This window comes from Mesorhizobium sp. B2-1-1 (assembly GCF_006442975.2).
Lineage (GTDB): Bacteria > Pseudomonadota > Alphaproteobacteria > Rhizobiales > Rhizobiaceae > Mesorhizobium.
In genome coordinates this window covers 4,149,294-4,204,650 of record NZ_CP083954.1, presented here as the reverse complement: position 1 = coordinate 4,204,650, position 55,357 = coordinate 4,149,294, and the positions used below count along the sequence as shown (strand labels likewise).

Genomic DNA, 55,357 nt, shown 5'->3' with positions numbered 1-55,357 from the left:
GCCGATCTCGCCCAGAAAGGTATCAACGCCAAGTCTTCGCTCGATGAGGCCAGGAACGATCTCGATAAGGCAAAGCAGCAGCTTGCCGTCGCCCAACAGGGCATCGTCAGCGCCAAGGCGGCGCTGGGCGGCAATCCCGATATCGAGACCGACAAACATCCGACCGTGATGTCGGCGCTCGCAGCGCGCGACAAGGCTGCCTACGACCTGGCGCAGACCACGGTGAAGGCGCCTGCCGATGGCGTCGTCTACCAGGCCGCGTCCTTCAAGGTCGGCCAGTATGTCGGCTCCGGCACGCCGCTGTTCTCGCTGGTCGAGACCGGCGATACCTGGATCGACGCCAATTTCAAGGAAACACAGCTGACCAATATGAAGCCGGGCCAGAAGGCAGAAATCGTGGTCGACACCTATCCGGGCAGGACCTTCGAAGCGACCGTCAAGGCTATCGGCGCCGGCACCGGAGCGGACTTCTCGCTTCTGCCCGCCCAGAACGCTACCGGCAACTGGGTCAAGGTCACCCAGCGCATTCCGGTCCGCCTGGAGCTGAGCGATCCCGACGCCAAGATGATGCTGCGCACAGGCATGAGCGCGGCCGTTACCGTCGACACGGGCGTGGCGCGCGGCCTGCCTGGCATTTTCGGCCACGCCACGGCTGGCGAGGTCGCGAAGTAAATCAGCGGAAGCCCGCGGGGATCATGCGGGTGGACGCACTGAGCAGGGGGATTGGTCTGATGGGAGGAGTGGAAGGGTCAGCCTTCGGGGCAAACCGCATCGCGGCTTGATCGAAAGCTGAAATCTTCGACACGGACCCGTCGGTCCTCATGTTTCCGGGCGGCAGGCATCCGCTCAATCGAGACTTTCGGTCGATGTAACCCCCACATCGATAATCGCGTCCCACCGCGATGAGGGTCTCTCAACGGAAGGCTTTGCCGCCCGGAAACCCTGTGTACACGTTTTTGTTACCGGCTGGAAGTTCCGCATCATGAGCACGCCAGAACCTTTCAAAGAAGTGCCGCATCGTGGCCTGATCACGGTTGCGCTCATGCTGGCGACGATCATGCAGGCGCTCGACACCACGATCGCCAACGTCGCGCTGCCGACCATGACCGGCGATCTCGGCGCCTCGCCCGACAACATCAACTGGGTGCTGACCTCCTACATCGTGGCGGCAGCGATCATGACGCCGGTCACCGGCTGGCTTGCGGACCGTTTCGGCCGCAAGGAACTGTTCCTGACGGCGGTGGTCGGCTTCACCATCTTCTCGATGCTGTGCGGTCTGGCCTGGAGCCTTGAAACCATCGTGTTGTTCCGGCTCATGCAAGGCGTGTTCGGCGCCGCGATCGTGCCCCTGTCGCAGACCTTCCTGCTCGACATCAACCCGAAGGAACGCCACGGCCAGGCAATGGCCATCTGGGGCGCCGGCATTATGCTGGGGCCGATTCTGGGTCCCACGCTTGGTGGCTGGCTGACCGAGAATTTCAGCTGGCGCTGGGTGTTCTTTATCAACCTGCCGGTCGGCATCGTCGCCTTCCTCGGCATGGCCGCTTATCTGCCGGCCATTGCGCGGCGGGTGCGAAGCTTCGATTTCTTCGGCTTCGCCATGATATCGCTCGGCGTCGGCGCTCTGCAGCTGCTGCTCGATCGTGGTGGCGAGGTCGACTGGTTCTCGTCGGTCGAGATCTGGATCGAGCTTGGCCTTTCGATAACCGGCTTCTGGGTGTTCATCATCCACACGATGACGGCAGAGCATCCCTTCATCGACCCCAAGATCTTCCTCGACCGCAATTTCGTGACCGGGCTGGCGTTCATCTTCGTCATGGGCGTGCTCATCCTGGCGAGCATGTCGCTGCTGCCGCCGATGCTGTCGACCATCTTCGGCTATCCGACCATCACCATCGGCATCGTGATCGGGCCGCGCGGCGTGGGGACGATGATCTCGATGCTCGTCGTCGGCCGGCTCATGAGCAAGGTCGACGCCAGAATCCTCGTCGTCATCGGCTTCCTCCTGACCGCGCAGTCGCTCTACACGATGGCCGGCTTCTCGCCCCAGATGGACAACTGGCTGATCATCACTTCCGGCATCATCCAGGGCCTGGGAATGGGAATGGTATTCGTGCCGCTGTCGACGGTGGCCTTCGCCACGCTTGACGTACGCTTCCGCACCGATGCCACGGCTTTGTTCAGCCTTGTGCGCAACCTCGGCTCGTCCATCGGCGTATCGGTCGTGACGGTGCTCATGGTGCGCAATACACAGATAAATCACGCCGAGCTTTCCACCTTTATCAATCCGTTCAACCCCAATCTGTGGGCGGTTTCGCCGGCGGCGGCCGGCGGCGACCAGATGGCATTGTCCCAGGTCGACAGGATGGTGAACATCCAGGCGATGATGATCTCTTACGTCAACGACTTCAAAATCCTGATGATAATGACGCTGGCCGCCATTCCGTTCGTGATCCTGCTGCGCAAGCCGAAGACGGCGCCGGCTGGCGGCGCGCCGGCGGCACATATGGATTGATATTCGCCGACGGCTGTCCGCTGCCGGCGATGGCTTTGCTACCTTCCGAGCACCAGGGCCCAGTAGCGGAGGCTGGGGTCGCGGCCGTCGCGGACATAGGCAAGCCCGAAACGGCTGAAGTCCGGATCGAGTATGTTGCGCCGGTGGCCGGTCGAATGCATCCAGATGTCGAACAGTTTCTGCTGGTCGAAGCGGCCTTCGGCGATGTTCTCGGCCGCAGCGCCGTGCACGCCATTGTCCTTCATGCGCGAGGCGAAATCCTTGCCCCAGCCGGTGGTGTGGCTCATGCGCGTCCGCGACGCCATGTAGCCGGCCTGCTGCAACGCCGCCTGTTCGAGCTGGGTGTCCGCGGTCAGCGGACTCCGCCCGGCCGCGGCGCGCAAGTTGGCCAGGGTGGCCGTGGCGGAGGAAGAGACACCTGCGCCCTCACCGGTGGGCACGGAAACGGTGCTGCAGGCGGCAAGCCCGGCTATGGCCGCAAGACCGATCAGCAAGGAGCGCCTTGTCCGGCGCGGTTCTGGAGGGAGGTCGATGACAATGCTCATTCCTGCCTGCATAGTCGCGATCATGGCTTTTGACGGGCAAGCCGAAAAAACTGTCGAGGAAATTGATGCCTTGGCCTTCGCTGATCGCACCGCGCAGTCTTCAAGCGTTGCGTTCGGCCATCCAGCTCCGAATGGCCCATCATCCGAGAAATCCGATGCCGAAGATCGCGCGGCTTCTGCCGGGCAGCGATGACAATCCCGTGATGGCCTGTCCGGAACCATCGATTTGGCGACAGCCCCTGGCAAATCGGGTATGCTGTTACATCTACTAGTGGCAGCTACGGGCGGCCATCACGGTGGTGACCGCCCCCGACAACGGGAGGAAGCTTATGGCCAGCTTTCATGTCATGGCGGACGCGCGCGGAATGCATGTGCAGCCCACGGTGCGCCACATCACCACATCGGACCTCTGGGATGCGCTGCGGCTCGGTGCCGAGGATTTCTGGGCAAAACCGTCTCACTACGTTTTCCTGTGCCTGATCTATCCCATCGTCGGCCTGATCCTGACGCAGTGGACGTCTGGCTCCAACGCCATTCAGCTCGTCTATCCCTTGATGTCGGGTTTCGCCCTTGTCGGCCCTTTCGCCGCGCTCGGCCTCTACGAGATCAGCCGCCGGCGCGAGCTCGGCATGAACACCAACTGGCGACATGCCCTCGATGTCCGCCACTCGCCGGCGGTGCCTTCGATCGCGGTCATCGGCATCATGCTGTTCGTGCTGTTCCTGTTGTGGCTGTTCACCGCGCAGTCGATCTACACCAGCCTGTTCGGCGACCAGCCGCCGGCTTCGATCGGCGCCTTTGTCCGCGACGTGCTGACGACCAGCAAAGGCTGGACGTTGATCCTTCTCGGCAACGCCGCCGGCTTCGTTTTCGCCGTGATCGTGTTGGCCACCACTGTCGTCGCCTTCCCGCTGCTGCTCGACCGTGACGTCGGCGCCGTTTCGGCCATAGAAACCTCGGCGCGGGCGGTGATGGCAAATCCGCTGCAGATGGCTCTTTGGGGCCTGACGGTCGCGGTGCTGCTGGTGATCGGTTCGATCCCGCTGTTTGCCGGGCTCGCGGTCGTTATGCCTATCCTTGGCCATGCCACCTGGCACCTCTACCGCAAGGTGGTGGAACCGGAGCGGACCCAGCAGACAAGGCGGCCGATGTAGACCAACGCCGGGACCGCCGCCCTCAGCGCTGTGCGTCGGTCGCCATCTTCAGCGCCAGCGCCGTCAGCACGCCTCCCATCATCCAGCGCTGGATGACCAGCCACAAAGGCCGCCCGGCGAGAAACGCGGCGATCGAGCCGGCCGTCACCGCGATGATGGCATTCACGGTCAGGCTGATCGAAATCTGCGTCGCGCCGAGCACAAGAAGCTGAGACAGGACATGGCCTTTGCCAATGCTGATGAATTGCGGCAGCAGCGACAAATAGAGCACCGCCACCTTCGGATTGAGCAGATTGGTCATCAGGCCCATGGCGAACAGCTTGCGCGGCCCGTCTTTCGGCAGGTCGCGCACCTGGAATGGCGAGCGTCCGCCCGGCTTCACGGCCTGCCAGGCCAGCCACAGGAGATAGAGCACGCCGGCAAAGCGCAGCGCGTCATAGGCGAAGGGTACGGCCAGCAGCAGCGCCGTGATTCCGAATGCCGCCGACAGCACATAGAAGAGAAAACCGACGGCGACCCCGCCAAGCGAGATCAACCCGGCCTTCGGCCCTTGCGACAGGGAGCGCGAGATCAGGTAGATCATGTTTGGACCCGGCGTCAGCACCATGCCCAGGCAGACCAGCGCGAAGGCGAGGTGGTTGGCGGTATCGGGCATTGTTCGTCCCCAGGCGTGCCGCGATGGATGCGATCCAGCGTGCGGCATTATGTGCCTGTTGCGGCAGGCGCCCACAAGGGCTTGGCGGCGTCAGGCGTTGCGCCAGAGTCCGGTTAACCGACCACGCGCAGGTTCGACAATTCGTTGCCGATTTCCTTGAAATCGTTGGACAGGCTGGCGCCCGTCGCATTCCAGAACAGCTTGGCGGGTTTGCTCGGGTCCGCCGGGTCCTTGCGGAAGCGCGAGACCGACGAGCATGATTTCAGCGCATCGATGGCGTTCTTGTCGGTGGTCTTGGTCGTGGACAGGTCGAGAGCCACCGTCATCACCATGATGTCGGCCGCCTTGGCGTTGTTGCAAAGCGTCGTCATCTGCTCGTTGAGCGCGCTGGTGTAATTGCCGTTCGAATAGTCGAACTGGCCGATGGCGCTGGATGTACCCATGAACAGGCGCCCGACCGAGGTGCCGGCATAGCCGGGCTTGAGATAGCCGTAGGACGCGTAGGTCGACTTCGAATCGGCGGGGTCGGAATAACTGAGCGAGGAAGGCGTGTAATAGGTGTTGGCGCCGTCGGTCAGCACGATCACCACCTTGTCGTTGCCTTTTTCTGTTTCCGGGCGCCCCTGCGTGAACGGCTCGCCGCTCGAGACCACCCGCCAGCCCCAGCCCATGCCCTCGGGAACATTGGTGCCGCCATCCGGCTGCATCAGGTCGATCGCGGCTTTGATCGTAGCGAGCCCATCGGCGACGCTGACGTCGGTCAGCGGCGTGATCGGGTTGGTAGTGCAACTGTAGTTCGGGCCGTTGCCTGCGGGCAATACCGGTGCATCGATCGGCCGCGGCTGGAAATACTTGGTCATGTTGCGCAGCCGGGCTTGGCCGCTGCTGCTCGAAGGATCGTCGTTCCACCAGCTGTTGATGGCGCCGTAGGTCTTTGGCGCGGCTTCGTTGGGATCCTGGGTGATCTTCCAGTGATTGCCGGGTTCATCCGGGGCGAACATCGGCACGAACATCGTCGCCGGATCGCCCACGCCTATTCCGGTGTTGGCCGAGCCGCCGGACGGCGGGGCGTCGTTGACATTGTAGGGGTAGGGCCGGGCTTCGACACAGCCTTGCCAACTGGCGAACGGACCGTAGGAATCGACATAGTCGTATGCGTCGTAACTGCGCTTGCAGGTATTGTTCCAGTTGTATTCAGCACAAACAACGTGCTTGCTGTTTTTAACACGCTCATGGCTGGTGACGACCTTCATGTCGCGGTAGAGCGAAAACCGGGTCAGCATCTGGCCTTCCTCGTCGCCCCAGCCGGTGCCGCGTTTGTACCAGATGCCGTTGGTCTGCTGGGCGTATTTGTTGGCGGCGTTCAGCGTCGACCAGTCGAAATTCTCGTTCGACACCGGTGACAGGCCCTCGGTGTCCATCCAGGACGCATTGCCATTGCCAGGACCGACATTGACCGAGGCGGCAAAGGGTACGAGGCCGAACTGCACCGGCTTGTCGACCTGCTTGATCATCGCGGCCTGTTGGGCAAGCGTGTCGACCAACTGCTTCGCCGCGGTCTTGAGGAGATCGATGCGCTTCTGCCCCGAGCCGGTTCCGGGCGTGACCATCGATCCGGAATTGTCGAGCACCAGCGCTACTTCGAGCGTGTTCTTCAGCCGCACCTCCGAGCACGCGGTGAAGCCGATATTGGTGGCGCCGGTGCCGCCGAGCAGTATCTTCGCCGTCGGCAGGAAGTAAGGATTATAGGTCAAGGTGCCGCAAAGCTTCATTGTTCCGCCGCCAGCGGCGTTGCTGGGCAAAGTGAGGTTGAGCGTCGTGTTGGCGGGATCGACATCGTTCAGATTGGCATTGAAGAAGTCGAGCGCATAGGCCCTCAGCTGGTCGTCGGTGGCGCCTTCCGTCACGCGGCGCGCCGTGGCGAAGTTGGCGGCGTCGAGTGCGTTCAACACCGTCTGCTTTTCGCGGTTCATTTCCGTGAAGTCGACCGCGAGCGCCAGCCCGCCCATCAGCGGGACCATCGCGAAGGCCGTCACGAGAGCATAGTTGCCGCGCCTGTCGCGGCGGAATTGACGCCAGATTTCACGCATGTCTTGCAGCGGCCCCCGCCGGCGGATTCTCGTTCGACGCCAGCTTTCCACAAAACGCTGAAGGACGGGTTTGGGAAACCGCTCGATTGCTTGGTTCGCGCTTCACCAAGCACTAACCAATCTGGAGCGGCCCCCCGGTGCCTCCAAAAAACGACACCCCGCCGGATGCAGGGCGTCGACGTGGAATTCGTCGGATCAGCTGACGATGCGCAGGTTGGACAGCTCGTTGCCGATCGCCTTGAAATCGTCGGACAGCGTTGCGCCCGTCGAATTCCAGAACAGCTTCATCGGCTTGCTCGGATCGGTCTTGTCCTTGCTGAAGCGGGAATCCGAAGAACAGGCCTTCAGCGCATCCATCTGCGTTTTCTCCGCTGTCTTGGTGGCGTCCAGATCAAGCGCGATGGTCATGACCATGATCCCGGCGGCCTTGGCGTTGTTACACAGCGCAGTGAAATGCTCGTTCATCGCTTTGGTGTAGTTGGCGTTGCTGTAATCGTCCTTGGTGACATCCGTTCCGAGGAACATGCGGCCGTAGCTGTAGCCGTTGCTGTAGGGGACGACGTAACCGAGAGCCGAATAGATCGCCTTGCTGCCAGCCAGGTCGTTACCGCCAGAACTCCAATTGGTTCCAGAGTAGGTCTGCGCCGTCACCGAGGTCGGCGTGTAGTAGGTGTTGGCGCCGTCGGTCAGCACGATCAGTACCTTGTCGTTGCCTCTTTCCGTTTCGGGCCGGCCCTCGGTGAAGGGTGCCGTGCTGGAAAGGGTCCGCCAGCCCCAGGCCATGCCTTCCGGCACGTTGGTGGCGCCGTCGTCGGCCATGGCATCGATGGCGTTTTTGATCAAAGTTGCGCCGGCTGTCGTGGAAACATCGGTTAGTGGCGTAATTGCCGTCGTGCTGCAGCTTGTATTCGGCCCGGCGTCCATGCCGTAGGCCGGCGTGACCTTGTTCACCCAGTCGAAATATTTTGGCATGTAGCGCTGGCGTGCGGCGTCGGACGCGCCTGAACTCACTGGGGCGTCGACATCCCAATTGTTATTGGCTGGCCTTGAAGAGCTATCGACGCGGTCGGTTTCGTCGGGCGCGAACATCGGCACGAAAAGCGTTGCAGGCAGTGTTGTCGATGCAGCTGTGTCCTGGATATTGTATGGATATGGACGCGACTCGACGCAGCCACCCCAACTCGCGACCGGCGCATAGGTGAAGGTCGCGTTCGATGCACAAGTACCGTCCCAATTCTTGAGACTGCACGCTGAAATGCGTTTCATCTGTTTGTAGATCGAGAACCGGGTCAGCGGCTGGTCTTTCTGGCTCGCGTCCCAGCCGGTGCCTTTCGCGTACCAGATGCCGGCAATCTTCTGCGCGTATTTGGTGGACGAAAAGGACGAACTCATGGTCGTCCAGTCGAAATTCTCATGATGGATAGGCGATATGCCGGTCGTGTCCATCCACGCCGCCGAAGCGTTGCCCGCACCGACATTCACCGAGGCGGCAAAGGGAACGAGGCTGAACTGGACCGGCTTGGTGACCTGTCTCATCTGCTGGGCCTGGCCGGCCAACTGGTCGACCAACTGCTTGGCGGCGCTCTTGAGAAGGTCGAACCGCACCTTGTTCGAGCCTTTGCCGAGCTCCTTCATCGAACCGGAATTATCAAGCACCAGCGACACTTCCAGCGTGTTCTTCAGGCGCACTTCGGAGCAGGTGCTGAAGCCGATATCGGTGCTGCCGGCGCTGCCGCCCAGCAGTAGTTTAGCCGTCGGCTCGAAATAGGGCTTGTAGACCAAGGTCGCGCAGAGCTTCAGCGTCCCGCCGCCTGTGTTGTTGTTGGGCAGCGTCACGGCCAGCGTGGTGTTGGCCGGATCGATATGCGCGAGATTGGCTTCGAAGAAATTCTTGGCATAGGCCACCGCGTCGGCGTCGCTGGCGCCGGCAACGATCTGCTGGGCCGTGGCGAAGCCGGCCGCGTCCAAGGCGTTCAAGGCGTTTTGCCTTTGGCCCACCATTTCCGTATAGTCGACGGCGATCGCCACGGCGCCCATCAGCGGCACCATGGCGAGCACGGTCATCAGCGCATAATTGCCACGCCGGTCGCGTCCGAATCTTCGGATCATTGTCACAGCTGCCCCCACGAAATCGATAGTCATTGGGGACGGTGTCATAAATCGTTAAATTTCAGGTTTCTGGAATATATCCAAGGTCAGGCCTCACCTTCAAAGCTCGTTAACCAACCGGTGAACGGTGGCGGATGTCCGGTTAAGGGCGAAAGCTGGTGACAGGCTGGGCCGGTTCGGATAATTCCAACCGGCTGCGGCGAACCGTCGGCTGCGGCACCGCAACGATCATGACTGAAGGATACGGCATGGCGGCCTCGCCTGACATCATCGGTTCGCTCGAAGACCTGTCGAAGAACTATTCGGCCATTCTCTGCGATGTCTGGGGCGTGGTGCACAATGGCGAAAGGCATTTTCCCGCGGCTGCGTCGGCGCTGACGGCAGCCCGTACGGCCGGTATTCCCGTCGTCCTGATCACCAATTCGCCGCGCCGCAGCGCCGACGTCGTGGCCCAGATGAACGTCATCGGCGTTCCCCCATCGGCCTACGACCGCGTGGTCACCTCGGGCGACGTGACCCGCGACCTGATCGTGGAAGGCCCGCGAAAGATCTTCCATGTCGGCGCCGAGCGAGACTTGACCCTCTATGACGGGCTCGACGTCGATCTCGTCGAGGAGTTCGAGGCATCCGGCGTCGTCTGCACCGGCCTGTTCGATGACGAAGTGGAGAAGCCCGAAGATTATGCGGAGCTGCTGCGGCGGCTGCGCGCCAGGAACCTGCCTTTCATCTGCGCCAACCCGGATATCATGGTCGAGCGCGGCGAACGCATCATCTGGTGCGCCGGCGCCCTGGCACGCGACTACGCGCAGCTCGGCGGTCGCACGCTGATAGCCGGAAAGCCTTATGCGCCCGTCTATGATGTGGCGATGAGGGAGGTGGCGGAGATCCTTGGCCGGCCGGTCGAGCGCCGCCAGGTGCTGGCCATCGGCGACGGCATGCTGACCGATATCAAGGGCGCCGCCGACAACGGTTTCGACGTTCTCTATGTCTCAGGCGGCATTCATGCCCGCGACTATGGCGATGCATCGCAACCGGATCCGGCAAGGCTCGCCGCGTTTCTTGACAGGCACGCCTATCATCCAGTGGCCGTCATTCCCAGGCTGCGGTAGATGGCGATGGACGCTTTCCAGCACCTTTCGGCAACCGCTCCGCTGCCCGCCGATTTGCGCGGCGGCGTTGTCGCGATCGGCAATTTCGACGGTGTCCATCGCGGTCATCAGGCGGTGCTCGAACGGGCATTGGCGGAGGCGCGGCGGCGTGGCGTGCCGGCGCTGGTGCTGACTTTCGAACCGCACCCGCGAAAGATATTCAGGCCCGAGATACCGCTGTTCGTGCTGACGCCGCCGCCGATGAAGGCGCGGCTCCTGTCGCTGCTGGGCTTTGCCGCGCTCGTCGAACAGCCTTTCACGCGCGACTTCGCCTCGCTATCGGCGGAAGCCTTCGTGACCGACGTGCTTGAGAGAACGCTTGGCATCACCCATGCCGTGACCGGCTTCGATTTCCATTTCGGCAAGGACCGCCAGGGCGGGCCGGCCTATCTGATGGCGGCTGGCGAGCGCCATGGCTTCGGCGTCACGCTGGTCGATGCATTTCGGGACGAAAGCGCCGAGGTGGTTTCATCGAGCCGCATCCGCGCCTTGCTTTGCGAAGGCGCGGTGGCCGAGGCCGCCGGCCTGCTCGGCTATCGCTTCACGGTGGAGAGCGAAGTCGTGGGCGGCCAGAAACTGGGGCGAACGCTCGGCTTTCCGACCGCCAACATGAGGCTTCCCGCCGAGGCCACCCTCAGGGAAGGCATCTATGCCGTTCGCTTTCGCCGCGCCGACGGGAGGCTGCATGATGGCGTTGCCAGCTTTGGCCGCCGTCCGACCGTCGACGATGATGGCGCGCCGCTTCTGGAAACCTTCGTCTTCGATTTTTCCGGTGACCTCTATGGCGAGATCTGCCAGGTGTCGTTCTTCGGTTACCTGCGCAGCGAGGTGAAGTTCGACGGGCTTGATGCGCTGGTCGCGCAGATGAAGCGCGACGAGGCTGAGGCGAGAGCACTGCTGGCCGGCGTCAAGCCACTTTCGCAACTCGACGCGGCCATGGCTTTTTGAAGCATGGTCCGGTTTTCGGGTTAGATCATGCTCGAATCAGACGTTACTTTTTCAGCGCCAGACCGACGGCGATGAAGGTCCAACCCTGGAAGATCAGGTCGATTGCCAGGAACAGGCCGAGCACCCATACGCTGTTGACCGGCCAGCCCATGGCTATGATCAACCCGGCGATCACGCTGATGGCGCCGGCCGCGACGATCCAGCCCCAGCCGCGCTCAGGCCGGTGGCTGTAGCCGACCCAGGCGCGCAGCACGCCGGAAGCGACAAGCGCGACCGCCAGCAAGAAGGTCAGCACCGCCGAGGCCAGCAGCGGGTTGTCGAAGGCGAAAAAGCCCGCGACCGCGTAGAGCAATCCGCTGAGCAGCCAGTAGAAGAAGCGGCCCCACGTCTTGACCCCGAAGGCATGCATGATCTCGATGATGCCGGCCACCAGCATCAGCCACCCCACGACATAGACGGAAGCCACCGTGGCGATGAAGAGGTTGCCAAAGGCAATGCCGCCGAGGATCAGCAGCAACACGCCCAGACCAACAAACCACCCCCACTTTCCTCGCGTCTGTCCGATCGCGTTCTTCAGTGCATCGCCGTGCAAGGTCATGTCGCCATCTCCATCGAGGACCGCCAGCAGGGGATGAAGTTACCCTTGGTGCCGACCCGCGTCCAGCCGACGGCGGCCGGATGGTGCAAGCAATGCGAGCCGGACGTCTCGACCTTAAATCAAATTTTACCAAAGCCTCTTCAAAGCTGTGACCGAAAGACAATCGTATTGTGTTAATGGGGTAGCCATGAGTCCGGTCGGGAAAATTTCTGCAGCCTTGGCTACCGTCATGCTGGCTACCTCGGGTGCGGCCGATGCCGGCGAGGGCGCCTTCGGCTGGCTGTCCGGCGATTGGTATCTGACGGTCGGCGCCACCGGCATGGTGGCGCCCAATTTCGAGGGCGGCAAGAAGTACCTGCTCAGCGCCTCGCCGATCATCTCCTTGGGCAAGGCTGGCCCGGCGGCCCGCTTCACCTCACGCAACGACAACATTTCGCTGGCGCTGGTCGATGACGGCGGCGTTCGCGCCGGCCTGACCGGCAAGTTCCTGTTCTCGCGCGACGATGGCGATGCCGACGAGTTGAAGGGCCTCGATCCGGTCCGCTGGGGCGGCGAGGTGGGCGGCTTCTTCGAATTCTATCCGACGGACTGGATACGTGCGCGTGCCGAGCTGCGGCACGGCATCCGCGCCCATAACGGCTTCGTCGCCGACATCGCCGCCGACGCCTTCTACGATGTGACGCCAACCGTCAGGATCTCTGGCGGGCCGCGCGTCTCGTTCGCCTCCGCCAAATATTTCGACGCCTATTACGGCGTCGACGCGCAGGAAGCCGTGGCCTCGGGGTTGAACCAGTATAATCCCGGCGGCGGCCTGAAATCGGTCGGCCTTGGCGGTGCGGTGACGTGGAAGGTGACCGACCCGATGACCGCCAGCCTGTTCGGGGAATATTCACGCCTCGAAGGCCCGGCCGCCGATTCCAGCCTGGTCAAGGAGCGCGGCGACCGCAACCAGTTCATGATCGGCGTATCGACGACCTATCGCTTCGATTTCAAGATGTAGCCGGTATCGGCCTTATTCCAGCAATCGCGTATCGATCTGATGACTTGTGGTGCCGACGATGGCGATGCCTTCGCGTTCCAGCAAGGCGGGATTGAGAATATAGTTTCTGGCGAAGGGAACGCTCACGCAAGGAACTTCCATGACTGGATGGCTGGCGGCACTGACAAAATCGCTGCCAATCTCGCGTGTCTTGGCCGGATTGTCTTTCCAGCCCTCGGGCAAATCGGGGACGGCAATGGAGACGCCGTCAGGCACTTCGATTTCCAGGAGCTGGAACGTGGGCGGCAAATCTTCCACGTCGACATGAACGAGAATTTCGAGAAGCGCCGTGGCGGGATGATCCGCGCAGTACACAATGGCGGTGCCCTTGATGTTCCAACGGCCGGAGCTGAGCATGCCGCCCCGGCCGGACAGGTCGGCGAAGTTGGAGATACGCCATAGACGCATCGTCAGGCGAAAATGCCATAATCGATGCGATGCAGTTCCTCTTCCACCAGGGAAGCACCGGTTTCCGACTGCAGGAGCGTGATAGGCGCTTCGTTGAGCACCCGGCTGCGTTTGCGCAACCAACGTTGCGCTTTTTCGTGGTCTCCGAAAACACGATCCGCCATTGTGGAAATGCGCTCGATGCGCATGACGCGATCGGACTCGGCAATACTCAGTTTCTCATTGCGTTCTTTCCTGCGCGCCAAAGTGCGCCGCGATCCTACGATTTTGTAGATTTCGTCATTGCTGAACCCACGGTGGCGGAGTTCTTCCACCTTGGTGAAGCTGACCAGGAATTGCCCCGTTGCGGCATCCCGGACCAAGCCATCCTGCGCACGCTCGACCTTCTCCTTACGGGCGGCCCGTCTGGCAGCCGGCACGTGGACCTTGCGATGCGGATTGGACATGACGCGCCTCCGGTGCCATTTGCCCAAACATATATGCGCAATTGGCACAAGCGGCAAGGCGAGTGCCTTGGAGTTCGGGCTTTCCAAGCTGGCCCACCTCGTTTAAAAGCGCGGCCATGACAGTGGTCTCGCGTTCCGTCGCGATTACGATACGAATTACCAGCCCGGTGTTCCGGACGGCCTGAGAGCTGTCGGAGCCGCCGGGAATCTTGCGCGCGACCCCTCGCGCTTTTTCCAGATCATGATAGTTCAGGCCCGAGCTCCCTTGCCGCCGGGCAATCCACAATGGCAGACCAATGACCGATACAGCTGAAACGATCGACTATTCCAAGACGCTTTACCTGCCGCAGACGGATTTCCCGATGCGTGCCGGTTTGCCCGAGAAGGAGCCGGTGCTGGTCCAACGCTGGCAGGAGATGGATCTCTACCGCAAGTTGCGCGAGGCCTCCGCCGGTCGCCCGAAATACGTGCTGCATGACGGCCCGCCTTATGCCAACGGCAACATCCATATCGGCCATGCGCTGAACAAGATCCTCAAGGACGTCATCAACCGCTCCTTCCAGATGCGCGGCCGCGACGCCAATTACGTGCCCGGCTGGGACTGCCACGGCCTGCCGATCGAATGGAAGATCGAGGAGCAGTACCGCGCCAAGGGCAAGAACAAGGATGAGGTGCCGGTCAACGAGTTCCGCAAGGAATGCCGGGATTTCGCCGCTCACTGGATCGGCGTTCAGGGGGCGGAATTCCAGCGCCTTGGCGTCATCGGCGACTTCAAGAACCCGTATACGACCATGGCCTTCCACGCCGAGGCGCGTATCGCCGGCGAACTGTTGAAATTCGCCATGTCGGGCCAGCTCTATCGCGGCTCCAAGCCGGTGATGTGGAGTGTCGTCGAGCGCACCGCGCTCGCCGAGGCCGAGATCGAATACCAGGACTACGAGTCGGATACGATCTGGGCGAAGTTCCCGGTCGCCAGTCTGGTGCGCCCCGTGGCTGACGGAGAGGCCGCACTGACCGAGGGCGCTCTCGATCTGCTGCAGGCCCATGTCGTCATCTGGACGACGACGCCTTGGACGATCCCCGGCAACCGTGCCGTCAACTATTCGCCGCGCATCGACTACGGTCTCTACGAGGTCACGGCAGCCGAGAACGCCTTCGGCCCGCAGCCGGGCGAAAAGCTGATCTTTGCCGATACGCTGGCCGAAGAGGCTTCGGTCAAGGCCAAAGTCACCTTGAATCGTCTTCGCAGCGTGTCGGCGCAAGAGCTTGGAAGTCTTACGCTTTCGCATCCCTTCAAGGGTCTTGGCGGCGGTTACGAGTTTCCGGTGCCCATGCTTGCCGGCGACCATGTCACCGATGATGCGGGCACCGGGTTCGTTCACACGGCGCCGGGCCATGGTCGCGAGGATTTCGACGCCTGGATGGAGGCGGCCCCGGACCTGCGCGCGCGCGGCGTCGACACCGCGATCCCGTTCACCGTCGACGATGCCGGCTTTTTCACCAAGGACGCGCCGGGCTTCGGTCCGGATCGTGAGGGTGGCGCGGCGCGCGTCCTTGACGACAACGGCAAGAAGGGCAATGCCAACCAAGCGGTCATCGATGAGCTGATCAAGCGCAACGCGTTGTTCGCGCGCGGTCGGCTGAAACACTCCTATCCGCATTCCTGGCGGTCGAAGAAACCGGTCATCTTCCGCAATACGCCGCAATGGTTCGTCTACATGGACAAGGACCTCGGCGACGGCACGACGCTGCGCAGCCGTGCGCTGAAGGCGATCGACGACACCCGTTTCGTGCCAGGGGCGGGGCAGAACCGCATTCGCGCCATGATCGAGGAACGGCCCGACTGGGTGCTGTCGCGCCAGCGCGCCTGGGGCGTGCCGATCGCGGTCTTCGCCGACGCCGACGGCAATGTGCTCCAGGACGAGGCGGTCAACCAGCGCATCATGGACGCTTTCGAGAAAGAAGGCGCCGATGCCTGGTTCGACGCCGGTGCCAAGGAACGTTTCCTCGGCAATCACGATGCCTCCAGATGGAAGCAGGTCACGGATATCCTCGACGTCTGGTTCGATTCAGGCTCGACCCACGTTTTCACGCTGGAGGATCGTCCCGATCTCAAATGGCCGGCCGACGTCTATCTCGAAGGCTCCGACCAGCATCGCGGCTGGTTCCACTCCTCACTGCTCGAAAGCTGCGGCACCAGGGGCAGGGCGCCCTACGATACCGTCGTCACCCATGGCTTCACCATGGACGAGGACGGCCGCAAGATGTCGAAGTCGCTCGGCAACACCGTCGTCCCGCAGGACGTGATCAAGCAGTCCGGCGCTGATATCCTGCGGCTCTGGGTGGTGACGACCGACTATTGGGAAGACCAACGGCTCGGCAAGAACGTGCTGCAGACCAACATCGACGCCTACCGCAAGCTGCGCAACACCATCCGCTGGATGCTGGGCACGCTCGCCCATGACGATGGCGAGGAGGTGCCGCTGGAAGGGATGCCGGAGCTGGAACGGCTGATGCTGCATCGCCTCGCCGAACTCGATGAGGTGGTGCGCCAGGGCTACGATGCCTTCGAGTTCAAGCGCATCACCCGTGCGCTCCTCGATTTCATGGTGGTCGAGTTGTCGGCCTTCTATTTCGATATTCGCAAGGACGCGCTCTACTGCGATGCGCCGTCGAGCGCGAAGCGCAAGGCCTCGGTGCAGGTGGTGCGCCACCTTTTCGACTGCCTGGTAAGATGGCTGGCGCCGATGCTGCCCTTCACCATGGAAGAGGCCTGGCTCGACCGCCATCCCGATGCCGTCTCGGTACATCTCGACCAGTTCCCGGCGATCCCGGAAAACTGGAAGAACGAGGCGCTGGCGGAGAAATGGCGTAAGGTGCGGCAGGTGCGCCGCGTCGTCACCGGTGCGCTGGAAATCGCGCGTGCCCAGAAGGTGATCGGCTCGTCGCTGGAAGCGGTGCCCGTCGTTACCATCGACGATGCGGCGCTCGAGGCGGCGATATCGGATGTCGACATGGCCGAAATGGCGATCACCAGCGATCTCGTCATCGCCCATGGCGAGGCGCAACAAGGCGCCTTCACGCTCGAAGACGTGAAGGGCGTCGCCGTGGTGATCGAAAAAGCCGAGGACCGCGGCCTGGTCAAATGCGCGCGGTCATGGCGTTACACCGCCGATGTCGGGCAGGATCCTGCCTTTCCCGATGTCTCGGCGCGCGACGCCGCCGTGCTGCATGAGCTTAGGGCGCTCGGCCGGCTTTGAAGGCCAGGCATATCGGTGCACAAATGCCACGCCGGGCGGTGCAAATCCGTCCGCGCGTTGCCCTTAACGAGTGGTTGAGGTAAACACGCGAAACTCCGGAAGACAAATTGTCGCCGGATTTTCGTCGCAAGTGCTTGGACGATGGGGACCGGACCTTGGGACCGGCGGCGATCGAGAGGCTGTCTAGAGTGGGACTTTTTGGCATGACCGAGAGATTTAACGCGCGCCTCGCGCTGTTGGCGCCGCTTGTCGCATCGGGGCTCGCTCTGTCCGGCTGTGTCGGTTCTCCGACCTACGGCACGGACAAGACCGCCGGCGAACAATTGGCCGGCGATCTCACCGGCGCTTTTTCGTTCGCCCCCAAGCGCAAGGAACACATCGATTACAAGCCGCGTCCCACCCTGGTGAAGCCGGCGCCTGGTCAGAAGGAAGCGCTGCCGGCGCCACAGGATAGCATCGAGACCGCAAGCGCCGAATGGCCCGAATCGCCCGAGCAGCGCCGTGCCCGCCTGCGCGCCGACGCCACCGCCCACCAGGATGATCCGTCCTACCAGTCGCAGATCGTCGACGACGTGCAGACCGATCCGGCCTCGGTGAAGAAGGCGATGGAAGAATCCGGCTCGAGTCACCCGCCGCGCTGGACGCCTGCCGATTCCGACAAGGGCCGCGCCGCCGATATCCAGCGCCGCCTTGCCGAAAGCAAGCAGGGCGATCCGAATACCCGCAAATATCTGAGCGAACCGCCCCTTGCCTATCGCGTCGCATCCGGCACGGCGCCGCAAAACGAACTCGGCGAAGACGAGTACAAAAAGGAACGCCGCCTGAAGAGAGAGGCGGAAGGCAAGAAGGGTGGCTGGTTCGACTGGCTGCCGTCCCTGTAAAAAGCGGGGCGCATTTGCTTTGCTGACGGGTATCGCACCCCGTTCAGTCGCGGCGTTCCCGAAAGAAATCCTTCAGCAGCAGGGCCGATTCGGCCTCCGCGATGCCCGCATAAATGTCGGGCGTGTGATGGCAGGTCGGCGAAGCGAAGAAGCGCACGCCGTTGACCACCGCGCCGCCCTTTTCGTCCGCGGCGCCAAAGTAGAGCCGGCGCAACCTGGCGAAGGAGATGGCGCCGGCGCACATGGCGCAAGGCTCCAGCGTCACATAGAGATCGTGTCCGGTGAGCCGCTCGCTCGACAGCCTTCGGCAGGCTTCGCGGATGGCCAGCATCTCGGCATGGGCCGTCGGATCGGCAAGCTCCCGGGTGCGGTTGCCGGCACTGGCCACGACCGTGCCGGCGCTGGCGATGACGGCGCCGACCGGCACTTCGCCGCGCGAGGCTGCCGCTTGCGCCTCCTCCAGCGCCAGCGCCATGAAATCGGGCCGCTTCACGCGGGTTTCCATTCCGATTATCTCCTCGCCACTCGACGGTGATCCTGTTATTGAGCGCATAACCTCGAAAATCGGGTACGGTTTTCGGAAATGATCATGCGCCAAATCAAAAATGCTACAGCGTTCGTTGCGCGCCCGAAAGGATGCGCCACGCTGTAGCAGCGCAAACGGACAAAGGCCACATGGACGACAACGACAAGAAATCTCCGCGCCAGAAGGGTCCGGGCAAAAGCGGTCCGAAACCGGCGGCCGCGCGTGGGCGCGATGCCGGCAAAGGCGGCAAGCCGGCCTTCGGCGCCAAGAAACCGTTTGCCAAGCGTGGCGACGGCGGCAAGCCCTTCGAAAAACGCGAAGGGCCGCGCAAGCCCTACGCGCCGCGCGGCGAGCGGCCGATGGCCGCCGATGGCGAACGGCCCCAGAAGCGCGAGTACAAACCGCGCGAGGGCGGGCGCTCGGAGCGGCCGTTCAACAACGGTCCGCGTCCGGAAGGCAAACCTTATGAGAAGCGCGAAGGGCCGCGCAAGCCCTACGCGCCGCGTGGCGACCGTCCAATGACCGCCGATGGCGAACGGCCCCAGAAGCGTGAGTATAAGCCGCGCGAAGGCGGCGAAGGCGGGCGCTCGGAGCGGCCCTTCAACAAGGGTCCGCGTCCGCAAGGCAAGCCTTATGAAAACCGCGAAGGCCCGCGCAAGCCGTATGCACCGCGCGGCGAGCGGCCAATGGCGGCTGAAGGTGCGACGGGTGAAAGACGCTTCGATCGTCCTAAGCGTGATTTTGCCGATCGGCCCAAGCCCGACTTCTCTGACCGTCCGAAGCGCGATTTCGCTGCCGACCGGCCGCAAGGCGGTTTCAAGTCCCGTCCGCGTCCTGCGGAGGCGCCCGAGGAAGCCGGCGAGCGGATCGCCAAGCGGCTGGCTCGCGCCGGGCTTGCCTCGCGCCGTGACGCCGAGGAGTTGATCGCGGCCGGCCGCGTCAAGGTCAACGGCCGGGTTCTGTCTTCGCCGGCCTTCAATGTGATGCCGGGCGACATCATCCATCTCGACGGCATGGAGATCCCGCCGATCGAGCGCACTCGGCTGTTCCTGTTCCACAAGCCTGCCGGTGTCGTGACCACCAACCGCGACCCCGAGGGCCGCAAGACCGTCTTCGACGTGCTGCCGGCTGAATTGCCCCGGCTGATGACCATCGGCCGCCTCGACATCAACACCGAAGGCCTGCTGCTGCTGACCAATGATGGCGGCCTGTCTCGCGTGCTCGAACTGCCGGCCACCGGCTGGCTGCGCCGTTACCGCGTGCGCGTCCATGGCAAGGTCGAGGAAAGTGCGCTTGCGGGCCTGCGCGAAGGCATTGCCGTGGACGGCGTCTTCTATGGCGCCATCGAGGCGAGCCTCGACCGCGAGCAGGGCTCGAACGCCTGGCTGACGATCGGCTTGCGCGAGGGCAAAAACCGCGAGGTCAAGAACATTCTCGGCGCGCTCGGCCTCGACGTGACGCGGCTGATCCGCATCTCCTACGGCCCGTTCCAGCTCGACGAGCTCCCCGAAGGCCATGTGCTGGAGATCAAGGGCAAGGTGTTGCGCGATCAGCTCGGCGAACGCCTGATAGAGGAATCCGGTGCCAATTTCGATGCCGAGATAACAAAACCGTTTTCCAACCTGCCGGTGCGGCGGGTCGAGCCGCGCCGCGAGGAGGCCGAGCGGCCGAGATTTTCGCGCGAGGGTGACCACCGGCCGATCGGCGAGGGCGGCCTGATCAAGAACCGCAAGCGCCGCGAAGGCAGCCGTGACGAGGCGCTGGGCAAACTGTCGACCAGCCCCGACAGAGGCGCGAGGCCGGAAAAAAGCTTTGGCGACCGCGGCCCGAGACCCGAACGCGGTGGCTTCGGCGACAAGCCGCGCGGTGGTTTTGGCGGCAAGCCAGGCGGCAAGAAATCCGAGCGCGAGCAGCGGCCGATCGAGCCGCCCGGCCAGCGCAAGGCCAATGTCTGGATGGCGCCGGGCGCGCGGCCGATCGGCAAGGGCAGGGCGGAGGCGGATGCTGCCAAAGCCGCTGAAGCCAAGGCCCGCAAGGCGTCTTTCAAGCCGGCCTATGGCAAGCCCGGCGGCAAGCCGGGCGGCCCAAAGCCGTTCGGCAAGCCGCGTGGCGAACGTCCGGGTGGCGGCGGCGAGCGGCCGCGCGGCGGTTTCAAGGGTCCAAGGGCGAAATGAGGATCGTCGGCGGCGAGTTTCGCGGGCGCCCGCTGGCGACGCCCCGCGGCAGCGCCATCCGCCCCACCACCGACCGCACCCGCGAGGCTGTTTTCAATGTGCTGGCGCATCGCTTTGCCGATCGGCTGCAGGGCGCGCGCGTGCTCGACCTGTTCGCAGGCACAGGCGCGCTCGGGCTCGAGGCGCTGTCGCGCGGCGCGTCCTATGGCGTCTTCATCGAGGAGTCGGCCGAAGGCCGCGGCCTGATCCGCGACAATGTCGAGGCCTTCGGCCTGACCGGCCGCACCAAGATATTCCGGCGCGATGCGACGGCTCTGGGCGAGGCCGGCACGCTGGCGCCGTTCGAGCTCGTTTTCGCCGATCCACCTTACGGCAAGGGTCTTGGCGAACGCGCGCTGAGGTCGGCCAAGCAAGGCGGCTGGCTGCGTCCCGGCGCGCTGTGCGTGGTCGAGGAGACAGCGGCGGCGCCTTTCGAGCCGGGACCGGGATTTTCAGTTGTCGACGAGCGCCACTATGGCGAGACGCTGATCCGGCTTGTCGAGGCCGCCTGAGTTAAGCTTCATTTGCGGGCGAAGATGGAACGCGAGCCCTCTTCCCAGGGGAGCAGGTCGTGCCATGCCGGTAATCAACAATTCACTTTCACAACATCGGCTCGCCGCCTATCGTCCGTCATGAGAAACCGGAGCCATTGATGACATTTCAGGCTGAATGGCTGCGCAAGACGCTCTTGGCCACATCGCTGGCTTTGGTCATTGCCGGACTGGCCCCGGCGACCTTCGCCGCCGACAAGCGGCCGGCCGAGTTCAAGGTAACGGATTTTCTGCTCGACAATGGCATGGAAGTGGTCGTCATTCCCGACCATCGCTCACCGATCGTCACCCATATGGTGTGGTATAAGGTGGGCAGCGCCGACGAGCCGCCAGGCAAATCCGGCATCGCCCATTTCTTCGAGCATCTGATGTTCAAGGCGACGGCCAATCACGCCGCCGGCGAGTTCGACCGCGCCGTCTCCGACATAGGCGGCTCCAACAATGCCTTCACCTCCTACGACTACACCGCCTTCCACGAGACGGTGGCGCCGTCGGCGCTCGAGCTGATGATGAGCTTCGAGGCCGACCGCATGCGCAACCTCATCCTCACCGACGATGTCATCAAGACCGAGCGCGACGTCATCCTGGAGGAGCGCCGTTCGCGCATCGACAACAGTCCCGAGGCGGTGCTCGAAGAGGAACTCGACGCCACGCTGTGGCAGAACCAGCCCTACCGAATTCCGGTCATTGGCTGGATGCAGGAGATGGAGCAGTTGAACCGCACCGACGCCATCGCCTTCTACAACAAATACTACCAGCCCAACAACGCGGTGCTGATCGTGGCCGGTGACGTCGAGCCCGACACGGTCAAGGCTCTGGCCGAGAAAACCTACGGCAAGATCGCGCGCGGGCCCGACCTGCCGCCGCGCGTCCGCCCGGTCGAGCCGGAGCAGAATACCAGGCGCACGGTGACGCTGTCCGACGCCCGCGTCAGCGTGCCGAATTTCTCCACCCAATGGGTGGTGCCATCCTACCACACGGCCGAGCCCGGCGAAGCCGAGGCGCTCGACCTGCTGGCGGAAATACTGGGCGGCGGCAACCGCAGCCGGCTCTATCAGGCGCTGGTGGTCAGGCAAGGCATCGCTTCCAACGCCGGGGCCTATTTCCAGGGCACCATGCTGGACGACACCAACTTCACCGTCTATGGCACGCCGCGCGGCGACGCCAGGCTCGTCGATGTCGAGGCGGCCGTCGACGCGGAGGTCGTGCGCATCGCCAGGGAAGGCGTCACCGTCAAGGAGCTGGACAAGGCCAAGGACCGCTATGTCCGCTCGATGGTTTTCGCCCGCGACAAACAGGATTCGATGGCCAATATCTATGGCGCCGAGCTTGCCACCGGCGGCAATGTGCAGGACATCGAGCAATGGCCGGAGCGCATCCGCAACATCACTCCCGGCGAGATCAAGGCCGTCGCCGCGCGCTATCTGGTGCTGGCCCGGTCGACGACCGGCTATCTCTTGCCGCAGCAACAGGCGGGGAATTGATGATGAAGAGCGAGCAACACGGCTCTTTCCCGTCTCCCAAACGGGGAGAAGGGAGGGCACGCGCAGCGCTTGTCACTTTGCTCCTTTCCATCTTCTTCCTGGTCCTGCCGGCGCTTGCCGCCCGCGCCATGGACATCCAGCAGGTCACGTCGCCCAAGGGCGTCACCGCCTGGCTCGTCGAGGATTATTCGGTGCCGATGGTGGCCATCCGTTTCGTCTTTGGGGGCGGCTCGACGCAGGATCCGCCGGGTAAGGAAGGGCTGGCCAATCTGATGACCGGTCTGTTCGACGAAGGCGCAGGCCCTCTGGACAGCGACGCCTTCCAGGTGAAGCTCGACGACGCCGGCGCCGAGATGAGCTTCGAGGAGACCCGCGACGGCATCTACGGTTCCATGCGCATGTTGGCCGAGCAGCGCGACGAGGCGTTCGACCTGCTGCGGCTGGCGGTCAACGAGCCGCGTTTCGACCAGGCGCCGATCGATCGCATCGGCGCTCAGATCCTGTCCGGCATCATCGCCGGAGAGAACGACCCCGACACGATCGCGCAGGACAGATGGGCGCGCGCGCTCTATGGCGATCATCCTTATTCGCGCTCCGATCAGGGCACCAGGCAGAGCATCGCCGCCATCACGCGGGACGATCTGAAGGCGCTGCACAAGGCCGTCTTCGCGCGGAGCGGGCTGCATGTCGCGGTGGTCGGCGCCATCGACCCGGAAACGCTGAAGAAGAAACTGGACATGGTGTTCGGCGGGCTGCCGCAGAACCAGGCGCTCGCGCCGGTTGCCGACGTCGAGCCGAATCTGGCGCGGCATATCGAGGTCGACTACGACCTACCGCAGACCTCGCTTCAGCTTGCCTGGCCTGGCGTGAAGCGCAAGGCGGCGGATTTCTTCCCTGCGGTTCTGATGAACGAGATTCTCGGCGGCGGCACCTTCACCTCGCGCCTGTTCCAAGAGGTGCGCGAGAAGCGCGGGCTGGCCTACAGCGTCAATTCCTCGCTCATCAACCAGGACCATGCCGACGCTCTGATCGTCACCACCGGCACACGATCGGACCGGGCCGCCGAAACCCTTGGCATCGTGCGGGACGTGGTCAAGCGGCTTGCCGAGGACGGCCCGACCGACGCGGAACTGGCGGCGACCAAGAAATACATGATCGGCGCCTACGCCATCAACAACCTGGACTCCTCCAGCGCCATCGCCGCGACCCTGGTCGAGCTGCAGCTCGACGACCTCGGCGTCGATTACATTCAGCGCCGCACCGGCCTCATCAACGCGGTGACACTCGACCAGGTCAAGGCCGCGGCGAAGAAGCTTTTGTCGGCCGAGCCGACCATCATGGTCGTCGGACCGCCCTTGGCCGGAGCCAACAAGGGATGAACCTCACCTTCGGCATCGCCTTTGGCGGCGGCGGCGCGCGCGGTCTGGCGCATATCCATGTCATCGAGGCGCTGGACGAGCTGGGCATCAGGCCGGTCGCAATCGCCGGCTCGTCCATCGGCGCCATCATGGGCGCCGGCATGGCCTCCGGCATGACCGGCAAGGACATCCATGATTATGCCCGCTCGATCCTCGGCCGCCGCGCCGAGGTGGCGAGCCGCATGTGGCGGGCGCGGCCCGGCACCATCGCCGAGGCCATGCAGGCCGGCATCCGCGTCAGCCAGTTCAATGTCGAGCGCATCCTCAAGGCCTTCCTGCCCGAAGCCATTCCCGAAACCTTCGCCGAGCTGAAAATCCCGCTGAAGGTGACGGCGACGGACTATTTCGGCCACAAGCTGGCCGTGTTCGCCGAAGGCGACCTGCATTCGGCGCTAGCGGCTTCAGCGGCCATTCCTGCCGTGTTCCGCCCGGTGATGCGCGACGGCCGGCTGCTGATCGACGGCGGCATCTACAACCCTGTGCCCTTCGACCTGATCGAGGATGATGCCGACATCATCATCGGCGTCGACGTGGTCGGCGCGCCGGAAGAGGCCGACCACAGGCGGCCGACCTCCGTCGACCTGATGTTCGGCGCCACTCAATTGATGATGCAGTCGATCATCGCCAACAAGCTGAAGCAGTGCCAGCCCGACATCCTGATCCGCCCGGCGGTGTCCAAATACCGCGTGCTCGACTTCCTCAAGATCGAGGTCCTGATGACCGAGACGGCGGATATCAAGGACCAGCTGAAGCGCGAGGTGGAGAGGGTTGTGGAGGCTAGGGAAAGTGCTGCTGTCGAGCAAAGACGGGGAAAGCAGACCGGGTGACGCGAGGTCCACACGTTGCCTCACGTCACCGCTATAGTTTTGATCCCGAAAGCCAGGCGCCCTCCAGTCCTCTCTGGAAGAAGGGCACTCTAACCGATTACGATTTCGCCAGCACCGGCGCATACTCCAGCGCCACCACCCCATTGCTGAATGGCTTGGCGGAAATCAACTCAAACGACACCGGATCGCCGGCCGGAAACAGCTTTTTGCCTTGGCCAACGGTGCCGGGGTAGCTCAGCAGCCTGACGCGGTCGACCAGACCATGGCGCAACAGTTCCTGCGCGACGCTGAGGCTGCCATGCACATAGATGTTGCCGCCGCTACCTAGCTTCAGTGTCCTGACCGCCTCCGGCAGCGGCCCCCTGAGCAGCTCGGCCGGTTTCCAGTCGAGCACCTTCAAATTGCTGGACGCGACGTATTTCGGCAGCGCGTTGAACCGGTCGGCGAAGTCTCCGGTTTCGCTCGGCCACGAGCCGGCGAAAATCTCGTAGGTTGTGCGTCCCAAAAGCATGGCGCCGCTGTCAGCCAGCTCGTCCTCCTTGAACCTGTTCATCTCGTCGTTCCAGGTCACGCCAGGCAGTTTCTCGACTTCGGCGATGCCATCGACGCTGATGAATTCGGTGACGATAAGCTTTCTCATTGGCGTTCTCCTTTCCACAAGGACGAACGATGATGGCTTTGTGCGACACGCTTCTGGAAATAACGCTGCGCTTGTTGTTTGCCCGGGCAGCGCCGGCCTCGGCCGGCGCCAATTGGCGATGCCGCCGATCATCGTCAGCGGCTAAAAATAGGGTCCGGCTGAGAAGCTGGCGACGCCTGGCGCAGTGCTCTCAGTCCTTCGCGCGCTCCACATAGGACCCATCGGCCGTCATCACCACCACGCGGGTGCCTGGCGCGATATGCGGCGGCACGGCGGTGCGCACGCCGTTGGAGAGTAGGGCGGGCTTGTAGGAAGAGGACGCCGTCTGGCCCTTGGTCGTCGGCTCGGTCTCGACCACTTCGAAGGTGGCCCGCTGCGGCAGTACCAGGGAGATGGCGATGCCGTTGAACTGCGAGACCTGAACCGGCATGCCTTCCTGCAAATAGGGGGCGGCATCGCCGACCACGGCTTCCGACACCGCCACCTGGTCGTAGGTCTCGGGGTTCATGAAGTGATAGCCTTCGCCGTCGGCGTAGAGGAAGGTGTGCTCGCGCTCCTCGACATAGGCGCGCTCCACCTGTTCGGTGGTGCGGTAGCGCTCCGAAACCTTCACCCCGTCGCCAATGCGGCGCATGTCGAGCTGCGTCACGGGCGTGCCCTTGCCTGGGTGGATGTTTTCGGCAAAGAGGATCACATAAAGCTTGCCGTCCTTGTCGACGACATTGCCTTTGCGGAGCGAACTGGCGATGACTTTCACCACGGTTTTTTATCCTGCGAGAGTTGACGGGCGTTTGCCGGCTTGCGCGGCGCTGGATGGGGGCCTAGCGCATCTCGGCGCGAACCGCCAGCCCCCAACGCGAACCAGCGCGCCTTCAAACCGCCCATGACCGCCGCCTCGCCCTGGTGGACGCCGCATGTGCATGCCGATCGCCGTTCGCGCCTGATGCTGCGCAACGGCCTTGCCGCCGCCTTGCGCGACTGGTTCGCCCGTCGCGATTTCATCGAGGTGCAGGCATCGGCCCTGCAGATATCGCCCGGCAACGAGGCGCATCTGGCGGCCTTCGCAACCGAGGCGGTCGCGCCGGACGGGCAGCGCAAGCCGCTCTATCTGCACACCTCGCCGGAATTCGCCTGCAAGAAGCTGCTCGCCGCCGGCGAGACCAGGATCTTCAGCTTCGGCCCGGTCTATCGCAACCGCGAGCGTGGCCCTTTGCACCATCCCGAATTCACCATGCTCGAATGGTACAGGGTCGGCGAAACCTATGAGAGCCTGATGCGGGATTGCGCGGATCTGCTGGCGCTGGCCGCGACAAGGGCAGGGGCCACGCGCTTCAGCTTTCGCGGCCGCGACTGCGATCCTTTCGCGGAGCCGGAGCGGCTGACGGTGGCGGACGTCTTCGCCCGCCATGCCGGGATCGATCTGCTTGCGACGGTCAGCGCCGACGGCATCACCGACCGCGATTCGCTCCATCAGGCCCTGACCGGTGCCGGCCTGCGTACCGCGCCCGACGACGGCTGGGCCGACCTGTTCAGCCGGGTGATGGTGGAGAAGATCGAGCCCAATCTCGGTATCGGCCGCGCGACCATCCTTTGCGAGTACCCAGTCGCCGAGGCGGCTCTGGCGCGACCGAGCCCACGCGACCCCCGCGTCGCCGAGCGCTTCGAGCTCTATTGCTGCGGCGTCGAACTTGCCAACGGCTTCGGCGAGTTGACGGACGCCGAGGAGCAGCGCCGGCGCTTCATCATGGAAATGGACGAGAAAGAGCGCGTCTATGGCGAGCGCTATCCGCTGGACGAGGATTTTCTCGCGGCACTCGCGGTCATGCCACAGGCCAGCGGCATCGCGCTCGGCTTCGACAGGCTGGCGATGCTGGCCACGGGCGCGCAAAAAATCGAGGATGTGATCTGGACGCCTGTTGCCGGGTCCTGAGTCCGCGCGCCACGGCTTGCACCATGTCAATGCGCGAAAATCTGCTCCAGCGAACGAAAGCCCTTGAATTCCAGCGCGTTGCCCGAGGGATCGCGGATGAACAGCGTCGCCTGTTCGCCGGGCTCTCCCTTGAAGCGGATCATCGGCCGCTCCAGCCAGTCTATGTCGGCGCGTGCTTCCAGCCGCGTGGCAAGCCGCTGCCAGTCATCCATCAAAAGCACGGCGCCGAAATGCGGGATCGGCACCGCCATGCCGTCGACCTTGCCGTCGCTGGCGGCCGGCGCGGCCCGTGGCCGCAGATGCGCCGACATCTGGTGGCCGAACAGGTCGAAATCGACCCAGGTCTCCGAAGAGCGGCCGATGGCGCAACCCAGCACCTCGCCATAGAAAGCGCGTGTTTCATCGAGATCACGGACCGGGAAGGCAAGATGGAAAGGCGTCATTGGAAATGCTCCGTGCTGGCGATGCTGTGCCGCGCTTCGCGATGGGCGGCTGAACCGATGCATTTTGATTGAAGCTTGTGCCATTGCACAAGCCGGACCGGAACAATAGATGGGGGACGGCGGCTCTCGGGCCAGCCGCAACAGCAGGATCACGCGCATGAGCGATATATCGGACGCATCAAGATTGACCGACCGCGTCGCGGCCCTGGTCGAGGCTGCCAAAAAAGCTGGCGCCGATGCCGCGGATGCCGTCGCGGTGCGTGGCCGCTCGACCGGTGTGTCGGTGCGGCTGGGCAAGGTCGAAAACACCGAGGCCTCGGAAGGCGACGACGTTTCGCTGCGTGTCTTTGTCGGCCAGCGGGTGGCAAGTGTTTCCGCGACTGCCGCGTCCGACCCGAAGGCGCTTGCCGAACGTGCCGTCGCCATGGCCAGGGTCTCTCCCGAAGATCCCAACCAGGGCCTCGCGGATCCGGCGCTGCTGGCCAGGCAGACGCGCGATCTCGACCTGTTCGATGCAACAGAAGTATCGGCCGACCAGTTGAAGGAAGCGGCACTGGCCGCGGAAGCGGCGGCCCTGGCCGTCAAAGGCGTGACCAATTCGGCGGGCAGCAATGCCAGCGCCGGGCTCGGAGGGCTGGTATTGGCCACCTCGCACGGCTTCCTCGGCCATTATGTCGCCTCGCGCTTCTCGCGCTCCACGAGCGTCATCGCCGGCGAGGGTACCGGCATGGAGCGCGATTATGAATTCTCCTCGCGCCAGCATTTTGCCGACCTGGATGCGCCGGAAGACATAGGCCGCAAGGCCGGGGAACGCGCCGTGCGCCGGCTCGGCGCGCGCAAGGCCGCGACCGGACCGGTCGACGTGGTGTTCGATCCGCGCGTGGCGCGCGGCATTGCCGGCCATCTCGCGGGCGCCATCAACGGCGCTGCCGTCGCGCGCAAGACGTCGTTCCTGCGCGACATGATGGGCAAAAAGGTGGCTGCATCGGCCATTACCGTCACCGACGAGCCGCTGAGGCGGCGCGGCCAGGCCTCGCGTCCGTTCGACGGCGAAGGCGTCGAAGGCGACAAGCTTTTCATGGTCGAGAACGGCGTGCTCAACCACTGGTTCCTGTCCACCTCGGCGGCGCGGGAACTGGGTCTCGTCACCAATGGACGCGGTTCGCGCAGCGGTTCCTCTGTCTCGCCGTCTTCGACCAATCTTGCCATCGAGCCGGGTGAGCGCTCGCCAGAAGAACTGATTGCGTCACTCAAGACCGGCTTCTACGTCACCGAGGTGTTCGGGCAAGGTGTCGACATGGTGACCGGCGAATACAGCCGCGGCGCTTCGGGGTTCTGGATCGACAACGGCCAGCTTGCCTATCCCGTGGCCGAAGTCACGATCGCCTCCAACCTGAAGACGATGTTCCTCAACATGGTGCCGGCAAGCGACCTCGATCGCAATTTCGGCACCGCTGCCCCCACGCTGCTGATCGAAGGCATGACCCTTGCCGGAGCATGATCTGACCACGACCGGCGCCACGGAGGATCTGCCGCTGCTGCGCGATGCTGCCCGCGAGGCGGGTGCCATCGCGATGCGCTACTTCGGCAACAGTCCGCAAGTCTGGATGAAAGGCGGCACGTCGCCGGTCAGCGAGGCCGATCACGCCGCCGATGCGTATTTGCGCCAGACCCTGCTTGCGGCGCGACCGGATTATGGCTGGCTCTCCGAGGAGACGGTCGACGATCCAGTGCGGCTTTCGGCGCGCCGAACCTTTGTCGTCGATCCGATCGACGGCACCCGCGGCTTCCTGGAAGGCCAGCGCACCTGGTGTGTCAGCGTCGCCGTCGTGGAGCATGGCCGTTCGCTTGCCGGCGTGCTCGAGTGTCCGGCGCTTAACGAGACTTACTGGGCGCTGCCTGGTCAGGGCGCCTTCCGTAACGGCAGGCGCATCGCGGTGCGCCAGCCCGGCGACAAGGCCGAAATTTCCGGATTGAAGCAGTTGCTCGACAGGATACCGGCCGGCTGGCAGGAACGGCTGAAGCGGGCGCCCTACAGCCCTTCGCTTGCCTATCGCCTGGCAATGATCGCCAACGGCACGCTCGATGCCACTTTCGTAAAGCCGAACGCGCACGACTGGGATATCGCCGCCGCCGACCTTATCCTGCGCGAGGCGGGCGGCCAGTTGCTCGACCCGCATGGCCGCGCGCCGCTCTATGCCGGCGAGGTGACCCGCCACGGCGCGCTCGCCGCCGGCAGCGGTGAACTGCTGGCGGTGCTCGTGGGCGTCATTGCCGGACTGGATGATTGAAAGCATTATCGAAGGTTCCAAAGTCGGCGGCTTTGGTCTAGACCTGTCACAAACTCACAATATGTGAAGGACCGAAATGGCCGCGGAAGACGGAAAGAAACAGCTTTTGCACCTGGTGTTCGGCGGCGAACTGAAGAAGCTTGGCGGCACCGAATTCCGCGATCTTGACGCGCTCGACATCGTCGGCATCTATCCCGACTATCAATCCGCCCATACGGCATGGAAAGCCAAGGCGCAGGCCAGCGTGGACAATGCCCATATGCGTTATTTCGTCGTGCACCTGCATCGGCTCCTGGACCCCGACCACAAGGCTGTCGGTTGACTTCGATGGATAATGATCTGGCGAAAGCGCCGCCCGGCCAGGCTACGCCGACGGGCAGGGGCCGCAGCCGCGCCACCAAGGCCTTCTGGCGCAGGATCCGCAAGCCGCTGGCGCAGTCGCGATTCGTCAAGAACATCATCGTCGGCCTGCTGGCGCAGTTCGTTCGGCTGGTGCGCCTGACCAACCGCGTCGTCGACGGCTCGGCGAAATTGACCGGCGGTGCCTATGCCCAGTTCGAGCCCGGCATCATTGCGCTCTGGCACGGCCAGCATCTGTTGACGCCGGCCTACTACCCCAAGGGCAGGCCGCTCGTCGCCATGGTGTCGCGCAGTGCCGATGCCGAACTCAACGCCCTGATGATCGAGAGATTCGGCATCGAGGCCGTACGCGGCTCCGGCGGGCGCGATAATGCCAAACATCTCGACAAGGGCGGCGCCAAGGCATTGATCGCCCTGAAAAAGTCGCTCGTCGCCGGCAAGAACGTCGCCATGATCGCTGACATCCCCCATGGCACGCCGCGCGATGCGGGGCTTGGCATCGTGCTCCTGGCGCGGCTCTCCGGCCGGCCGATCCTGCCGGCGGCCATTGCCACCAGCCGCCGCAAGGTGCTGGAGAAGAGCTGGGACAAGACGACCATCAACCTGCCGTTCGGCCGCTCGTCCATCATCATCGGTACACCGGTTTTCGTGCCGGCCAATGCCGATGACGCCGAGATGGAGCGCAAGCGCCTCGAAGTGACGGCCTCGCTCAATGCCGCGACCGCCGAGGCCTACCGTCTCGTGGATGCCCCGCGATGAGCGGTCGCTGGGCGCGTACCATGCTGACGGCATATCGTTTGGCGGGCGCTGTCGCCTATCCGCTGGTCGGACCCTATGTTGCCTGGCGCACCTCGCGCGGCAAGGAAGACCGCAACCGCCGCCGCGAACGCTACGGCGTCGCCGGCCGGCCTCGCCCCGATGGGCCTGTTATCTGGATCCACGCCGCGAGCGTCGGCGAAACCATAGCTGTCGTTCCCCTGGTCGAGAGCATACTCGACTACGGCGTCAATATCGTGCTGACGACCGGCACCGTAACGTCGGCCAAGGTCGCCGACGAGAGATTGGGCGACCGCATCATCCACCAGTATGTGCCGCTCGACCTCAAGCCGGCGGTCAGCCGTTTCCTCGACCACTGGAAGCCGGATCTGGCGATCATCGCCGAATCGGAGATCTGGCCGATGACGATTCTCGAGCTTGGCGCCCGCCACGTGCCGCAGGTTCTGGTCAATGGCAGGCTGTCCGACCGCTCTTTCACGTCCTGGAAGAAGCGCCCCAACATCGCCGAGGCGCTGTTCGAGAACCTTGCCCATGTCGTTGCCCAGTCCGATGTCGACGGCGAGCGTTTCCGCGCGCTCGGCGCCCGGCCGGTAACCGTTTCCGGCAATCTCAAGGTCGACACCAACCCGCCGCCCGTCGACGAACGGGCGCTGGCCACCTTGCAGCGGCAGATTGGCGGCCGTCCGACCTGGGCGGCGATCTCGACCCATGACGGCGAGGAAGTTGTTGCCGCCGAGGTTCATGCGATGCTGCACAAGCGTCACCACGGCCTGCTGACGATCGTCGTCCCGCGCCATCCCGACCGCGCCGGGGCCCTGGCCGAGCAGATTTCCGGCATGGGCCTCAAGGTCGCGCGGCGCAGCAAGGCCGACAGGATCGGGCCCGACGTTGACATCTTGCTCGGCGATACGATCGGCGAGATGGGGCTCTATCTCAGGATGACCGAGATCGCCTTTGTCGGCCGTTCGCTCACCTCCGAAGGCGGCCAGAACCCGCTCGAGCCAGCGATGCTCGAGACGGCGGTCCTTGCCGGACGCAACGTGCAGAATTTCCGCGAGGCCTACCAGCGCCTGCTCGACAGCGGCGGCGCCAAGCTGGTGCGCGACCGCGACATGCTGGCCGGTGCGGTCAACTTCCTGCTCACCAACGAAGTCGCACGCCATGAGATGATGGCGGCCGGCGCCGCGACCGTCGATGAGATGCGCGGCGCGCTGGCGCGCACGCTGAAGTCGCTTGAGCCCTACATCCAGCCACTGGTCGTCAAGGCGCGCCTGAAGGGCGCGAACGGGCGCTAAAATGGCCTCCGAAGCACCGCCATTCTGGTGGGAGGAGCCGGACTGGCGCGTTTTCGCGCTGTCGCCGCTGTCGGCAGCCTATGCATTTGTCGCCGGACGTGGCATGCGGCGGGCCAGGCGCGAGAAGATCGAAGCGCCGGTTCTGTGCATCGGCAATTTCACCGTCGGCGGAACGGGCAAGACGCCGGTGGCGATCGCCATGGCCGAACACGCTAGGCGCATGCGGCTCAAACCCGGTTTCCTCTCGCGCGGCCATGGCGGCTCCTTCGCCGAGCCGCATGTCGTCGACATCAAACACGACAGCGCCAGGCATGTCGGTGATGAGCCGCTGCTGCTGGCCGAACACGCGCCCGTGGCAGTGACGCCGCACCGCGCCGCCGGCGCCCGACTGCTCATGGAAAATCATGGCTGCGATTTCCTGATCATGGATGACGGTTTCCAGAGCGCGCGCATCCATATCGACTATGCGCTGGTCGTCGTCGATGCGCGGTACGGCATTGGCAACGGCCGTGTCATCCCGGGCGGGCCGCTCAGGGCCAGGGTCGTCGATCAGCTGGTCTTCACCAGCGGGTTGCTGAAGATGGGTGACGGCACCGCCGCCGACGCGGTGGTGCGCCAGGCGGCGCGCGCCGGCCGGCCGATCTTCGAGGCTCACACCGAGCCGAGCGGCAAGGAACGCCTCGCCGGCAAACGCTATCTTGCCTTCGCCGGCATCGGCCACCCCGAGAAATTCTTCGACACGGTAGAGGAGGCCGGCGGCGAGGTGGCTTTGAAGCGGCCGTTTCCGGATCATCATTTCTACGCCGAGGATGAGCTTGCCGAACTGGCGGCCACCGCGCGCGCCGAAGGGCTCGGCCTCATCACCACGGCCAAGGATGCCGCCCGGCTGCGCCACGGCGCTTCGAAGGACTTTCTCGATCGTCTCGACGTGCTGGAAATCGACGCGGTCTTCGAGCTCGACCACGTTCCCGAACGTATCATCGAGGAGACGCTCGATGCCTGGCGCCAGCGTAAGCTTAAGCTTAAGGGCTAAGGCGTTCAGCCTTCGATGGAATCGCCGACCCGCTCTGCTTCTTGGTTTTTACGCAACGGCGGATAGAAACCGCTGCGCATTCCGGGATTTGCTCAGCTTCGCTTGCGCAATTCCGGATGCGCCTCGATCTCGCGGCGCAATGAGGCCGCGGCGTTGATGTAGGGCTCCTGCCTCTCGACGCTCCAGTACTTCAGCTCATCGAGCGGAATGCTTTCGCCGGTCACGGCGCAGCGCACGAACGCGCCGGGGCTCGTCACCTGGAAGTCGCCGTCGAGATAGCGGATACGGGCTTCCTTGCCGCCGGGGCCTTCGAAACGGTTCATCATGCTTTGGTGCCGAGCTTCATGCCGAGTTCATCGCCACAAATTGCCGGCAAGGTCAAGCATGGGACAAGCTCGAGGCAATGCTGATATCCTATTTGATGAGCCGAAGAGTACCATTGGTGGGGACATCATGGACATTTCTTCCGCTCGGCCGGCTTCCTTGCTCAAGGAGGCGATGACGCCGCAGGCGGTGCCGTCGGCGAAACCCGATGCGCTCAAGGCAGCGCTGGTCAAGATGGCCATGCAACCGCCGCTGCCGGTCTTACGCCCGCAACCGGCCTTGGAAGCGTTGGCGGCCCTGCCGCCCGCGTCGGCCGAGACGTCGCAGCAATTGGCCGCACCGCAGATCGTGCGGGCCTATCAGGCGGCGATGGAGCCGGACATGGACACCGCCGGAAAGACCGTTTCCGAGATTGCGGCGCGCAAGCAGACGTCGCCAGGCGACGAGGCTCAGCGCGGCGTGCCAGTGGCGGTCACAAGAGCCGAAGACGGTGGGGCTGCACGGCCCGCGCCGCTCTCGTGGCCGGCGTTCGTCTCGCCCCGGGTATCCGTCGTGCAAAAGGCGTCAGCCGACAACGTGGTGCCGGGGTGCATGAGCGGCCAACCAAAGGGAGCCGCACCGGGGAATCGCGAACAAGGCGCGGTCGGCATCGGCCCCATCGCAACGGGCCTGCTGGTTGCCGCGCTCATTGCATTTGTCTGGTTGGCCATTCGCTAAAGCAAGTGTGTACGGTTTTCCCGGGAAAAGCGCGTAGCGCTTTCCCTATGGAATTGCGCAAAACAAAGACATAGAGCGGTTCGCCGTTTCCGTGAAACGGTGAACTGCTCTGAAACCTACGTGTCGGCTTCGATGAAGTGTTCGATCTTTTCCGCCGACACACCGGCCTGCGCCGCGATGCGGCGCGACAGGTCGGCGGCAGCGGCGCGGGGCCTTCCGGCGGGACGATCGAGCCAGTAGGAAACGGGATTGAGCACAACACGATCGTCGACGGCCACTACGCGCCCCGACCGTATCTGGTGTTCGGTGAGCGGCGGGCGCGCCAGGGCGATGCCCAGGCTGTGCGCCGCGGCATCGAGCACCAGATTGTAGTCTTCGAAGCGGCGATCCTGCGGGCGCGGCCGGTAATCCATGTCCCGCGCGGCGAACCAGGCGCGCCAGCCGGATGCGTCGGAATCGTTGATCAGCGGGAATTTGAGCAGCCGGGCCGGGTCGCCGCCACCGATCTCAGGCGCGAGGCTCGGCGAGGCGATCGGAAACAGATACTCCTCGAACAACTGCATCGAAACGCGGCCCGGGATGCGGCCGCGTCCGCAGCGCACCGACAGATCGATGCCTTCATCGGCGAGATCGGCCTGGCGGTTATCGACATCCAGCACGATGCGCAGGCGGGTGGGATCATTCTCAAGCGCCGCCATGCGTGGCATCAGCCATAGGCCGCTTACCGAGGGGATCGAGGCCAGCCGCACCACTGCGGTGCCGCGCGGTTCAACCCAGCGGTCCGAATTGACCGAGATCAACGCGAAGGCTTCGGTGGTCCTGAGATGCAGGCGATTGCCTTCGTTCGTCAGCGTCACGCCGCGCGCCCCGCGTTCGAAAACCTTCAGGCCAAGCCAGCCCTCCAGCTTGGCGATCTGCCGGCTGATAGCGCCATGGGTGAGATTGAGCCTCTGCGCGGCTGCCGAAAAACTCCCCGTGCGTGCCGCTGCATCGAAGGCGCGCAGTGTCTCGAGCGGCAAGATGTCGTCTAAGCTGTGATCCATAGTCACAGCTGACCCTCGATTTGGTCGTTTGTCAATTGGTCCGAAAAAGCGTTTTCTCCCCATCGAGATGCGAAAGAACGGGAGGACGATGAGATGAGGGCGATGACGAGCACGTTGAATCCAGCACAGCGGATGGACACCACCGCGGCCGTAGCGGTGGCGCTGACGGTGATTGGCTGGGCCTCGGCCTTTCCGGCGATCCGGGCTGGCCTCGCCGCGTTCGGGCCGCTCGAACTCGGCGCCCTGCGCTTTGCCATCGCCGCGGTACCTGCGGCGATCTTCCTTGCTGTCAGGCGGCCGACGCTGCCGCGCATAGGCGAGTTGTGGCGCCTGGCCTTTGGCGGCGCCGTTTTCGTCGCGCTCTACACCGCCATGCTCAATTTCGGCGAACTGACGGTTTCAGCCGGTGCTGCCGGATTCATCATCAATGTCAGCCCGATCTTCACCGCCATCATGGCGATGGCGCTGCTCGGCGAACGATTCTCGACGATGGCCTGGGTCGGCACCGCCATTTCCTTCAGCGGCATCGGCATTATCGCCATGGCCGACGGACAGGGCCTGCATTTCGACACGGGTGCGCTTCTGGTGCTGGGATCGGCGCTCTGTTCGGCCGTCAACACCATCGTGCAGAAGCCGCTGTTCGCCCGCCACCATCCACTGACCATCGCGGCCTCGAATATGGTGCTCGGCGCGCTCTGCCTGGCGCCCTTCCTGCCGGCAGCTTTTTCGCAGGCGGCGGTCGCCGATATGGCGGGGCTGGGGGCGGTCATCTATCTCGGCGTCGTGCCGAGCCTGATCGCCTATGCCGCCTGGGCGACGGCGCTTTCGCGCTTGCCTGCGGCGCGTGCCTCGAACTTCCTTTATCTGGTCTCTCCCATGTCCGCCCTGATCGGCTTCTTCTGGCTGGGCGAAGTCCCGATGCTGCTCGGCCTGCTTGGCGGCGCGCTGGCGCTAGGGGGCGTCATCGTAGTGAATTTGAAGCGATAAATCAGAGAGTTGCGGCTGTTTTCCGACTCAAATCCACAAGTCGCGCTGCTTCAACCGGCAACCCCTGTGATACGGGCATAAGGCGCGCTATCCTGATTTGCGCTGATGGAGGGGATCGGGATGGGAAGAGCGTTCGTGGCCGCGTTTTTCTGCTTGCTGCTGCTGAGCCAAAAGGCCGTCGCCGGCTGGTATCACGTGGAGAACTACGAAGGGTCGATAGGACCCGATCCCGTTCATCTATCGCTTCAGACATATGACAGCTATGGCAGCGGCATAACGGTCGAGGGAAGTTATTTCTACGACGCCAGGCAGAGTCCGATCGCGCTCTACGGCACGGTCAGCGGCACCAGGCTCTCGCTGTGCGCGATTTCGGACGACCAGGAATTTGAACGCATCATGGTGATGGGATCGAAGACACCAGTCGATACCACGAATTGCCCGCTTTCCCTCGACATCGGCGAAAGCGGTGCGAGAGGGACCTGGCGCAAAGGCGCGGACAAATTTCCGGTCACGCTGAAGAAGGTTGCAAGCCTGGACGACACGGGCGAGGCGAAACTCGACGGAACTGTCGAAATTCCCTTTTGGGCTGAGACCGCTGCCGACCGGTTTGCCGGACTTTACACAAACACCGGTTCAGGGATTTGCATGACGAAAATGCAGGTCATCAAGAAGACCAGCGGCAAGGTCGTCCAGCAAATCCCTTTCGATGACGATGGTTGCGATGCGGGCATGTTGATGACGCCTATCTACATGAACGTCCAGAAATGGGTGGACCGTAGCAAGGACATCATCTCCGTGAACTTTCGTGGCGGCGGCAACGGACACACGATGGATTACATTTTCAATCGTTCCGCCAGGAAATACCAGCAAAAGAAGTGACCGATGGCGCCCGGCCTTGCCGACATAGGGCCAAACTTCACCGCCGCCCGAACAGCCTTTCGATGTCCGCCAGCTTGAGTTCGATATAGGTCGGGCGGCCGTGGTTGCAGGTGCCGGAGCCGGGCGTGGCCTCCATCTGGCGCAGCAGCGCGTTCATCTCCTCGGCCTTGAGCAGGCGGCCGGAACGCACCGAACCATGGCAGGCCATGGTCGCCGCGATTTTGTCCAGCCTTTCCTTCAGCGTGTCGACGGTGTCGTTGTCGGCGATCTCGTCGGCGAGGTCGCGCACCAATTGCTGGACATTGGTCTCGCCCAGCATCGACGGTGTCTCGCGCACGGCCACGGCGCCCGGCCCGAAACGCTCGATGCCGAGCCCGAAGCGGGCGAGCGTTTCGGAATGCATGGCAAGCCGTTCGGCATCCTCTTCAGGCAGGTCGACGATCTCCGGCAGAAGCAGCATCTGCGACGGCACGGCGCGCGCGTGCAGCGCGTTCTTCAACGCCTCGTAGACCAGCCGCTCATGCGCGGCATGCTGGTCGACGATGACAAGTGAGTCCCTCGTCTGGGCGACGATATAGTTCTCATGCACCTGCGCCCGTGCCGCACCGAGCACCGTGTCAAGCAGCGTCTCCGCCGCTTCGCCCTGTCCCGCCCGGGCGTCGGCGCTGGCGATCGGGCCGGCATCGAACGCCGCCTGCTCGTTTTCGCCGAACCCGCCGTTTCGTTCGAATCCTGAACCCTGGAACTCCATGTCGAGTGGCCGTTGCGGCGAGCGTGCGTGGTCGAAACCGGCAGAGCCCGAGGCGCGGTAGGCCGCTTCGTAGCTGCGGTGACCATTGGCCGGGCCGCCATGGGCATATGACGCCGCTCCCGGCCGGAACGCCGCCATCATGCCGGCGGCACCGGAAGTGGCGGCGCGGATGCCGGCTTCGGCAAGCGCCTGACGGATGGCGCCGACGATCAGCCCGCGCACCAGGCCGGGGTCGCGGAAGCGGACATCGGCCTTGGCTGGGTGGACATTGACGTCGACGATCGCCGGGTCGAGTGTCAGGAAAAGCACCGTGACCGCATGGCGGTCGCGTGGCAGGACGTCGGCGAAGGCGCCTCTGATAGCGCCGGCGATCAGCTTGTCGCGCACTGGCCGGCCATTGACATAGGCATATTGCTGCAGCGCGTTTGCGCGGGTGAAGGACGGGATCGATACATGGCCGGTCAGATGCACGCCTTCGCGCATCGCATCGATGGCAATGGAATTGTCGGGAAACTCGGCCCCCATCACCTGGGCGATGCGGCGCAGGCGTCCGTCCGCGCTGTCCTCGGTCGCCGGCAATTCAAGCGTCGAGCGGTCGGAACCGCTGAGCGTGAAGCGAACGGTCGGAAAGGCGATCGCGATGCGCTTGACCACGTCGCTGGTCGCCGAGCTTTCGGCGCGCTCGCCTTTCATGAATTTCAGCCTTGCCGGGGTGGCGAAGAAAAGGTCGCGCACCTCCACGGTGGTGCCGCGATTGGCCGCCGCCGGCCTGACGGGCGAGATCCTGCCGCCCTCGATGCCGATCTCGGCGGCGCTGTCGCTTGCCGCCGTGCGCGAGCGGATCGACAGCCGCGACACCGAGCCGATCGACGGCAGCGCCTCGCCGCGAAAACCGAGCGAGCGGATGTCGTGGATGTCTTCGGCAAGCTTGGAGGTGCAATGGCGTGCGGCTGCCAGCGAAAGCTCCTGTTCGGGGATGCCGAAGCCGTCATCGGTGACACGGATCAGGTTCAACCCGCCGCCTGACGTGACGACCTCGACTTTTCCCGCACCGGCATCAAGCGCGTTCTCGACCAGTTCCTTCACCACGCTTGCCGGACGCTCGATGACTTCGCCGGCGGCGATCTGGTTGATCATCGTTTCGGAAAGCTGGCGTATGGGCATGATGACAGTATAGGCGGATTCGTGCCGAGCGGGCGAGGGTGAAGTACGGTGAAAACAGTGAACGACCTCACGCTTGCGCTGCCAGCCAATCCCGTACCTTGCGGGCATTCTCGCTAAGCTCCCGGTTCCTCGGCCAGATGACATAGAACGCCTTGCCGGTCCTGAGCACATGGTCCGTCACCGGCACCAACAGTCCCGTCGCGAGCATCCGCTCGGCAAGGTGGCGCCAGCCGAGCGCGATGCCTTGCCCTTCCATGACGCCCTGGATTACCAGCCCGTAGTCGTTGATGCGCAGGCCGCGCGCGGTATCGCCGAGACGGGCGCCAGCCGATTCGAACCACTCATTCCAGCTCGCCGCCTCCCGATAGGGCTCCTCGAGATGGATGAGACGGTGCGTGGCCAGTTCCGCGACCGATTTGGGCAGGCCGAACTTCGCCGCGTAGCTGGTGCCGGCGACGGGAAAGATCTCTTCGTCGGCAAGCGGCAGCGAATGATAGTCCTGCCAGTCCCTCGGTTCGCCGCCGCGCACGGCAAGCGGGATCCCCTCTGCGATGATGTCGAGGTCGCGGTCGGCGGTCTGGATGCGCAGATCAATGCCCGGCAGTTCGTCGCGGAACTGCTGCAGCCGCGGCATCATCCAGAAGGAGCCGAACGCAGTCGAGGCGGCAAGCGTCACGTGGCCTCCGGTCGCCTGCAGGCGCAGATCCTCCGCCGACTTTCGGATGTGGGACAGGCCCAGCGAAACGTCGGCGTGGAAACGCTCGCCGGCCTCCGTCAGGCTGACCTGCCGGTGACGGCGCTGGAACAGCTTGGCGCCGAGCTGTTCCTCCAGCCCGCGCACCGCGTAGGAAACGGCGGCCTGGGTCATGCCGAGCTCGCGCCCGGCGGCGGTGAAGCTCGACAGGCGGCCCGCCGCCTCGAAGACGATCAGGCTGCCGGCCGAGGGAAGGAGGTGGCGCAGGTTTCGCATAAGCAGAGCTTATACAAGAGATCAGGATTTTCCAGCGTCACATTCCTGTTTTGTGCGTCTAGGCTGCGAGTTATAAGAGGAATGGAGTTGCCATGAACGCACCGGCCGCTGTGACCGAACACGCCAATCGTCGAGCCGGCGGCCGCCTGGGGCGCAAGGCGCTGCGGGGAGCTCCGGTAACGTCGTTTCCGACACTGGTCCGCCAAATCCCCGTCTATCAGATGGTGCCGGACGAGGCAGTGGAACTCATACACCAGGAATCGCTCGCCATCCTGGAGGACGTCGGATGCGAGTTCCGCGACCATGAGGCCATCGAAATGTGGAAGGCCGCCGGCGCGGACGTCTCCGAGACGAGAGTGCGGATCGACCGCGCCTTGCTAATGGAGCTCGTCTCGAAGGTGCCGTCGGAGTTCACGCTCAACGCGCGCAACCCCGAGCGCACGGTGCGCGTGGGCGGGAAGAATTCCATCTTCGTGCCGATGTATGGCGCGCCTTATGTGCGTGACCTCGACAATGTCAGGCGCTACGGCACGCTCGCCGACCTCAACAATTTCCACAAGCTCGCCTACATGGCGCCGGCCCTGCATTCCTCGAGCTCGATCATCTGCGAGCCGATGGAAATAGCGGTGCCCAAGCGTCACCTCCACATCATCCATTCGGCGCTGAAGCATTCCGACAAGCCGTTCATGGGCATCGTGACTTCCAAGGATCGGGCGGAAGACACGATGGCGATGGCGGGCATCGTGTTCGGTGAGGATTACGTGCGCGACAACCCTGTGCTGGTGTCGATCACCAACTGCAATTCACCGCTGGTATGGGATGCCACCATGCTGGATGCGATGAAGGTCTATGCCCGTCACAATCAGCCGCTGATCCTGGCGCCCTTCGCGCTGTGCGGCGCCTCGACCTCGGCCTCGGCCGTGGGCGCGGTGGCGCAGGTCAATGCCGAGGCGCTTGCCGGTGTAGCGTTCACCCAGCTCCTGCGTCCGGGCTCGCCTCAAATCTACGGCCAGTTCATGGTCACGGTCGACATGAAGACCGGCGCTCCGATGGGCGGCACGCCGGAGGCCGCGCAGATGATGTACCTGATGGGCGCGCTGGCACGGAAATACGGCCTGCCGTGGCGCACGTCCGGCTTCCATGTCGGCTCGAAGCTGAACGATGCCCAGGCCGGCTACGAGGCGAACATGCTTATGCATGCCGCCATCCTTGCCGGCGCCAACTACATCTGGCACTCGGCCGGATGGCTCGAGGCGGGTCTCACCTGCGGCTATTCGAAATTCGCGACCGACTGCGAACAGCTCGTCGGCTGGTACAAATATGCCGGCGGGCTGCCGTTCGACGATTTCAAGGAAGCGATGGCCGCCATCCGCGAGGTGGGGCCGCAGGGCCATTTCCTCGGCACACAGCACACGCTCGAGCATTTCGAGCGAGCCTTCTTCATGCCCAGCATCATGGATTTCAACTCCTACGAACAGTGGAAGGCCGAAGGGGCGAAGGACCATGACACGCGCGGCCGCGAGAAAGCGCGCAACATGCTGGCCGATTATGAGGAGCCGAAGCTCGATGAGGGCATCGCAGACGGTCTCAGGGATTTTATCGCGCTGCGCGAGGAGAAACTGCCGGACAGCGTTAGCTGACAGGACGAAGATCTGACGGGAACCACAAGGGAGGAAAAAAATGACGCTTTTCAAAAGCAATGGTGATCGTGTTCCAAGCGCCATAGAGGCGATGGCAGAGGAGGCGCGTGCGGGTCGGATCGACCGACGCGAATTCCTGGCGCTGGCAAGCGCCTTCGGGGCATCGACGGCTCTGGCCTATGGCATGATCGGTCTTGCCGCGCCGACGAACGCCTTGGCCGAGGAGCCGAAGAAGGGCGGAACGCTGCATGTCTCGATGTCGGTGAAGGCGCAGAAGGATCCGCGCACCTATGACTGGGTTGAGCTTGCCAACATCTCGCGCACCTGGCTGGAGCCGCTTGTGCGCTATACCAGGCAGTTCACCTTCGAGCCGGTGCTGCTCGAAAGCTGGGACATCAACGACGACGCCACCGAATATACGCTGCATGTGCGCAAGGGCATCACCTGGAACAATGGCGATACCTTCAACGCCGATGATGTGGTGCACAATGTGACGCGCTGGTGCGAGAAGGGCGTCGCCGGCAACTCCATGGCCGCGCGTGTCGGCGCGCTGATCGACGCCAAGACCGGCAAGGCGAGGGACGGCGCGATCACCAAGGTCGACGACAACACGGTCAAGCTGAAGCTCTCCGAGCCCGACATTTCGCTGATCCCGAACTTCACCGACTATCCGGCGCTCGTCGTCCACCGCAATTTCGATGCCGATGGCGCCGATCCGATCAAGAAGCCGATCGGCACCGGACCCTTCGAGCTGGTCTCTTACGATGTCGGCCAGAAAGCCGTCGTCAAGCGCCGCGAGAACGGCAAATGGTGGGGCGGCGAAGCTCCGCTCGACGGCGTCGAATTCATCGACTACGGCACCGATTTCAACGCCACGGTGAATGCCTTCGATTCCGGCGAAATCGACCTCAATTTCGAGTCGCCTGCCGATTTTATCGACATCCTCGACAAGATGGGGCTGGAGAAATCGGAGGTGGCGACCGCGACCACCCTGGTTGCGCGCACCAACGTCACGCACAAACCCTACGATGACAAGCGTGTTCGCAACGCGCTCCAGATGGCGGTCGACAACAACGCGGTGCTGCAGCTCGGCTACAGCGGTCGCGGCACGGTCGGCGAAAACCACCATGTCAGCCCCATCCATCCGGAATATTATCCGCTGCCCAAGAAGGAGCGTGATGCCGCCGGCGCCAAGAAGCTGATGGCGGAGGCGGGTCAGGCCGACTTCGAGCATGAGCTGATCACCATCGAGGACGATTGGCAGAAGAACACCGGCGATGCCATCGCGGGCCAGCTGCGCGAGGCCGGAATCAAGGTGAAACGGACGGTGCTGCCGGGCTCGACGTTCTGGAACGACTGGACGAAATATCCCTATTCGATGACGATCTGGTACATGCGCCCGCTCGGCGTCCAGGTGCTGGCGCTCGGCTATCGCACCGGCGAGGCCTGGAATGAATCGGCGTATTCGAATCCCGATTTCGACGCCAAGCTCAAGCAGGCGCTATCGCTGATCGACGTCGCCAAGCGCAAGGAGGTGATGAAGGATGTCGAGCAGATCCTGCAGGATTCCGGCGTCATCATCCAGCCGTTCTGGCAGAAGCTCTACAGTCATACGAGCAAGAAGGTGAAGAACTACGGCGTCCACCAGACTTTTGAAATGGACCTCCAGAACGTCTGGCTGGACGCCTAGCTGCAATGGTTGGCGAATGCCGGCACCCTTTCAGGTGCCGGCTGTCCGGCAAATCGATTATGGCTGCGGGCGCTGGCGCTCGGGTGCTGCCGCTAGGGCTTTTGAGGAGCGGTACATGTCTGGGCAGGTCTTCAACCGGTTGTTCACGCCGATTGCTCTGCGCGGCAAGACCTTACGCAACAGGATCGTGTTCGGAGCCCATACCGCGAACATGGCGGTAGAGGGACTGCCGACAGAACGGCATGTCGGCTATTATGCCGAACGCGCTATCGGCGGCGCGGGCATGATCGTCGTCGAGCCGATGCCGGTGCACCGGGCCGCGATTCTTACCCGCGGCAACTTCCGTCCTTCCGACGACAGCGTGATCCCCCATTTCCGCAAAGTGACGGAAGCGATCCGCGGCAATGGCGCCGTCGCCATCCAGCAGCTCTATCATGTCGGTCAGCACGCGGACGCGGACAACTCGTTCCATGCCGGCTGGTCCCCTTCCGGACTGCCGAGTTATCACGACTCTGACGGTTCGCATCGAATGTCCGAAGCCGAGATCGAAGAAACGATCGACGGTTTCGTGCAGGCGGCGCGCCGTTGCCGCGAGGCCGGTTTCGACGGCGTCGAGGTCTGGGCGGCGTATCATTCGATACTGGACCAGTTCTGGACGCCCTGGTCGAATCGCCGCGACGACCGGTGGGGCGGCAGCCTTCAAAATCGCACCCGGATGAGCCGTGAGGTGATGAGCAGAATTCGCCGGGAATGCGGCGATGATTTCATCATCGGCCTTGCGGTCAACGACGAACCGGAAGTGGAGGTGGCGCTGAAGCGCGAAGCATTGGCCGAGATAATCGACCTCCACGACCGCGATTCTTTGATGGATTATGTGACTTGTGGAACGGGCTCCTACTTCGATTTCTACAAAATCATCCCGACCTTTGTTTATCCGGAAAAGCTCGGCGCCGACCTGGCGTCCGTGCTCAAATCCACCGTGCGCCACGCGTTGGTCACCGCCGAGAGTCACATCCGTACGCCGCAGAATGCCGAAAGTGTGCTGAGCGAAGGCCACGCTGATCTGGTTTCCATCGTGCGGGGGCAGATCGCCGATCCGCACCTGGCCGCAAAGGCCGCCGCCGGACGGCCGGAAGACATTCGCGGGTGCCTGTCCTGCAACCAGATGTGTTGGGGCCGACGCAGCCGCGACTACTGGATCAGCTGCGTCATCAATCCCTCGGCGGGGCGGGAATGGGAATGGGGCGGAGATCGCTTCGCCCCGGCTAGCCAACCCAAGCGCGTACTGGTCGTCGGCGGCGGTCCCGCCGGCCTCGAAGCGGCGCGTGTAGCAGCCGAACGCGGTCACCGTGTCACGCTGGCCGAGGCTTCCGACCGTCTTGGGGGGCAGTTCCGCCTTGCGGGGCTGCAACCGCGCCGCGCCCAGATTCTGGATCTGATCGACTGGTACCAGCGCCAGCTCAGCCAGCTTCAGGTCGACGTCCGGTACGGACAATATGTCGAGGCGGAGGATGTCGAGCGCGAAGGCGCGGACCACGTCATCATCGCAACCGGCTCGATGCCGTCAGACGGCGCTTTCCAACGGGCATTGCCGCAGTGGGAAAGCATCCCGGGCGGCGGGCTGGTTCTCTCGGCCGAAGCCGTGATGGCCCGTGAGGCGAGACCAGGCAAAAATGTTATCTTGCTCGACGATGGCGGCAATTGGAAAGGGTGCGGCACCGCCTGGAAACTCGCCGAGGACGGTCACAATGTGACGCTTGTGACACCTGACGCCCTGGTTGGCAAAGAGCTTCAGCGAATGGCAGTCGACGCGCCGCTGCGCCGCGCACTCGCCAGGCTGCGGGTGCGGTTTTTGACCGAGAGCGCCATCGTTCATTGGGACGGGAAGGCCGCCAGGGTCGCTTCCCTGCTCGACGGAACCGAGCAGGACGTCGAAGCCGATGCGCTGATCTTCGCCACGACGAGTATGGCAGCCGACATGCTTTCCATCGAGCTCGACAGGCGCAAAATTGCCCACACGTCGATTGGTGATTGTACCGCCTCAAGGCAGGCGGCTTTTGCCATCCATGATGGACGCAAGGTGGCGCTTGGTCTCTGATCGCAGTCTTGGCACGCGCGCCTGTCGGATGGCCTGCATCGGCCGCGACGCGGCCGCGGGCTTCATGAGCCGCAAAAAAGCCGATATGCAGGATGCGTGCTACTGGATTGCGCCAAGCCATCAAAAGCCGGAGATTCTGCATGAGACTGACAGTGCTCCTTGCCGCCCTTGCGACGGCCTTTCCCGCTGTCGCCCTGGCCGGTCCGGCGTCGGACGCCGTGAAGTTCTTCTATGTTCCGGATGTCAAGTTCGAGGCCGACGCAAAATACCGGGATCGCTTCACCGAGCCGGTGACAAGACTGTTCGACCTCAACGATCAGGCAACGAGGAAGAATCCGGACCAGGTCGCCTGCATCGATTTCGATCCGGGCCTCGATGCGCAGGATTTCGACCAGAAGACCGTCTCCAAGACCCTGAAAGTGTCCGAGATGGTGGATGGCGATACTGCCCAGGTGGTGGCGAGCTTCAGCCTCTTTCCGGAAGGAGACGATGCACAACGCGAAATGCATTGGTCGCTGAGGAAGATCGGCGGCAAGTGGAGGATATCGGACATCGCATCGAAGACCAGCGATTGGACGCTGAGCCAGCTCGAATGTCTGGCGGGCCAAGATCCGGAGTGATCCGATGGCCCGCCGCCGGTTCCTGGCACTGTCGGCCGTGTGCATTATGGCGGCGGACTTGAGTGGCGGCGCCGCGCAGGGGCTACTCGGCACGCCGCCGGCAAACGCTCCGGCGGCCACCGCGCCCGACGACAACGGGTCGCCGCCAGCGCCTGCACCTCGCGCAGCCGCCGAGCCGGCAACACCACCGGCTGCCTCGCCGAGCGAACCTGCCGCCCCAATTCAGCTGGGCTCGCCGACAGCGGTGGTCCGGCCATTCTACGACCAGCTCGGCTTGGAGGTCGATCCGTCGCAGCGCCGCCATTTCGTCGATCCGGCGAAAACGGTGCTCGACAAGAGCGATGCGCTGCGCAAATCCGGGCAGGGCGAGTGCCTCGACCCCAACATGGCGCTCGACAATGCCGACTATGATAAGGCCGAGATCGACAAGAGCCTGAAGACGCTCGAGGCGATCAATGGCGATCAGGCCAAGGTCATCGTCGCCTTCGTCGTCGCCGGCAACCCGCACCGCCTTGAGTGGAAGTTCAAAAGGGTCGACGGCGAATGGAAGATATCGGACCTGCTATCGGTGACCGGTGAATGGGCGCTCAGCCAGTACCAATGCGAATGATGGTTCGAGCTAGCCTCGCCCGCGATAGGGCGCCACTCCGGTCTCGGGCAGCCAGGCGCCTTCCGGCGGCGCGCCCGTCTGCCAGAACACGTCGATCGGAATGCCGCCGCGTGGATACCAATAGCCGCCGATGCGCAACCATAGCGGGCTCGTTGCCGCCACGATGCGGCGGCCGATCATGACGGTGCAATCCTCATGGAAAGCACCATGATTGCGAAACGAGGTCATGAACAGCTTGAGCGACTTCGATTCCACCAGAGCAGCGTCGGGTGCGTAGTCGATGACGATGTGGGCGAAATCAGGCTGGCCGGTGACCGGGCACAGCGAGGTGAATTCCGGGCAGGTGAAGCGCACGATGGCCGGCGGGCCGTCGCCGCGCGAAAACGGCACGGTTTCCAGGACCGCCGCTTCCGGGCTCTGTGGCGTCTCGACATGCGCGCCGAGCTGGGTGAGGGTTTTGGTATCGATCATGGACGGCTCCTTGTCTGCCTGTCGCCGGAAGCACGCTTCCATGGCGGTCGGCGCGAACGAAGATTGGAATAAACGCCGCAATCCACTCAGGGGCGGCGCATCTGGCCGCTCAATAACACAATTTGAAACCGCAGGAAGACGATGACCAGCAACGATCCGCTTCTCCAGCCCTATCAGCTCAAGCATCTGACGTTGAAGAACCGGGTGATGTCGACCAGCCACGAGCCTGCCTATTCGGAAGACGGCATGCCCAAGGCGCGGTACCGGCTCTACCACACGGAGAAGGCCAAGGGCGGCATGGCGCTGACAATGACCGCCGGCTCGGCCATCGTTTCACGCGACAGCCCGGCCGCTTTCGGCAATTTGCATCTCTATGATGACGGGATCGTGCCATGGCTCGCGGAACTGACCGACGCCTGCCACGAGCATGAATGCAAGGTGATGATCCAGATCACCCATCTCGGCCGTCGAACCGGTTGGAACAAGGCCGACTGGCTGCCCGTCCTGTCGGCTTCGCCGGTGCGGGAGCCGGCGCATCGCGCCTTTCCCAAGACCATCGAGGATTGGGATATCGAACGCATCGTTTCCGACTATGCTTCCGCGGCCCAGCGCTGCCAGGCCGCCGGTCTCGACGGCATCGAATTCGAGGCTTACGGCCATCTGATGGACGGCTTCTGGTCTCCGTCCACCAACCATCGGGAGGACGAGTTCGGCGGCTCGCTCGACAACCGGCTGCGGTTCACCGACATGGTGCTCGACGCCGTGCGGGCGGCCGTCGGCGAAAAATTCGTCGTCGGCATACGCATGGTCGCCGACGAGGATTTTTCGCAAGGCCTGTCGAAAGAGGAGGGCGTCGAGATCGCCAGGCGGCTTGCCTCATCAGGCAAGGTCGATTTCCTCAACATCATCCGGGGCTCGATCGAGACCGACGCGGCACTGACCAAGGTCATTCCGGTGACCGGCATGCGCTCATCGCCGCATCTCGACTTCGCCGGCGAGGTGAGGGCGGCGACGAAATTCCCGACCTTCCACGCGGCGCGAATTTCCGACGTCGCAACTGCGCGCCACGCCATCGCCGCCGGCAAGCTCGACATGGTCGGCATGACCCGCGCCCACATCGCCGATCCGCACATCGTCCGCAAAGTGATGGAAGGGCGCGAGCACGAAATCCGCCCGTGTGTCGGAGCCACCTACTGCCTCGACCGCATCTACGAAGGCGGCGAGGCGCTCTGCGTCCACAATGCGGCGACCGGCCGCGAGGCGGACATTCCGCATATCATCACCGAGGCCGAGGGACCAAAGCGAAAAGTCGTCGTCATCGGCGCTGGTGCAGGCGGACTGGAAATAGCGCGCGTGGCCGCGGAGCGCGGCCATCAGGTGACGGTGCTGGAGGCATCGGGCCAGGCCGGCGGGCAGGTCAGGCTGGCGACGCAGAACCCGCGCCGCAAGGAATTGATCGGCATCGTCGACTGGCGGTTGGCCGAACTCGACCGGCTCGGCGTCGAGATCCGCTACGACAGTTGGGCCGAGAAGGACGACGTTCTGGCGTTGTCGCCCGATGTCGTGGTGATCGCCACCGGCGGACTGCCGCAGAATCCGCCGCTGATGGCGGGCGACACTCTTGTCACATCGAGCTGGGACATCATGGCTGGCAGCGTCAAGCCGGCTGAAAACGTGCTGCTCTATGACGACAATGGCGGCCATCAGGGAATGGGCGCTGCGGAACTCGTCGCGGCCGCCGGTTCGAAGCTGGAACTGGTTTCGCCGGAGCGATTCTTCGCGCCGGAAATGGGCGGCATGAACCACGTACCCTACATGCGCGCCTTCCAGGAGAAGGGGGTCACCATCACTATCAACACAAGGCTGCGCTCGGTGCGCCGCGAGGGCAATCAACTGGTTGCCGAGCTTGCCTCCGATTTCGCCGACGGCTGGCGCGGCGAGCGGCGGGTCGACCAGGTGGTGGTCGAGCATGGCACGGCGCCGCTAGACGACCTTTATCTCTCGCTGAAGCCATTGGCGACGAACGGCGGCGCCATAGACTATGAGCGGCTGGTGAGTGGCGGCGACATTTTTCCCGAGCGCAATCCGCAAGGATCTTTCGTGCTGTTCCGCATCGGCGATGCCGTCGCCTCGCGCAACATCCACGCCGCCATCTATGACGGCATCCGGTTCGGGCTAAGGATTTGAAAGGCTGCTGTCGCTAACAATTTCGAGGAGGCGCGCAACGGAACCTCCGCAAGGAGAGCCATCTGCTGCCTTGGTTCGTTGCGCGCCGCGTACGCCGCCTGCTTGCGCCGGCACCGTACGATCCGTGATCAGAACATTCTGGCGGTGGCCATGCAGAGCACGGTGAGAACCAGCAGCCAGGCGGCGATTCGCTCGCCTTGGGCCATCTTCGCGCGCAGGGCAGGTTCGGTGGCCGCGTCGGCGCCAGCAAGCTGCGTGCTGGTGCGGCGGACCATGGTGCTGAGCACTCCAGCCGCGGCGAAAGCGGCAACGATGCCGAGGGCCAGCACCATTTCCATCGAGCCGAAATAGGCACCATGGAAAAAATACCAGAGCAGCGCACCGGTGAGAAACACCATGCCGGCCGCGCCCATTTGCGGTCCAATGAAGCGTTCAGCCCGGATCTCGGGGTCGCGCGCCAGCGTGATGGTGGTGCCGGCCCAGAACACCCCCGCCATGACGTGAAGACCGATGGTGATGATGTAGACATATTGCATACCAGCTCTCCTCTCTTGCCCGCCGTCGCCTAAATAGTTAGATATCTAACTGTTAGATGTCAATGTATAAATGAGTGCCAGTTCCATCCGTGGAAAACACCGTCTAGTGTCTTGCCATGACGCCCTTTGAACGCCCGCCGGTCGGCATGAATCTCGGCCGCACCGCCAAGCTTGTTGCACAGGCCTTCGACACCGCGTTGGTTGAAGCGGGCGGCACGTTGCCCGTCTGGCTTACTCTGCTGTCGGTCAAATCGAGCGAGCTAGCCAACCAGCGCGAGCTCGCCGGAATGATCGGCATACAGGGAGCGACGCTCACCCATCATCTAAACGCGATGGAGGCGCAAGGATTGCTGACGCGCCGCCGCGATCCCGTCAACCGCCGGGTCCATCTGGTCGAATTGACAGAGGCCGGAGAAGCGATGTTCGAGACACTGCGCAAGGCGGCGCTTGCCTTCGACAAGCGGCTGCGCGTGGGCCTGTCAGACGACAGGCTGGCGGAGTTTGCGCAAGTGCTGGCGACCTTGCGGGCCAACGTGGAAAGCTGACGATGTCCAAGGCGCGCCGCGTGAATCTCTTCGACACTACGCGCTGTAGGAAAGCCGGATCACCGCCTCAGTCGTCATAACTCTGGATTGTCCCAAAGGCATAGCCGCGCTGCTTCAGCGCGGTAATCAGCATGGCCAGTTTCGTCTTGCCGTCGAAGCCGTCCTGGAACATCTCGTCATGCATGAGCAGGATCATCTTTCCGTGCTTGACGAAGCGGCCATAGCCGAACAGGTGATCGATCTCGCTGACCAAGTGGTCGACGCTCTGCACCGGCTTGCCTGTGTCGTCATGCACCCACTCATGGTCCCAGCCATAGAGATAGAAGCGGGAAGCGGCGACGAATTCATAGTCCGGCTCCTCACGGCCTTCCTGCGCAAGGCCGAGCGAGGTGTCGTTCTTCGACATTGAGGGCAGTCTGAACACGTCGCGCCCAGGCAGCCTCGCATGAACCTCCGGAGCGAGCCCGAGCACGGCGTTGGCCCGCAGCATGTCTGCCACCACGCCTTCCGTATCGGCATAGAAATGTTGGTAGCGGTTGTTGGCGTGGCTGTAGCTGTGATTGCCGACCGTCACCAGCGGCAGAGCTTTTGCGCGTCTGACTAATGCCTTGTTGCCCGCGCTCGCCTGCGCATGCATGCCGACCATGAACAACGTCGCCGGCACCTGCTGCGCTTCCAGCACGTCGAGGATGTTGCTGGTGCCGTTCAGCGGTCCGTCATCGAAAGTCAGATAGATGGTGCGATCCACTGCATAAGCGGGAAATGCGGCGAGCATGGTCAGCAAAGCAAGCAGAAGCGGCATCGGGACTACCCGTTTGCGATCGTCACAGGGCGCCATCTCGGTGATGAGTTGTCAAGCGCGGGTGAGGGCTGCCTACGCCAGGCTTCCCTGCAGCACCGTTAGCCTGGCCTTCTTCGGCATGCGGGCGCTCAGCCAGTCACGGGCTTTGTCCTGCGGCATCGGGAAGGCGATGGAGTAGCCCTGCACCTGGTCGCATCCGATGGCCATCAGTGAATCGAGTTCGGCTTCGGTCTCGGCGCCCTCCGCGACGATCGAGATACCAAGGCCGCGCGCGAGTTCGGTGATGGCGCGCACGATCTTGGAGTTGTCACCGTTCTCATGGATGTTCTGGACGAAGCGGCGATCGATCTTCAGCCGGTCGATCTCGTTGGGATTGACGTGGCTGAGCGATGCGTAACCGGTGCCGAAATCGTCGAGCTCAAGATGAACGCCGGCGGCCCTGATATGGCGTAGCTTTGCCGCGATGCCTGTCTTCTCGTCATCGAGAATGACGGATTCGACGATTTCCAGCGACAGTTTCTGCGGCGGCAGGCCGGCCTTCTCAAGCGTCTCGAACAGGAAAGCATCGAAGTCGTGCTCGCGCAATTCGGTTCCGGATACGTTGACCGCAAGCCGTCCGAAAGCAATGCCGTCGCGGTTCCATTCGGCGGCTTCGTTGATCGCCTTGCTGATGACGATGCGGCCGATATCAGGCATGAAACCGCATTTCTCGGCGACGGGAATGAATTCGCCAGGCGAGATCATGCCGCGCTCGGCATGGTTCCAGCGCACCAGCGCCTCGATGCCACTGATCGTGCCGTCGCTCAGTGAAACCTGCGGCTGGAAATAGACCTGGAATGCCTGCTGTGAAATGGCAACCTTGATGTCGTGCTCGAGTTGCTTGCGATAATCGAGTTCGCGACGCAATTCCTCGGAGAAGAACGAGAAATTGCCGCCGCCCATCTTCTTGGCGGAGTAAAGCGCCAGATCAGCGTGAACCAGCAGGTCCTGGGCGTTGTCGGCGTCGATCGGATAGACGGCGATGCCGCCGCTGGCGCCCGGTAGAATGGTCGTGCCCTGGAAGACGATCGGCTCGTTGATGTGCGCAAGAATGCGCCGTGCCAGCATGTTGATGTCTTCGCTGCCGCCGGCGCCGTTGAGGATCATCACGAACTCGTCGCCACCGAGGCGCACGCACAGATCCGACGCCCGACAGGAATCGCGCATGCGCTGGGCCGTGATGACCAGCACATAGTCGCCAGCGGCGTGGCCGAGCGTGTCGTTGATCTGCTTGAACCGGTCGAGATCAAGCTGCACCACCGCAAGACGTTCGCGCCGACGATGCGCGCTCTTGATCAGCGTGTCGAAATGGTCGGTCAGGAATGTGCGGTTGTGCAGACCTGTCAGCCCGTCATGAACGGCGATGAAGGCCATCGAATTGCGCGCATCGACGAGTTCGCGCGTCTTGCGCAGGATCGCGTTTGACATGGGCCGGAAGATGAACAGCGCCACCAGAACGATGACGCCGATCGTGGCGTAAAACAGCGTGCGGTGCAGATCGAGCATCTTTTCGGATCGTTCGTCGGCGAAAGCGCTGATGCGCTGGCCCAGCGCCGAATAGCCCGACAATGTTGCGTTGGCGACCGAGGCGTCGAGGGTGACGCGTTCGTAACCGCCCTTGTAGCCTCTATTGTCGCCGAGTGCGAGTTGGGACGAGAAGGCCGATACCAGGCGTTCGCCATTGGCGACCAGCCCGACGGAAAAATAGTCGAGATGAAAAGGCTTGCCGAAAAGGACGTTCTCGATCGTCTTCGGATCGAGCCTGGCCGGCGACTTTGGATCGGCGGCCGTCTGCTTGAGCAGCAGGTCATAGTTGGTTTCGAACTCCGCCGTCGCCTGCTTGAGCGCGTTGACGAGCGCCGGCTGCTTGTCGCGCGAAGCAGCACCGGTCGCACCGGCGAGGAAGACGATGCGCTGCGACAGCGTCTTTTGCGTGCTGACGATATCGAGCAGCGTATGGTTGTGCCGTTGGGTGGCCATCACCTGCTGCAGCAGGATGAAGGAAGCCACCACCATGGCGGCGATGATCAGCAGCGCCAGCCAATAACCAGCCTTGATCAGCAGTATGAGCTTGCCTGAAACGGTTTGCACCGGCTGCTGCGACATCTTGGGGGGCGGCCCTCTCGCCAACGGATTCCTGTATGAGCATCATTGAACTGCAAACATTAACAGGACTGGAAATCGACAGCTGGCCGACAAGGGGAAAGGCTTAAAGGTCGCGAAATGGTTATCGGCCTCTTTCGCGGCCGGTCCGCATTTGAACATTCGCCGGCCCCATGTGATCCGGATCGTCCCTCGAGCCATGCCTGCGGCATCCGTTCGACATTACCCAGCCACCTGATCCGGTCGCTTTTGCGGTGGATTTTTTGTGCGTGCGGGACGACAGTCGGCCCACGTCAAACGAGGCACGATCATGACCGCAGCATTTCTCTCCCATATCGACGGCGAACTTGAGGGGCTCAGATCGGCCGGACTGTACAAGTCCGAGCGGGTGATTTCCTCCACGCAGTCGGCTGAGATCGATGTCGGCGGCGAGAAGGTGCTGAATTTCTGCGCCAACAACTATCTCGGCCTCGCCGACAGCCCCGACCTGCGCGAGGCGGCAAAGCACGCGCTCGACCGCTACGGCTACGGCATGGCTTCGGTGCGTTTCATCTGCGGCACGCAGGAGGAGCACAAGCAGTTGGAAGCGACGATATCGTCCTTCCTCGGCATGGACGACACCATCCTCTACGGCTCCTGCTTCGATGCCAATGGTGGACTGTTCGAGACGCTTCTGGGCGAGGAGGACGCGATCATCTCCGATGCGCTGAACCACGCTTCCATCATCGACGGGGTCAGGCTGTCCAAGACCAAGCGCTTCCGCTACGCCAACAACGATATGGCGGATCTCGAGGCGCGGCTGAAGGAGGCGAAGGATTGCCGGTTCCGGCTGATCGCCACCGACGGCGTGTTCTCGATGGATGGCATCATCGCCAATCTCGCGGGTGTGTGCGATCTGGCCGAAAAATACGATGCCATGGTCATGGTCGACGACAGTCACGCGGTCGGCTTCGTCGGCAGGAACGGCCGCGGCTCGGCTGAGCATTGCGGCGTCGAGGGCAGGGTCGACATCATCACGGGTACGCTCGGCAAGGCGCTGGGCGGCGCTTCCGGCGGCTACACGTCCGGCAAGAAACAGGTGGTCGACTGGCTGCGCCAGCGCTCGCGGCCCTATCTGTTTTCCAACACGCTGATGCCGGCGATCGCCGGCGCCTCGATCAGAGTGTTCGACATGATCCGCAATGGCGATGCCCTGCGCGAGCGCCTATATGCCAATGCGGAACGGTTTCGGACACAGATGGGGAAGCTCGGCTTCACGCTGGCAGGCGCCGGCCATCCGATCATCCCGGTCATGCTGGGCGATGCCAGCTTGGCGCAGGAGATGGCGGCGCGCATGCTGCAACGCGGCATCTATGTCATCGGCTTCTCCTTCCCGGTGGTGCCCAAGGGCCAGGCGCGCATCCGCACGCAGATGTCGGCTGCGCATTCCAGCGCCGACATTGATCGGGCGGTCGAGGCTTTCGGTGCGGTTGGCAAGGAACTAGGTGTGATTTCCTGAGCGACCGGCGCCGCAAACCGCTTCCGGATCAAGAGATTCAAGGGACAAAAGAATGTCGAACATGATGAAGGCGCTGGTGAAGGCCAAGGCCGAGCCGGG

General features: G+C 63.4%; 52 protein-coding genes (2 of these 52 only partly in view). 33 read left to right on the top strand and 19 right to left on the bottom strand.

Features of this window, described 5'->3' with window-relative positions; translation table 11 throughout:
- Together FJ972_RS20705 and FJ972_RS20700 are read left to right on the top strand one after the other, a co-directional pair.
- A protein-coding gene (locus FJ972_RS20705) for an HlyD family secretion protein (protein WP_140494249.1) crosses the window boundary here: on the top strand, positions 1-672 show its 3' portion. It extends 507 nt beyond the left edge of the window; 672 of the gene's 1,179 nt are visible here — the last part of the coding sequence; its start codon lies off the left edge, out of view; the stop codon is at positions 670-672.
- Positions 673-982: 310 nt separating this feature from the next.
- Complete coding sequence (locus FJ972_RS20700; RefSeq protein ID WP_140494247.1) at positions 983-2,515, top strand: DHA2 family efflux MFS transporter permease subunit; 1,533 nt, start codon at positions 983-985, stop codon at positions 2,513-2,515.
- A gap of 38 nt (positions 2,516-2,553) precedes the next feature.
- Here the strand turns inward: FJ972_RS20700 and FJ972_RS20695 are convergent, their stop codons facing one another.
- A complete protein-coding gene (locus FJ972_RS20695) occupies positions 2,554-3,060 on the bottom strand; it encodes a CAP domain-containing protein (RefSeq protein ID WP_140521645.1) in 507 nt (168 codons plus the stop codon).
- Between FJ972_RS20695 and FJ972_RS20690 the strand changes: the two genes are divergently transcribed.
- Both FJ972_RS20690 and FJ972_RS20685 read left to right on the top strand, forming a co-directional pair.
- Positions 3,047-3,253 carry a hypothetical protein gene (locus FJ972_RS20690; protein WP_140521647.1) on the top strand — a complete coding sequence of 69 codons (207 nt, stop codon included), beginning with the start codon at positions 3,047-3,049 and terminating at the stop codon, positions 3,251-3,253. The two genes, FJ972_RS20695 and FJ972_RS20690, sit on opposite strands and share 14 nt — an antisense overlap.
- Before the next feature lie 136 nt (positions 3,254-3,389).
- A complete protein-coding gene (locus tag FJ972_RS20685) occupies positions 3,390-4,214 on the top strand; it encodes a DUF2189 domain-containing protein (protein WP_140515546.1) in 825 nt (274 codons plus the stop codon).
- Positions 4,215-4,236: 22 nt separating this feature from the next.
- Here the strand turns inward: FJ972_RS20685 and FJ972_RS20680 are convergent, their stop codons facing one another.
- The 3 genes from FJ972_RS20680 to FJ972_RS20670 all read right to left on the bottom strand — a co-directional run bounded on the left by FJ972_RS20680 (position 4,237) and on the right by FJ972_RS20670 (position 9,068).
- Positions 4,237-4,869, bottom strand: coding sequence for a LysE family translocator (locus FJ972_RS20680; RefSeq protein WP_140494241.1), 633 nt, complete (start codon positions 4,867-4,869; stop codon positions 4,237-4,239).
- 113 nt (positions 4,870-4,982) lie between these two features.
- Positions 4,983-6,959, bottom strand: a complete 1,977-nt coding sequence (locus FJ972_RS20675) for a TadE/TadG family type IV pilus assembly protein (protein ID WP_181168333.1) — start codon at positions 6,957-6,959, stop codon at positions 4,983-4,985.
- Positions 6,960-7,154: 195 nt separating this feature from the next.
- Positions 7,155-9,068 (bottom strand): pilus assembly protein, encoded by a 1,914-nt coding sequence (locus FJ972_RS20670; protein WP_140521649.1) that lies wholly within the window; start codon positions 9,066-9,068, stop codon positions 7,155-7,157.
- Positions 9,069-9,316: 248 nt separating this feature from the next.
- On the opposite strand from FJ972_RS20670, the gene FJ972_RS20665 reads away from it, so the two are divergent.
- Positions 9,317-10,177: a TIGR01459 family HAD-type hydrolase gene (locus FJ972_RS20665; protein ID WP_140522166.1), complete on the top strand. Its 861-nt coding sequence runs from the start codon at positions 9,317-9,319 to the stop codon at positions 10,175-10,177.
- A gap of 6 nt (positions 10,178-10,183) precedes the next feature.
- Positions 10,184-11,164, top strand: a complete 981-nt coding sequence (locus tag FJ972_RS20660; RefSeq protein WP_140495019.1) for a bifunctional riboflavin kinase/FAD synthetase — start codon at positions 10,184-10,186, stop codon at positions 11,162-11,164.
- Between the two features lie 43 nt (positions 11,165-11,207).
- Here the strand turns inward: FJ972_RS20660 and FJ972_RS20655 are convergent, their stop codons facing one another.
- Entirely contained in the window at positions 11,208-11,762 is a 555-nt protein-coding gene (locus tag FJ972_RS20655) for an HdeD family acid-resistance protein (protein ID WP_140521651.1), read from the bottom strand.
- A gap of 229 nt (positions 11,763-11,991) precedes the next feature.
- Between FJ972_RS20655 and FJ972_RS20650 the strand changes: the two genes are divergently transcribed.
- Entirely contained in the window at positions 11,992-12,762 is a 771-nt protein-coding gene (locus tag FJ972_RS20650) for a MipA/OmpV family protein (RefSeq protein ID WP_224519163.1), read from the top strand.
- Between the two features lie 12 nt (positions 12,763-12,774).
- On the opposite strand, the gene FJ972_RS20645 is transcribed toward FJ972_RS20650, so the two are convergent.
- Both FJ972_RS20645 and FJ972_RS20640 read right to left on the bottom strand, forming a co-directional pair.
- Entirely contained in the window at positions 12,775-13,158 is a 384-nt protein-coding gene (locus FJ972_RS20645) for an RES family NAD+ phosphorylase (RefSeq protein WP_246674183.1), read from the bottom strand.
- A gap of 53 nt (positions 13,159-13,211) precedes the next feature.
- Entirely contained in the window at positions 13,212-13,655 is a 444-nt protein-coding gene (locus FJ972_RS20640) for an antitoxin Xre/MbcA/ParS toxin-binding domain-containing protein (protein WP_140494231.1), read from the bottom strand.
- A gap of 296 nt (positions 13,656-13,951) precedes the next feature.
- Between FJ972_RS20640 and ileS the strand changes: the two genes are divergently transcribed.
- Both ileS and FJ972_RS20630 read left to right on the top strand, forming a co-directional pair.
- Positions 13,952-16,915 (top strand): isoleucine--tRNA ligase, encoded by a 2,964-nt coding sequence (gene ileS, locus FJ972_RS20635; protein WP_140521655.1) that lies wholly within the window; start codon positions 13,952-13,954, stop codon positions 16,913-16,915.
- A gap of 203 nt (positions 16,916-17,118) precedes the next feature.
- Positions 17,119-17,796 carry a hypothetical protein gene (locus FJ972_RS20630; RefSeq protein ID WP_140494227.1) on the top strand — a complete coding sequence of 226 codons (678 nt, stop codon included), beginning with the start codon at positions 17,119-17,121 and terminating at the stop codon, positions 17,794-17,796.
- A 43-nt stretch (positions 17,797-17,839) separates the two neighbouring features.
- On the opposite strand, the gene FJ972_RS20625 is transcribed toward FJ972_RS20630, so the two are convergent.
- Entirely contained in the window at positions 17,840-18,289 is a 450-nt protein-coding gene (locus FJ972_RS20625) for a nucleoside deaminase (RefSeq protein WP_140522168.1), read from the bottom strand.
- A 182-nt stretch (positions 18,290-18,471) separates the two neighbouring features.
- On the opposite strand from FJ972_RS20625, the gene FJ972_RS20620 reads away from it, so the two are divergent.
- From FJ972_RS20620 to FJ972_RS20600, 5 genes are all read left to right on the top strand, one after another.
- The gene (locus tag FJ972_RS20620) at positions 18,472-20,496 is read left to right on the top strand and encodes a pseudouridine synthase (protein WP_140521657.1); all 2,025 of its coding nucleotides are present in this window, start codon (positions 18,472-18,474) and stop codon (positions 20,494-20,496) included.
- Positions 20,493-21,047, top strand: coding sequence for a 16S rRNA (guanine(966)-N(2))-methyltransferase RsmD (gene rsmD / locus FJ972_RS20615; protein ID WP_140521659.1), 555 nt, complete (start codon positions 20,493-20,495; stop codon positions 21,045-21,047). The genes FJ972_RS20620 and rsmD overlap by 4 nt, the downstream gene beginning before the upstream one ends.
- 140 nt (positions 21,048-21,187) lie before the next feature.
- On the top strand, positions 21,188-22,570 hold the full coding sequence (locus FJ972_RS20610) for a M16 family metallopeptidase (RefSeq protein ID WP_140515552.1): 1,383 nt from the start codon (positions 21,188-21,190) through the stop codon (positions 22,568-22,570).
- Between the two features lie 2 nt (positions 22,571-22,572).
- A complete protein-coding gene (locus FJ972_RS20605; RefSeq protein WP_181167395.1) occupies positions 22,573-23,949 on the top strand; it encodes a M16 family metallopeptidase in 1,377 nt (458 codons plus the stop codon).
- The gene (locus FJ972_RS20600) at positions 23,946-24,815 is read left to right on the top strand and encodes a patatin-like phospholipase family protein (RefSeq protein ID WP_140521662.1); all 870 of its coding nucleotides are present in this window, start codon (positions 23,946-23,948) and stop codon (positions 24,813-24,815) included. The genes FJ972_RS20605 and FJ972_RS20600 overlap by 4 nt, the downstream gene beginning before the upstream one ends.
- Positions 24,816-24,912: 97 nt before the next feature.
- On the opposite strand, the gene FJ972_RS20595 is transcribed toward FJ972_RS20600, so the two are convergent.
- Both FJ972_RS20595 and efp read right to left on the bottom strand, forming a co-directional pair.
- Positions 24,913-25,455 carry a dihydrofolate reductase family protein gene (locus FJ972_RS20595; RefSeq protein ID WP_140521664.1) on the bottom strand — a complete coding sequence of 181 codons (543 nt, stop codon included), beginning with the start codon at positions 25,453-25,455 and terminating at the stop codon, positions 24,913-24,915.
- A gap of 190 nt (positions 25,456-25,645) precedes the next feature.
- Positions 25,646-26,215: an elongation factor P gene (gene efp / locus FJ972_RS20590; RefSeq protein WP_140494213.1), complete on the bottom strand. Its 570-nt coding sequence runs from the start codon at positions 26,213-26,215 to the stop codon at positions 25,646-25,648.
- A 123-nt stretch (positions 26,216-26,338) separates the two neighbouring features.
- On the opposite strand from efp, the gene epmA reads away from it, so the two are divergent.
- Complete coding sequence (gene epmA, locus FJ972_RS20585) at positions 26,339-27,385, top strand: EF-P lysine aminoacylase EpmA (protein WP_140521666.1); 1,047 nt, start codon at positions 26,339-26,341, stop codon at positions 27,383-27,385.
- Between the two features lie 26 nt (positions 27,386-27,411).
- Here epmA and FJ972_RS20580 read toward each other — a convergent pair whose 3' ends face one another.
- A complete protein-coding gene (locus FJ972_RS20580) occupies positions 27,412-27,828 on the bottom strand; it encodes a VOC family protein (RefSeq protein WP_140521668.1) in 417 nt (138 codons plus the stop codon).
- Between the two features lie 157 nt (positions 27,829-27,985).
- Between FJ972_RS20580 and FJ972_RS20575 the strand changes: the two genes are divergently transcribed.
- From FJ972_RS20575 to lpxK, 6 genes are all read left to right on the top strand, one after another.
- Positions 27,986-29,329: a TldD/PmbA family protein gene (locus FJ972_RS20575; RefSeq protein ID WP_140521670.1), complete on the top strand. Its 1,344-nt coding sequence runs from the start codon at positions 27,986-27,988 to the stop codon at positions 29,327-29,329.
- Positions 29,316-30,119, top strand: a complete 804-nt coding sequence (locus FJ972_RS20570; RefSeq protein ID WP_140521672.1) for a 3'(2'),5'-bisphosphate nucleotidase CysQ — start codon at positions 29,316-29,318, stop codon at positions 30,117-30,119. The genes FJ972_RS20575 and FJ972_RS20570 overlap by 14 nt, the downstream gene beginning before the upstream one ends.
- A 76-nt stretch (positions 30,120-30,195) precedes the next feature.
- Positions 30,196-30,441 (top strand): DUF4170 domain-containing protein, encoded by a 246-nt coding sequence (locus FJ972_RS20565; protein ID WP_140494203.1) that lies wholly within the window; start codon positions 30,196-30,198, stop codon positions 30,439-30,441.
- Between the two features lie 5 nt (positions 30,442-30,446).
- Positions 30,447-31,238 carry a lysophospholipid acyltransferase family protein gene (locus tag FJ972_RS20560; protein ID WP_140521674.1) on the top strand — a complete coding sequence of 264 codons (792 nt, stop codon included), beginning with the start codon at positions 30,447-30,449 and terminating at the stop codon, positions 31,236-31,238.
- Entirely contained in the window at positions 31,235-32,551 is a 1,317-nt protein-coding gene (gene waaA, locus FJ972_RS20555) for a lipid IV(A) 3-deoxy-D-manno-octulosonic acid transferase (RefSeq protein WP_140494199.1), read from the top strand. Before FJ972_RS20560 ends, waaA begins: the two co-directional genes overlap by 4 nt.
- A gap of 1 nt (position 32,552) precedes the next feature.
- Positions 32,553-33,584: a tetraacyldisaccharide 4'-kinase gene (lpxK, locus tag FJ972_RS20550; RefSeq protein WP_140515566.1), complete on the top strand. Its 1,032-nt coding sequence runs from the start codon at positions 32,553-32,555 to the stop codon at positions 33,582-33,584.
- Between the two features lie 92 nt (positions 33,585-33,676).
- On the opposite strand, the gene FJ972_RS20545 is transcribed toward lpxK, so the two are convergent.
- Entirely contained in the window at positions 33,677-33,910 is a 234-nt protein-coding gene (locus FJ972_RS20545) for a DUF2093 domain-containing protein (protein ID WP_140494196.1), read from the bottom strand.
- A gap of 58 nt (positions 33,911-33,968) precedes the next feature.
- Here FJ972_RS20545 and FJ972_RS20540 point away from each other — a divergent pair, with 58 nt between their 5' ends.
- Positions 33,969-34,625, top strand: a complete 657-nt coding sequence (locus FJ972_RS20540) for a hypothetical protein (RefSeq protein WP_226880358.1) — start codon at positions 33,969-33,971, stop codon at positions 34,623-34,625.
- 116 nt (positions 34,626-34,741) lie between these two features.
- On the opposite strand, the gene FJ972_RS20535 is transcribed toward FJ972_RS20540, so the two are convergent.
- On the bottom strand, positions 34,742-35,668 hold the full coding sequence (locus tag FJ972_RS20535; RefSeq protein ID WP_140521676.1) for a LysR substrate-binding domain-containing protein: 927 nt from the start codon (positions 35,666-35,668) through the stop codon (positions 34,742-34,744).
- Between the two features lie 93 nt (positions 35,669-35,761).
- Here FJ972_RS20535 and FJ972_RS20530 point away from each other — a divergent pair, with 93 nt between their 5' ends.
- Together FJ972_RS20530 and FJ972_RS20525 are read left to right on the top strand one after the other, a co-directional pair.
- Positions 35,762-36,655 carry a DMT family transporter gene (locus FJ972_RS20530; protein ID WP_140521678.1) on the top strand — a complete coding sequence of 298 codons (894 nt, stop codon included), beginning with the start codon at positions 35,762-35,764 and terminating at the stop codon, positions 36,653-36,655.
- Positions 36,656-36,775: 120 nt separating this feature from the next.
- Positions 36,776-37,534, top strand: coding sequence for a hypothetical protein (locus tag FJ972_RS20525; RefSeq protein WP_140521680.1), 759 nt, complete (start codon positions 36,776-36,778; stop codon positions 37,532-37,534).
- Positions 37,535-37,571: 37 nt separating this feature from the next.
- Here the strand turns inward: FJ972_RS20525 and mutL are convergent, their stop codons facing one another.
- Positions 37,572-39,449, bottom strand: a complete 1,878-nt coding sequence (gene mutL / locus FJ972_RS20520; protein WP_140521682.1) for a DNA mismatch repair endonuclease MutL — start codon at positions 39,447-39,449, stop codon at positions 37,572-37,574.
- A gap of 67 nt (positions 39,450-39,516) precedes the next feature.
- The gene (locus FJ972_RS20515; RefSeq protein ID WP_140515572.1) at positions 39,517-40,419 is read right to left on the bottom strand and encodes a LysR substrate-binding domain-containing protein; all 903 of its coding nucleotides are present in this window, start codon (positions 40,417-40,419) and stop codon (positions 39,517-39,519) included.
- A gap of 92 nt (positions 40,420-40,511) precedes the next feature.
- On the opposite strand from FJ972_RS20515, the gene FJ972_RS20510 reads away from it, so the two are divergent.
- From FJ972_RS20510 to FJ972_RS20490, 5 genes are all read left to right on the top strand, one after another.
- A complete protein-coding gene (locus tag FJ972_RS20510; protein WP_140521684.1) occupies positions 40,512-42,059 on the top strand; it encodes a trimethylamine methyltransferase family protein in 1,548 nt (515 codons plus the stop codon).
- A 40-nt stretch (positions 42,060-42,099) separates the two neighbouring features.
- Positions 42,100-43,749: an ABC transporter substrate-binding protein gene (locus tag FJ972_RS20505; RefSeq protein ID WP_140521686.1), complete on the top strand. Its 1,650-nt coding sequence runs from the start codon at positions 42,100-42,102 to the stop codon at positions 43,747-43,749.
- 115 nt (positions 43,750-43,864) lie between these two features.
- On the top strand, positions 43,865-45,847 hold the full coding sequence (locus FJ972_RS20500; protein WP_140522172.1) for an FAD-dependent oxidoreductase: 1,983 nt from the start codon (positions 43,865-43,867) through the stop codon (positions 45,845-45,847).
- Between the two features lie 140 nt (positions 45,848-45,987).
- Positions 45,988-46,467, top strand: a complete 480-nt coding sequence (locus FJ972_RS20495) for a DUF3828 domain-containing protein (protein ID WP_140521688.1) — start codon at positions 45,988-45,990, stop codon at positions 46,465-46,467.
- A gap of 4 nt (positions 46,468-46,471) precedes the next feature.
- Positions 46,472-47,077 carry a hypothetical protein gene (locus FJ972_RS20490; protein ID WP_140521690.1) on the top strand — a complete coding sequence of 202 codons (606 nt, stop codon included), beginning with the start codon at positions 46,472-46,474 and terminating at the stop codon, positions 47,075-47,077.
- Between the two features lie 9 nt (positions 47,078-47,086).
- Here FJ972_RS20490 and queF read toward each other — a convergent pair whose 3' ends face one another.
- Positions 47,087-47,548 carry a preQ(1) synthase gene (gene queF, locus FJ972_RS20485; RefSeq protein WP_140515582.1) on the bottom strand — a complete coding sequence of 154 codons (462 nt, stop codon included), beginning with the start codon at positions 47,546-47,548 and terminating at the stop codon, positions 47,087-47,089.
- A 141-nt stretch (positions 47,549-47,689) separates the two neighbouring features.
- On the opposite strand from queF, the gene FJ972_RS20480 reads away from it, so the two are divergent.
- Positions 47,690-49,735: an NADH:flavin oxidoreductase gene (locus tag FJ972_RS20480; protein WP_140521692.1), complete on the top strand. Its 2,046-nt coding sequence runs from the start codon at positions 47,690-47,692 to the stop codon at positions 49,733-49,735.
- 128 nt (positions 49,736-49,863) lie between these two features.
- On the opposite strand, the gene FJ972_RS20475 is transcribed toward FJ972_RS20480, so the two are convergent.
- Entirely contained in the window at positions 49,864-50,271 is a 408-nt protein-coding gene (locus tag FJ972_RS20475; protein ID WP_140521694.1) for a hypothetical protein, read from the bottom strand.
- A gap of 146 nt (positions 50,272-50,417) precedes the next feature.
- Between FJ972_RS20475 and FJ972_RS20470 the strand changes: the two genes are divergently transcribed.
- Positions 50,418-50,816 carry a MarR family winged helix-turn-helix transcriptional regulator gene (locus FJ972_RS20470; protein WP_224655784.1) on the top strand — a complete coding sequence of 133 codons (399 nt, stop codon included), beginning with the start codon at positions 50,418-50,420 and terminating at the stop codon, positions 50,814-50,816.
- Between the two features lie 67 nt (positions 50,817-50,883).
- Here FJ972_RS20470 and FJ972_RS20465 read toward each other — a convergent pair whose 3' ends face one another.
- Together FJ972_RS20465 and FJ972_RS20460 are read right to left on the bottom strand one after the other, a co-directional pair.
- Complete coding sequence (locus FJ972_RS20465; protein ID WP_140521696.1) at positions 50,884-51,618, bottom strand: polysaccharide deacetylase family protein; 735 nt, start codon at positions 51,616-51,618, stop codon at positions 50,884-50,886.
- A 72-nt stretch (positions 51,619-51,690) separates the two neighbouring features.
- Complete coding sequence (locus tag FJ972_RS20460; protein WP_140521698.1) at positions 51,691-53,763, bottom strand: putative bifunctional diguanylate cyclase/phosphodiesterase; 2,073 nt, start codon at positions 53,761-53,763, stop codon at positions 51,691-51,693.
- A 307-nt stretch (positions 53,764-54,070) separates the two neighbouring features.
- Between FJ972_RS20460 and FJ972_RS20455 the strand changes: the two genes are divergently transcribed.
- Together FJ972_RS20455 and tdh are read left to right on the top strand one after the other, a co-directional pair.
- On the top strand, positions 54,071-55,258 hold the full coding sequence (locus FJ972_RS20455; protein ID WP_140521700.1) for a glycine C-acetyltransferase: 1,188 nt from the start codon (positions 54,071-54,073) through the stop codon (positions 55,256-55,258).
- Between the two features lie 52 nt (positions 55,259-55,310).
- Positions 55,311-55,357 carry the start of an L-threonine 3-dehydrogenase gene (gene tdh / locus FJ972_RS20450; RefSeq protein WP_140494176.1) on the top strand. It continues 988 nt past the right edge of the window, so only the first 47 of its 1,035 coding nucleotides appear in the window; it begins with the start codon at positions 55,311-55,313; the stop codon falls past the right edge of the window.

Excerpts from the sequence above, each read along its gene's own strand:
- FJ972_RS20700 (WP_140494247.1), top strand. The coding sequence starts at position 983 with ATGAGCACGCCAGAACCTTTCAAAGAAGTGCCGCATCGTGGCCTGATC.
- FJ972_RS20690 (WP_140521647.1), top strand. The coding sequence starts at position 3,047 with ATGACAATGCTCATTCCTGCCTGCATAGTCGCGATCATGGCTTTTGAC.
- FJ972_RS20695 (WP_140521645.1), bottom strand. The coding sequence starts at position 3,060 with ATGAGCATTGTCATCGACCTCCCTCCAGAACCGCGCCGGACAAGGCGC.
- FJ972_RS20685 (WP_140515546.1), top strand. The coding sequence starts at position 3,390 with ATGGCCAGCTTTCATGTCATGGCGGACGCGCGCGGAATGCATGTGCAG.
- FJ972_RS20680 (WP_140494241.1), bottom strand. The coding sequence starts at position 4,869 with ATGCCCGATACCGCCAACCACCTCGCCTTCGCGCTGGTCTGCCTGGGC.
- FJ972_RS20675 (WP_181168333.1), bottom strand. The coding sequence starts at position 6,959 with ATGCGTGAAATCTGGCGTCAATTCCGCCGCGACAGGCGCGGCAACTAT.
- FJ972_RS20670 (WP_140521649.1), bottom strand. The coding sequence starts at position 9,068 with ATGATCCGAAGATTCGGACGCGACCGGCGTGGCAATTATGCGCTGATG.
- FJ972_RS20665 (WP_140522166.1), top strand. The coding sequence starts at position 9,317 with ATGGCGGCCTCGCCTGACATCATCGGTTCGCTCGAAGACCTGTCGAAG.
- FJ972_RS20660 (WP_140495019.1), top strand. The coding sequence starts at position 10,184 with ATGGACGCTTTCCAGCACCTTTCGGCAACCGCTCCGCTGCCCGCCGAT.
- FJ972_RS20655 (WP_140521651.1), bottom strand. The coding sequence starts at position 11,762 with ATGACCTTGCACGGCGATGCACTGAAGAACGCGATCGGACAGACGCGA.
- FJ972_RS20650 (WP_224519163.1), top strand. The coding sequence starts at position 11,992 with ATGCTGGCTACCTCGGGTGCGGCCGATGCCGGCGAGGGCGCCTTCGGC.
- FJ972_RS20645 (WP_246674183.1), bottom strand. The coding sequence starts at position 13,158 with ATGCTCAGCTCCGGCCGTTGGAACATCAAGGGCACCGCCATTGTGTAC.
- FJ972_RS20640 (WP_140494231.1), bottom strand. The coding sequence starts at position 13,655 with ATGTCCAATCCGCATCGCAAGGTCCACGTGCCGGCTGCCAGACGGGCC.
- ileS (WP_140521655.1), top strand. The coding sequence starts at position 13,952 with ATGACCGATACAGCTGAAACGATCGACTATTCCAAGACGCTTTACCTG.
- FJ972_RS20630 (WP_140494227.1), top strand. The coding sequence starts at position 17,119 with ATGACCGAGAGATTTAACGCGCGCCTCGCGCTGTTGGCGCCGCTTGTC.
- FJ972_RS20620 (WP_140521657.1), top strand. The coding sequence starts at position 18,472 with ATGGACGACAACGACAAGAAATCTCCGCGCCAGAAGGGTCCGGGCAAA.
- rsmD (WP_140521659.1), top strand. The coding sequence starts at position 20,493 with ATGAGGATCGTCGGCGGCGAGTTTCGCGGGCGCCCGCTGGCGACGCCC.
- FJ972_RS20610 (WP_140515552.1), top strand. The coding sequence starts at position 21,188 with ATGACATTTCAGGCTGAATGGCTGCGCAAGACGCTCTTGGCCACATCG.
- FJ972_RS20605 (WP_181167395.1), top strand. The coding sequence starts at position 22,573 with ATGAAGAGCGAGCAACACGGCTCTTTCCCGTCTCCCAAACGGGGAGAA.
- FJ972_RS20600 (WP_140521662.1), top strand. The coding sequence starts at position 23,946 with ATGAACCTCACCTTCGGCATCGCCTTTGGCGGCGGCGGCGCGCGCGGT.
- FJ972_RS20595 (WP_140521664.1), bottom strand. The coding sequence starts at position 25,455 with ATGAGAAAGCTTATCGTCACCGAATTCATCAGCGTCGATGGCATCGCC.
- epmA (WP_140521666.1), top strand. The coding sequence starts at position 26,339 with ATGACCGCCGCCTCGCCCTGGTGGACGCCGCATGTGCATGCCGATCGC.
- FJ972_RS20580 (WP_140521668.1), bottom strand. The coding sequence starts at position 27,828 with ATGACGCCTTTCCATCTTGCCTTCCCGGTCCGTGATCTCGATGAAACA.
- FJ972_RS20575 (WP_140521670.1), top strand. The coding sequence starts at position 27,986 with ATGAGCGATATATCGGACGCATCAAGATTGACCGACCGCGTCGCGGCC.
- FJ972_RS20565 (WP_140494203.1), top strand. The coding sequence starts at position 30,196 with ATGGCCGCGGAAGACGGAAAGAAACAGCTTTTGCACCTGGTGTTCGGC.
- FJ972_RS20560 (WP_140521674.1), top strand. The coding sequence starts at position 30,447 with ATGGATAATGATCTGGCGAAAGCGCCGCCCGGCCAGGCTACGCCGACG.
- waaA (WP_140494199.1), top strand. The coding sequence starts at position 31,235 with ATGAGCGGTCGCTGGGCGCGTACCATGCTGACGGCATATCGTTTGGCG.
- lpxK (WP_140515566.1), top strand. The coding sequence starts at position 32,553 with ATGGCCTCCGAAGCACCGCCATTCTGGTGGGAGGAGCCGGACTGGCGC.
- FJ972_RS20545 (WP_140494196.1), bottom strand. The coding sequence starts at position 33,910 with ATGATGAACCGTTTCGAAGGCCCCGGCGGCAAGGAAGCCCGTATCCGC.
- FJ972_RS20540 (WP_226880358.1), top strand. The coding sequence starts at position 33,969 with ATGGGACAAGCTCGAGGCAATGCTGATATCCTATTTGATGAGCCGAAG.
- FJ972_RS20535 (WP_140521676.1), bottom strand. The coding sequence starts at position 35,668 with ATGGATCACAGCTTAGACGACATCTTGCCGCTCGAGACACTGCGCGCC.
- FJ972_RS20530 (WP_140521678.1), top strand. The coding sequence starts at position 35,762 with ATGAGGGCGATGACGAGCACGTTGAATCCAGCACAGCGGATGGACACC.
- FJ972_RS20525 (WP_140521680.1), top strand. The coding sequence starts at position 36,776 with ATGGGAAGAGCGTTCGTGGCCGCGTTTTTCTGCTTGCTGCTGCTGAGC.
- mutL (WP_140521682.1), bottom strand. The coding sequence starts at position 39,449 with ATGCCCATACGCCAGCTTTCCGAAACGATGATCAACCAGATCGCCGCC.
- FJ972_RS20515 (WP_140515572.1), bottom strand. The coding sequence starts at position 40,419 with ATGCGAAACCTGCGCCACCTCCTTCCCTCGGCCGGCAGCCTGATCGTC.
- FJ972_RS20510 (WP_140521684.1), top strand. The coding sequence starts at position 40,512 with ATGAACGCACCGGCCGCTGTGACCGAACACGCCAATCGTCGAGCCGGC.
- FJ972_RS20505 (WP_140521686.1), top strand. The coding sequence starts at position 42,100 with ATGACGCTTTTCAAAAGCAATGGTGATCGTGTTCCAAGCGCCATAGAG.
- FJ972_RS20500 (WP_140522172.1), top strand. The coding sequence starts at position 43,865 with ATGTCTGGGCAGGTCTTCAACCGGTTGTTCACGCCGATTGCTCTGCGC.
- FJ972_RS20495 (WP_140521688.1), top strand. The coding sequence starts at position 45,988 with ATGAGACTGACAGTGCTCCTTGCCGCCCTTGCGACGGCCTTTCCCGCT.
- FJ972_RS20490 (WP_140521690.1), top strand. The coding sequence starts at position 46,472 with ATGGCCCGCCGCCGGTTCCTGGCACTGTCGGCCGTGTGCATTATGGCG.
- queF (WP_140515582.1), bottom strand. The coding sequence starts at position 47,548 with ATGATCGATACCAAAACCCTCACCCAGCTCGGCGCGCATGTCGAGACG.
- FJ972_RS20480 (WP_140521692.1), top strand. The coding sequence starts at position 47,690 with ATGACCAGCAACGATCCGCTTCTCCAGCCCTATCAGCTCAAGCATCTG.
- FJ972_RS20475 (WP_140521694.1), bottom strand. The coding sequence starts at position 50,271 with ATGCAATATGTCTACATCATCACCATCGGTCTTCACGTCATGGCGGGG.
- FJ972_RS20470 (WP_224655784.1), top strand. The coding sequence starts at position 50,418 with ATGAATCTCGGCCGCACCGCCAAGCTTGTTGCACAGGCCTTCGACACC.
- FJ972_RS20465 (WP_140521696.1), bottom strand. The coding sequence starts at position 51,618 with ATGCCGCTTCTGCTTGCTTTGCTGACCATGCTCGCCGCATTTCCCGCT.
- FJ972_RS20460 (WP_140521698.1), bottom strand. The coding sequence starts at position 53,763 with ATGTCGCAGCAGCCGGTGCAAACCGTTTCAGGCAAGCTCATACTGCTG.
- FJ972_RS20455 (WP_140521700.1), top strand. The coding sequence starts at position 54,071 with ATGACCGCAGCATTTCTCTCCCATATCGACGGCGAACTTGAGGGGCTC.